Annotated in this window: 53 protein-coding genes (2 of these 53 running past the window's edge); 27 read left to right on the top strand and 26 right to left on the bottom strand. The window is 72.4% G+C overall.

Annotated elements, in window-relative coordinates; genetic code table 11:
• Positions 1 to 445: the 3' portion of an SDR family oxidoreductase gene (locus tag MTP10_RS22285; RefSeq protein WP_310711487.1), read on the top strand. It extends 317 nt beyond the left edge of the window; only the last 445 of its 762 coding nucleotides appear in the window; its start codon lies beyond the left edge, outside the window; the stop codon is at positions 443 to 445.
• Positions 446 to 615: 170 nt separating this feature from the next.
• Here the strand turns inward: MTP10_RS22285 and MTP10_RS22280 are convergent, their stop codons facing one another.
• The 4 genes from MTP10_RS22280 to MTP10_RS22265 all read right to left on the bottom strand — a co-directional run bounded on the left by MTP10_RS22280 (position 616) and on the right by MTP10_RS22265 (position 6,667).
• On the bottom strand, positions 616 to 1,566 hold the full coding sequence (locus tag MTP10_RS22280; RefSeq protein ID WP_310711485.1) for an alpha/beta fold hydrolase: 951 nt from the start codon (positions 1,564 to 1,566) through the stop codon (positions 616 to 618).
• Positions 1,563 to 2,732, bottom strand: a complete 1,170-nt coding sequence (locus MTP10_RS22275) for an FAD-dependent monooxygenase (protein WP_310711484.1) — start codon at positions 2,730 to 2,732, stop codon at positions 1,563 to 1,565. Before MTP10_RS22275 ends, MTP10_RS22280 begins: the two co-directional genes overlap by 4 nt.
• On the bottom strand, positions 2,722 to 3,162 hold the full coding sequence (locus tag MTP10_RS22270; protein WP_310711483.1) for a transcriptional regulator: 441 nt from the start codon (positions 3,160 to 3,162) through the stop codon (positions 2,722 to 2,724). The genes MTP10_RS22275 and MTP10_RS22270 overlap by 11 nt, the downstream gene beginning before the upstream one ends.
• A 265-nt stretch (positions 3,163 to 3,427) precedes the next feature.
• Positions 3,428 to 6,667: a BTAD domain-containing putative transcriptional regulator gene (locus MTP10_RS22265; protein WP_310711482.1), complete on the bottom strand. Its 3,240-nt coding sequence runs from the start codon at positions 6,665 to 6,667 to the stop codon at positions 3,428 to 3,430.
• Between the two features lie 121 nt (positions 6,668 to 6,788).
• Between MTP10_RS22265 and MTP10_RS22260 the strand changes: the two genes are divergently transcribed.
• The 3 genes from MTP10_RS22260 (at position 6,789) to MTP10_RS22250 (ending at position 9,355) form a co-directional block, all read left to right on the top strand.
• A complete protein-coding gene (locus MTP10_RS22260; RefSeq protein ID WP_310711481.1) occupies positions 6,789 to 7,430 on the top strand; it encodes a hemerythrin domain-containing protein in 642 nt (213 codons plus the stop codon).
• Between the two features lie 63 nt (positions 7,431 to 7,493).
• On the top strand, positions 7,494 to 7,919 hold the full coding sequence (locus tag MTP10_RS22255; RefSeq protein ID WP_310711479.1) for a DUF4267 domain-containing protein: 426 nt from the start codon (positions 7,494 to 7,496) through the stop codon (positions 7,917 to 7,919).
• A 125-nt stretch (positions 7,920 to 8,044) separates the two neighbouring features.
• Entirely contained in the window at positions 8,045 to 9,355 is a 1,311-nt protein-coding gene (locus MTP10_RS22250) for an FAD-binding oxidoreductase (protein ID WP_310711477.1), read from the top strand.
• A 155-nt stretch (positions 9,356 to 9,510) separates the two neighbouring features.
• Here MTP10_RS22250 and MTP10_RS22245 read toward each other — a convergent pair whose 3' ends face one another.
• A complete protein-coding gene (locus MTP10_RS22245; protein WP_310711476.1) occupies positions 9,511 to 10,131 on the bottom strand; it encodes a TetR family transcriptional regulator in 621 nt (206 codons plus the stop codon).
• 114 nt (positions 10,132 to 10,245) lie between these two features.
• Between MTP10_RS22245 and MTP10_RS22240 the strand changes: the two genes are divergently transcribed.
• Complete coding sequence (locus tag MTP10_RS22240) at positions 10,246 to 11,748, top strand: MFS transporter (RefSeq protein WP_310711474.1); 1,503 nt, start codon at positions 10,246 to 10,248, stop codon at positions 11,746 to 11,748.
• 67 nt (positions 11,749 to 11,815) lie between these two features.
• Here MTP10_RS22240 and MTP10_RS22235 read toward each other — a convergent pair whose 3' ends face one another.
• Positions 11,816 to 12,658, bottom strand: a complete 843-nt coding sequence (locus MTP10_RS22235; protein ID WP_310711472.1) for a LysR family transcriptional regulator — start codon at positions 12,656 to 12,658, stop codon at positions 11,816 to 11,818.
• Between the two features lie 73 nt (positions 12,659 to 12,731).
• Between MTP10_RS22235 and MTP10_RS22230 the strand changes: the two genes are divergently transcribed.
• Positions 12,732 to 13,976, top strand: coding sequence for an MFS transporter (locus tag MTP10_RS22230; protein ID WP_310711470.1), 1,245 nt, complete (start codon positions 12,732 to 12,734; stop codon positions 13,974 to 13,976).
• A 13-nt stretch (positions 13,977 to 13,989) separates the two neighbouring features.
• Here the strand turns inward: MTP10_RS22230 and MTP10_RS22225 are convergent, their stop codons facing one another.
• The gene (locus MTP10_RS22225) at positions 13,990 to 14,928 is read right to left on the bottom strand and encodes a helix-turn-helix transcriptional regulator (protein ID WP_310711469.1); all 939 of its coding nucleotides are present in this window, start codon (positions 14,926 to 14,928) and stop codon (positions 13,990 to 13,992) included.
• Between the two features lie 237 nt (positions 14,929 to 15,165).
• On the opposite strand from MTP10_RS22225, the gene MTP10_RS22220 reads away from it, so the two are divergent.
• Complete coding sequence (locus MTP10_RS22220) at positions 15,166 to 16,626, top strand: MFS transporter (RefSeq protein WP_310711468.1); 1,461 nt, start codon at positions 15,166 to 15,168, stop codon at positions 16,624 to 16,626.
• A gap of 130 nt (positions 16,627 to 16,756) precedes the next feature.
• Here MTP10_RS22220 and MTP10_RS22215 read toward each other — a convergent pair whose 3' ends face one another.
• The 3 genes from MTP10_RS22215 to MTP10_RS22205 form a co-directional block, all read right to left on the bottom strand.
• Complete coding sequence (locus tag MTP10_RS22215) at positions 16,757 to 18,247, bottom strand: alpha/beta fold hydrolase (RefSeq protein WP_310711466.1); 1,491 nt, start codon at positions 18,245 to 18,247, stop codon at positions 16,757 to 16,759.
• A gap of 309 nt (positions 18,248 to 18,556) precedes the next feature.
• Positions 18,557 to 18,736 (bottom strand): hypothetical protein, encoded by a 180-nt coding sequence (locus tag MTP10_RS22210; RefSeq protein ID WP_310711464.1) that lies wholly within the window; start codon positions 18,734 to 18,736, stop codon positions 18,557 to 18,559.
• A gap of 181 nt (positions 18,737 to 18,917) precedes the next feature.
• A complete protein-coding gene (locus MTP10_RS22205) occupies positions 18,918 to 19,517 on the bottom strand; it encodes an ABATE domain-containing protein (protein ID WP_310711463.1) in 600 nt (199 codons plus the stop codon).
• Between the two features lie 88 nt (positions 19,518 to 19,605).
• Here MTP10_RS22205 and MTP10_RS22200 point away from each other — a divergent pair, with 88 nt between their 5' ends.
• On the top strand, positions 19,606 to 20,388 hold the full coding sequence (locus MTP10_RS22200) for an MBL fold metallo-hydrolase (RefSeq protein ID WP_310711462.1): 783 nt from the start codon (positions 19,606 to 19,608) through the stop codon (positions 20,386 to 20,388).
• Between the two features lie 8 nt (positions 20,389 to 20,396).
• Positions 20,397 to 21,617: an MFS transporter gene (locus MTP10_RS22195; RefSeq protein ID WP_310711461.1), complete on the top strand. Its 1,221-nt coding sequence runs from the start codon at positions 20,397 to 20,399 to the stop codon at positions 21,615 to 21,617.
• Between the two features lie 83 nt (positions 21,618 to 21,700).
• Here MTP10_RS22195 and MTP10_RS22190 read toward each other — a convergent pair whose 3' ends face one another.
• Positions 21,701 to 22,798, bottom strand: coding sequence for a helix-turn-helix domain-containing protein (locus MTP10_RS22190; RefSeq protein ID WP_310711459.1), 1,098 nt, complete (start codon positions 22,796 to 22,798; stop codon positions 21,701 to 21,703).
• A 91-nt stretch (positions 22,799 to 22,889) separates the two neighbouring features.
• On the opposite strand from MTP10_RS22190, the gene clpX reads away from it, so the two are divergent.
• On the top strand, positions 22,890 to 24,176 hold the full coding sequence (gene clpX / locus MTP10_RS22185; RefSeq protein WP_310711518.1) for an ATP-dependent Clp protease ATP-binding subunit ClpX: 1,287 nt from the start codon (positions 22,890 to 22,892) through the stop codon (positions 24,174 to 24,176).
• 260 nt (positions 24,177 to 24,436) lie between these two features.
• Positions 24,437 to 25,315, top strand: coding sequence for an aldo/keto reductase family oxidoreductase (locus tag MTP10_RS22180; RefSeq protein WP_310711517.1), 879 nt, complete (start codon positions 24,437 to 24,439; stop codon positions 25,313 to 25,315).
• A 4-nt stretch (positions 25,316 to 25,319) separates the two neighbouring features.
• Here the strand turns inward: MTP10_RS22180 and MTP10_RS22175 are convergent, their stop codons facing one another.
• The gene (locus MTP10_RS22175) at positions 25,320 to 26,231 is read right to left on the bottom strand and encodes an SDR family oxidoreductase (RefSeq protein ID WP_310711457.1); all 912 of its coding nucleotides are present in this window, start codon (positions 26,229 to 26,231) and stop codon (positions 25,320 to 25,322) included.
• 122 nt (positions 26,232 to 26,353) lie between these two features.
• On the opposite strand from MTP10_RS22175, the gene MTP10_RS22170 reads away from it, so the two are divergent.
• Positions 26,354 to 26,938, top strand: a complete 585-nt coding sequence (locus MTP10_RS22170; protein ID WP_310711455.1) for a TetR family transcriptional regulator — start codon at positions 26,354 to 26,356, stop codon at positions 26,936 to 26,938.
• Between the two features lie 63 nt (positions 26,939 to 27,001).
• A complete protein-coding gene (locus MTP10_RS22165) occupies positions 27,002 to 27,445 on the top strand; it encodes a helix-turn-helix domain-containing protein (protein ID WP_310711454.1) in 444 nt (147 codons plus the stop codon).
• A gap of 93 nt (positions 27,446 to 27,538) precedes the next feature.
• Here the strand turns inward: MTP10_RS22165 and MTP10_RS22160 are convergent, their stop codons facing one another.
• Positions 27,539 to 28,615, bottom strand: a complete 1,077-nt coding sequence (locus tag MTP10_RS22160) for a winged helix DNA-binding domain-containing protein (RefSeq protein ID WP_310711453.1) — start codon at positions 28,613 to 28,615, stop codon at positions 27,539 to 27,541.
• Positions 28,616 to 28,810: 195 nt separating this feature from the next.
• Between MTP10_RS22160 and surE the strand changes: the two genes are divergently transcribed.
• The gene (gene surE, locus MTP10_RS22155) at positions 28,811 to 29,680 is read left to right on the top strand and encodes a 5'/3'-nucleotidase SurE (protein ID WP_310711452.1); all 870 of its coding nucleotides are present in this window, start codon (positions 28,811 to 28,813) and stop codon (positions 29,678 to 29,680) included.
• Positions 29,681 to 29,741: 61 nt separating this feature from the next.
• On the opposite strand, the gene MTP10_RS22150 is transcribed toward surE, so the two are convergent.
• From MTP10_RS22150 to MTP10_RS22130, 5 genes are all read right to left on the bottom strand, one after another.
• Positions 29,742 to 30,152 carry a hypothetical protein gene (locus MTP10_RS22150; protein WP_310711451.1) on the bottom strand — a complete coding sequence of 137 codons (411 nt, stop codon included), beginning with the start codon at positions 30,150 to 30,152 and terminating at the stop codon, positions 29,742 to 29,744.
• Between the two features lie 2 nt (positions 30,153 to 30,154).
• Positions 30,155 to 30,697 (bottom strand): dihydrofolate reductase family protein, encoded by a 543-nt coding sequence (locus MTP10_RS22145; protein WP_310711450.1) that lies wholly within the window; start codon positions 30,695 to 30,697, stop codon positions 30,155 to 30,157.
• Between the two features lie 113 nt (positions 30,698 to 30,810).
• A complete protein-coding gene (locus MTP10_RS22140; protein WP_310711449.1) occupies positions 30,811 to 31,455 on the bottom strand; it encodes a response regulator transcription factor in 645 nt (214 codons plus the stop codon).
• Entirely contained in the window at positions 31,446 to 32,573 is a 1,128-nt protein-coding gene (locus MTP10_RS22135; RefSeq protein WP_310711447.1) for a histidine kinase, read from the bottom strand. Before MTP10_RS22135 ends, MTP10_RS22140 begins: the two co-directional genes overlap by 10 nt.
• Entirely contained in the window at positions 32,557 to 33,174 is a 618-nt protein-coding gene (locus MTP10_RS22130; protein ID WP_310711446.1) for a DedA family protein, read from the bottom strand. Before MTP10_RS22130 ends, MTP10_RS22135 begins: the two co-directional genes overlap by 17 nt.
• A 100-nt stretch (positions 33,175 to 33,274) precedes the next feature.
• Here MTP10_RS22130 and MTP10_RS22125 point away from each other — a divergent pair, with 100 nt between their 5' ends.
• From MTP10_RS22125 to MTP10_RS22115, 3 genes are all read left to right on the top strand, one after another.
• Positions 33,275 to 35,917, top strand: coding sequence for a DEAD/DEAH box helicase (locus MTP10_RS22125; protein WP_310711443.1), 2,643 nt, complete (start codon positions 33,275 to 33,277; stop codon positions 35,915 to 35,917).
• A complete protein-coding gene (locus tag MTP10_RS22120; RefSeq protein WP_310711442.1) occupies positions 35,914 to 37,197 on the top strand; it encodes an SWIM zinc finger family protein in 1,284 nt (427 codons plus the stop codon). Before MTP10_RS22125 ends, MTP10_RS22120 begins: the two co-directional genes overlap by 4 nt.
• 265 nt (positions 37,198 to 37,462) lie before the next feature.
• The gene (locus MTP10_RS22115) at positions 37,463 to 38,353 is read left to right on the top strand and encodes a putative protein N(5)-glutamine methyltransferase (RefSeq protein WP_310711440.1); all 891 of its coding nucleotides are present in this window, start codon (positions 37,463 to 37,465) and stop codon (positions 38,351 to 38,353) included.
• 118 nt (positions 38,354 to 38,471) lie between these two features.
• On the opposite strand, the gene MTP10_RS22110 is transcribed toward MTP10_RS22115, so the two are convergent.
• From MTP10_RS22110 to MTP10_RS22100, 3 genes are all read right to left on the bottom strand, one after another.
• Positions 38,472 to 38,822, bottom strand: coding sequence for a DUF488 family protein (locus MTP10_RS22110; protein WP_310711439.1), 351 nt, complete (start codon positions 38,820 to 38,822; stop codon positions 38,472 to 38,474).
• Between the two features lie 376 nt (positions 38,823 to 39,198).
• Positions 39,199 to 40,476 carry a sigma-70 family RNA polymerase sigma factor gene (locus MTP10_RS22105; protein ID WP_310711438.1) on the bottom strand — a complete coding sequence of 426 codons (1,278 nt, stop codon included), beginning with the start codon at positions 40,474 to 40,476 and terminating at the stop codon, positions 39,199 to 39,201.
• Positions 40,473 to 40,844 carry a YciI family protein gene (locus MTP10_RS22100; protein ID WP_310711436.1) on the bottom strand — a complete coding sequence of 124 codons (372 nt, stop codon included), beginning with the start codon at positions 40,842 to 40,844 and terminating at the stop codon, positions 40,473 to 40,475. The genes MTP10_RS22105 and MTP10_RS22100 overlap by 4 nt, the downstream gene beginning before the upstream one ends.
• 201 nt (positions 40,845 to 41,045) lie before the next feature.
• On the opposite strand from MTP10_RS22100, the gene MTP10_RS22095 reads away from it, so the two are divergent.
• On the top strand, positions 41,046 to 41,471 hold the full coding sequence (locus MTP10_RS22095) for a hypothetical protein (RefSeq protein ID WP_310711435.1): 426 nt from the start codon (positions 41,046 to 41,048) through the stop codon (positions 41,469 to 41,471).
• Positions 41,472 to 41,505: 34 nt separating this feature from the next.
• Here MTP10_RS22095 and MTP10_RS22090 read toward each other — a convergent pair whose 3' ends face one another.
• On the bottom strand, positions 41,506 to 42,375 hold the full coding sequence (locus MTP10_RS22090; RefSeq protein ID WP_310711434.1) for a LysR family transcriptional regulator: 870 nt from the start codon (positions 42,373 to 42,375) through the stop codon (positions 41,506 to 41,508).
• 81 nt (positions 42,376 to 42,456) lie between these two features.
• Here MTP10_RS22090 and MTP10_RS22085 point away from each other — a divergent pair, with 81 nt between their 5' ends.
• Positions 42,457 to 43,650, top strand: coding sequence for an MFS transporter (locus tag MTP10_RS22085; RefSeq protein ID WP_310711433.1), 1,194 nt, complete (start codon positions 42,457 to 42,459; stop codon positions 43,648 to 43,650).
• 11 nt (positions 43,651 to 43,661) lie between these two features.
• Positions 43,662 to 44,480: an alpha/beta fold hydrolase gene (locus MTP10_RS22080; protein WP_310711432.1), complete on the top strand. Its 819-nt coding sequence runs from the start codon at positions 43,662 to 43,664 to the stop codon at positions 44,478 to 44,480.
• Between the two features lie 22 nt (positions 44,481 to 44,502).
• Here the strand turns inward: MTP10_RS22080 and MTP10_RS22075 are convergent, their stop codons facing one another.
• On the bottom strand, positions 44,503 to 45,366 hold the full coding sequence (locus MTP10_RS22075; RefSeq protein ID WP_310711431.1) for an isocitrate lyase/phosphoenolpyruvate mutase family protein: 864 nt from the start codon (positions 45,364 to 45,366) through the stop codon (positions 44,503 to 44,505).
• 253 nt (positions 45,367 to 45,619) lie between these two features.
• Between MTP10_RS22075 and MTP10_RS22070 the strand changes: the two genes are divergently transcribed.
• On the top strand, positions 45,620 to 46,210 hold the full coding sequence (locus MTP10_RS22070; RefSeq protein WP_310711430.1) for a hypothetical protein: 591 nt from the start codon (positions 45,620 to 45,622) through the stop codon (positions 46,208 to 46,210).
• A 78-nt stretch (positions 46,211 to 46,288) separates the two neighbouring features.
• Here MTP10_RS22070 and MTP10_RS22065 read toward each other — a convergent pair whose 3' ends face one another.
• A complete protein-coding gene (locus MTP10_RS22065; RefSeq protein ID WP_310711429.1) occupies positions 46,289 to 46,972 on the bottom strand; it encodes a helix-turn-helix domain-containing protein in 684 nt (227 codons plus the stop codon).
• 146 nt (positions 46,973 to 47,118) lie between these two features.
• Between MTP10_RS22065 and MTP10_RS22060 the strand changes: the two genes are divergently transcribed.
• From MTP10_RS22060 to MTP10_RS22050, 3 genes are read left to right on the top strand one after another with little or no spacing between them, the layout of a single operon-like run.
• The gene (locus MTP10_RS22060; RefSeq protein ID WP_310711428.1) at positions 47,119 to 48,117 is read left to right on the top strand and encodes a cytochrome P450; all 999 of its coding nucleotides are present in this window, start codon (positions 47,119 to 47,121) and stop codon (positions 48,115 to 48,117) included.
• 5 nt (positions 48,118 to 48,122) lie between these two features.
• Positions 48,123 to 49,067, top strand: coding sequence for an ATP-binding cassette domain-containing protein (locus MTP10_RS22055; protein ID WP_310711427.1), 945 nt, complete (start codon positions 48,123 to 48,125; stop codon positions 49,065 to 49,067).
• On the top strand, positions 49,064 to 49,822 hold the full coding sequence (locus MTP10_RS22050; protein WP_310711426.1) for an ABC transporter permease: 759 nt from the start codon (positions 49,064 to 49,066) through the stop codon (positions 49,820 to 49,822). The genes MTP10_RS22055 and MTP10_RS22050 overlap by 4 nt, the downstream gene beginning before the upstream one ends.
• Positions 49,823 to 49,866: 44 nt before the next feature.
• Here the strand turns inward: MTP10_RS22050 and MTP10_RS22045 are convergent, their stop codons facing one another.
• Complete coding sequence (locus MTP10_RS22045; protein WP_310711425.1) at positions 49,867 to 50,751, bottom strand: LLM class flavin-dependent oxidoreductase; 885 nt, start codon at positions 50,749 to 50,751, stop codon at positions 49,867 to 49,869.
• 77 nt (positions 50,752 to 50,828) lie between these two features.
• Positions 50,829 to 51,848, bottom strand: a complete 1,020-nt coding sequence (locus MTP10_RS22040) for an aldo/keto reductase (RefSeq protein ID WP_310711424.1) — start codon at positions 51,846 to 51,848, stop codon at positions 50,829 to 50,831.
• Between the two features lie 270 nt (positions 51,849 to 52,118).
• Between MTP10_RS22040 and MTP10_RS22035 the strand changes: the two genes are divergently transcribed.
• The 3 genes from MTP10_RS22035 to MTP10_RS22025 all read left to right on the top strand — a co-directional run.
• The gene (locus MTP10_RS22035) at positions 52,119 to 52,634 is read left to right on the top strand and encodes a TetR/AcrR family transcriptional regulator (protein ID WP_310711516.1); all 516 of its coding nucleotides are present in this window, start codon (positions 52,119 to 52,121) and stop codon (positions 52,632 to 52,634) included.
• A 107-nt stretch (positions 52,635 to 52,741) separates the two neighbouring features.
• Entirely contained in the window at positions 52,742 to 53,518 is a 777-nt protein-coding gene (locus MTP10_RS22030; RefSeq protein WP_310711423.1) for a hypothetical protein, read from the top strand.
• Between the two features lie 238 nt (positions 53,519 to 53,756).
• On the top strand, positions 53,757 to 55,545 hold the 5' portion of the coding sequence (locus tag MTP10_RS22025) for a M4 family metallopeptidase (protein WP_310711422.1). Its footprint extends 770 nt past the window's final position; the window shows 1,789 of its 2,559 coding nt (coding positions 1–1,789); it begins with the start codon at positions 53,757 to 53,759; the stop codon falls past the right edge of the window.

Raw genomic sequence — 55,545 nt, 5'->3', positions numbered from 1 at the left:
CGACGAGTGGACCCGCATGATCGACACCAACCTGAGCGGGGCGCTGCGGGTCATCCGCGCCTTCGTCCCCGACCTGCTCGCCGCCGCCGCGCAGGGCCGGCCCGCCGACCTGGTCAACGTCTCCTCCATCGGCGCCCACGTCACCTTCCCCAACTACGCGGTGTACGGCGCCACTAAGGCGGCGCTCACCTTCCTGTCGGCGTCGCTGCGCACCGAGCTGGGCGGGCAGGACGTGCGCGTCACCAACATCGAGCCGGGCCTGACCGACACCGAGCTGGGCACGCACATCGACAACAGCGAGCTGAGCGGCCAGCTGGACGGCATGTACTCCGCGATGGACGCCCTGACGGCCGACGACGTCGCCGACCTGATCGCCTACACCACCAGCCGCCCGCGCCGCGTCAACCTGCGCCAGCTGGTGATCCTGCCCACCCGCCAGGCCTGAGCGGGCCGCCGGCCGGCGGTCCGGGGGAAGGTGACGGACCGCCGCCTGCCGTGCGGTGATTCAGCCCTCGGGCCCTACTTGCGCGCCCTGGTGATAAAGACCTGCCGCCGTGTGATGTCGCCCCTTGAGGGTGAGCTGGCGTGCCGCACGGCAAGGCCGAAATCGAACGTTTACTGAGTAGTGAATTCGGGGCGCAAGCCCTTGGCGCGTACTTCGCTGGCCGGTGGGGAGGGTACGAACGGCTCTGCCTCGATCAGGTGTCGGCGGAACCACTCGGCCGCGAGGCTCATCGCCTGACCGAGTCCGGGTTCTACGGACAGGCCGCGCTCGTCATAGGGCAGGATCTCCAGGCGTTTCGGTTCGCGGGCTTGGTCGTAGGCGGCCAGGACCTCGTCGATGTCGTGGGTGAGATCTTCGCGTCCGGTGACCATGAGGAGCGGCCGGGGGGCGACGCGCTCGATGAACGCCTCCGGCACCCATTGCAGCACCTGAGCCAGCGACTCGGCCTCCACCTCGTCGTCGAACGTAGGGTAGACCTCCTTGGCCAGCTGCAGGTAGTCCACGATGTGCGGGTCGCCGGTGCCGAGCAGCGGCATGCGCATCCCCTTCCCTGTCTCCTGGCGTTGCCGCAGGTCCTGATCGACGACATCGAGCATCGCCTGGACGCCGGCCCGGCCGCGGGCCTTCTCCATCGCGCGCCAGCCGTTGAACATGCTGGGGTTCTGGCAGGCGACGCATGTGACCCGGCGGTCGATCGCCGTCGCCTGGATCGCGACGGTGGCGCCCAGGCTGTGCCCCCACAACCCGATCCTGGCCGGGTCGACCTCGGGGCGGCCCTGCAGGTAGGTGATGGCGTTGCGGACGTCGTCGACGTAGCGGTGCGGGAAGACCTGGCCGCGCGGGTGGCCCTCGCTGGCGCCGATGGTGCGGTAATCGATCGCGAGGACGGCGAAGCCGGCCTGGACCAGGTAGGCGGCGCCGGGCGCCAGCGCCTCCTTGACCATGTGAACGCTGTGCCCCATCACCACGCCGGGCACCGGCCCGCCGGCTTCCTGCGGCAGATAGAGGTCGGCCGCGCAGCGTACGTCGCCGCTGCGGAACATGATGTGCTCGATCGTCATCGTGTGCCTTCCGTGGACAGAGCGGGAGGAGTCCAGTCCCAGAGCCGGGCGCTCTTGCGGCGGGCCACGCCGGAGGAGGCCAGGCGGGTCATCGCGGTCATGAGCCGGTAGGTCGCGCCGCTGGTGGACAGGCTGAGCTTGGGATCGGTCCGGGCCATGCGCTGCACCTGCTGGGTGCGGGGGCGGCGGACCTCGTCGTAGCGGTCCAGGGCCTGCGGGACGGAACTCGTCCGGGCTGCCTCGGCTGCCAGTACGACGGCGTCCTCCAGCGCCTGGCAGGCGCCTTGGGCCAGGAAGGGGGTCATCGCATGGGCGGCATCGCCGAGCAGCGCGATGCGGCCCTTGGCGTAGGAGGGCAGCGGGTCCAGGTCGTGGATGTCGTGGCAGAGCACCGCTTCGGGCGGCGTGGCGGCCAGCAGGGCCGGGATGGGCTCGTGCCAGCCGCGCGTCCGGGCCATCACCTCGCCGAGATCGTCGTCGAAGCGCAGGCCCGGCTGCTCCTGGCGGACGGTGAGAAACCAGAACACCCGCTCGCCGATCAACGGGTGCGCGCCGAACCGGGCGCCGCGGCCCCAGGTCTGAAACCCGCTCACCGGCCAGACCGTGCCCGGCGCTGTCACCCCGCGCCAGCACAGGATGCGCTGGAAGACGGGCTCGGGCGCGTCCGGCCAGACGCTGCGGCGTACCGTGCTGTGGATGCCGTCTGCCCCGACCAGCAGGTCGGCCCGCACCTCGCCGCCGTCACGACAGGTGACCGTGACGCCGTCGCCGTCCTGGCGGACGCCGGTCACCTCAGCGCTGGTACGGATCCGCTCCGCCGGCACGTGCCGGGCCAGCACGCGCTGCAGGTCGGCGCGGTGGTTGGCGAGCAGCGCCGGGTCGGCGTCCGGCTGGAACCGCATCAGGTAGGTCCCGTCCGGCAGCCGCATCGTGGCGCCCGCCTCGGTGGGCACCGAGCACGCCCGGAACTCCTCGCCCACGCCCAGGGCGTCGGCCGCGCGCAACGCATTCGGCGCGAACGACCAGCCGGCGCCCACCTCCCCCAGCTCTCGGGCCCGCTCCAGCACGGTTACCTCCCATCCGCTGCGCAGCAGGCCGCCGGCCACGGCCAGCCCGCCGATCCCGGCCCCGGCCACGATCGCGCTGCGACCCTGCTCACGCCTCATCGGCATCTCCCTCGTGCTGCGGCCCGGGCATACTCGCGAAGGCCTTGTCCATCCAGTCGAAGACTTCGTGCGCCGCGCGCAGCCGCCCGGTGCGCGCCGGATCGGACCCGGCCACCTCCATGCCCGCCGCGGTGATCTCACGGAACGCGGCCAGGCCCGCGACCCTGCGCCGGACGACTCGCTCCCAAGCGTCATCGTCCACCCGGTAGTAGTGGGTCTTCTGCCCCGGCCGGGTGCGACGGCGCACGAATCCGGCGTCGATGAGCAGGCGCATGCTGGTGGCCAGCGACGCCCTGCTCGCGCCGATCGCCTCGGCGATCTGCCCCGCCGACTGTTCCGGCGGATCACAGATCATCAACCAGGCCAGCACACGGCCGGCGATCGGCGGCACGGCGTACTCATCGATGCAGAACACCGCCGCCCGCTCCACCCACTCCAGGATTCGCTCCCGGTCACCTGTCATGCCATCCACCGATCTCAATCGTCTATAAAATCCAGTATGTACTGAATATAGTGTGAATGCAAGATGGTTCGCAGGATGTAGGAGAAGACCGTTGCGCGGTGGATCTCGCGTGACGTCAGATACGCGTCCAGGAGAGCACGTCCGGCCTTGGTGAGCTCGACCGGTCGAACTGGGTGACGGTGAAGACGCTGCCGTCCCACACGGTGCGAATCTTCCGTCCGGGCTGGGCTGGTCAGAGGTGCGCGCGGGCTGCGGCGGACCAGTGGGGGGCGTTCCAGCGGTCGGCGATGGCGGCGGCCCGCGCGAAGTGGGCGGCGGCCTCGTCGTCGCGGCCGAGCAGCAGCGCCAGCTCACCGAGCGTGTGGGCGACCGGACGCAGCGCCAGCGAAAGGCTCTCCGCGCCGGCCGGGGGGCCTTCACGGTGAGGGAGCAGGCCCGCATAGATCTCCGCGGCGGCGTCGCGGTCGTTCAGCGCGACGATCGCCATCGCGCGCAGGCTCGTCAGGAAGGTGAAGAAGAAGTCGGGCCGGATCGGGCTCGGTGACGTGCGGGCCCGGCGCGCCTCGTCGCTGCGGCCGGCGGCGTGGAGGGCGAGCGCGAGCAGGTCGGCGACCATCGGGCCGAGCGCCTCGTGCAGAGCGCGCACGTCGTCCAGGTGGTCGCCGAGCGTGCCGTCGTTCAGCCAGATCGCCGCCCGCGCGAGGGGCAGGAAGCCGGCGTGCACCGATCCGGCGCGTTCCATGCGTTCGGTGGCCTCGGCGTAGAGGCGCTCGGCGTCGGCGAACCGGCCCTCGATGAGCACCAGGCTCGCCAGCGCGATCTCGACGGCGCCGATCGCCTCCGGCATCCGGTAGGCGCGGGCGAGGTCGAGCGCCTCCCCGGTCACGCGGCGCATCGTCGCCGGGTCGTTGGCCGCAACGGCGTTGGCGGCCTGGCTGAGCAGCCCGGTCACGCGGTAGACGGGCAGGTCGTGCTCGACGCCGATCTCCACCAGCTCGCGGGAGTACTCCTCCTGCCCGGGGTCGCTGGCGAGGACCAGGAGCGCCGCGGCCCGGAGGCGGGGATCGGTGGCGAGGTCGAGGGCTTCCCGCGCCGCCGCCATGACCGTCGGATCGTCCTCGCCCACCAGCTCGTTGGCGTAGGCGATGAGGAGGCGGGACCGCACGTCGGGGGCGAGACCGGTCCGCTTGAGCAGGCGGCTGAGACGGTCGACGACGGGACGGTCGACCGTGCCGTACGTGCGGGCCTGCCAGGGGGTGGGCTCGGTCCAGGCGGTGAACGCGGCGATCATCAGGTCGTCGCGGCCGATCGACTCGGCGTACTCCACGGCCTGCTCGCGCGTGTCTCTGGCCGCGGCGCCGGCCCCGGCCCTGATCTGTGCCCGGAGCAGCCTGCCGAGCAGGTCGACGCGCTCGTCCGGTTCGCTGCAGTTGGCGACCGCGTCGGTGAGGAGGGCAGCCGCCACGTCGTGGGCGTAGCGCGCCTCGGCCAGCTCGGCGGCCCGCACGCAATAGCCGACGGCCTTCGGCGATCCCGCTCGCGCATAGTGATGGGCGAGCGCCGCGACGTCGCCGGTGCCTTCCAGGGCGGCGGCGATCCGGGCGTGCATCCTTGCGGCCCGCAACCGGCTGACGTCGGCGACCAGCGTGTCCCTGACCAGCGCGTGAACGAACCGGACGCGCCCGGGCCCGGGCTCGTCGAGCAACCCGGCGATGACGCCCGCGTCCAGCGCGTCCAGCACGCCGTCCCCGTCGGCGTCGGCGGCCTGCACGAGCACGTCCACCGAACTCTCCCGGCCGGCCACCGCCGCCAGCCGCAGGACGGACACGCCGCTCTCGGGCAGCCTTGCCAGCCGGCGCCGCAGCACGTCCCGTACGCCCTCGGGGACCTCGGAGAGCGCGACCAGCGCGCCCTCGCCGTTCAGCAGTCGCGCGCTCTCCCGCACGTAGAACGGGTTGCCGCCGGTGCGCTCGGCGATCTTCGCCACCGTCGCGTCGTCGGCCTCGCTTTCGGCCCGTACGAGCTCGGCCACCGCCGCGCCGTCGAGCCCGGGCAGCGCGATCCGGAGCGGCACGGTGCGGGCGAGCGCACCCAGCGTCTCGGTGAGGTGCTCGCTCTCCTCCTGGCGATACGCCGCGACGACCAGGATCGGGGCCCGCACGCCGACGCCGCCGCCGAGCAGCTCCAGCGTGGTCGTGTCCGCCCAGTGCAGGTCGTCCAGCACGACGGCGACCGGCCGTTCCGTGGCGGCCGCCGCGAGCCAGGCCCACACGGCCCGGCGCAGCCGGAACCGCCCGGCGGCGGCGTCGGTGTCCACCGGCATGGAGTCGGAGAGCAGCGGCGCCAGGTCTTCCGCGAACTCCCCCGGAGGGACGGCCGCGGCGACGGCCCGCAGCGCCTCGACCCACGCCCACGCGGGCGGCGCTCCGTCGACCTCCGGGCAACGCCCGGCGGCGACGAGCCAGCCGTCGCGCTCCAACTGCGCGCCGAGGTGCTCCAAGAGCGTCGACTTGCCCAGCCCCGCTTCCCCGGTGACGAGAGCGACGCGCGCCCCATCGGCGGCAGCCTGCCCGGCGGCCGAAACCAGCGCGGCAAGCTCGCCCTCCCGCCCCACGAAAGAGGCAGCGCGATGCAGGGTCGCGTCGTGCAGGCGCGCATCGTGCGAGGGCGTGGCGTATGAGGGTGGGGTGGCCGGGGGTGGGGGGACGGCCGTACGGAGGATGTCGATGCGCTGGGCGAGGATCGCCTCTTCCAGGGCGACCAGGTCGGGACCGGGGTCGAGACCGAGTTCGTCGGCGAAGGTGGCGCGGGCGCGGCGGAGCGTCGCCAGGGCGTCGGCCTGGCGGCCGCTGCTCCACAGCGCCAGGGCGTGCAGGCGCCAGCCCTCTTCGCGCAGGGGTTCGTCGCGGGTGAGGCTCTCGGCCTCGGGAACCACCGAGGCGGGGTCGCCCGTCCGCAGGCTCGCCGCGACGTGGAGCTCGCGGGCGACCATGCGCAGCTCGTTCAGGCGGGCGGTCTCGGCGGCGGCCCACGGCTCGTCGGCGACCTCGGCGAACGCGGGTCCGTGCCATAGGCCCAGTGCCTCGGCCAGCCGGGCGCGGGCGGCCTGAGGCTCGGTGAGCGTGCGGGCGTCGTCGAGCAGGTCCTCGAAACGCCACGCGTCCACCGATTCCGGCGGCAGCCGCAGCGCGTAGCCGGGGGCGGCGCTCACCAGGAGACGGGCCGGGGTTCGGGGCGGGCGGCCGGGCTCCAGCAGCCGGCGCAGGTTGGAGACGTACGCCTGCAGGGAGGCCAGCGCACGCGATGGCGGCTCGCCGCGCCAGAGGTCCTCGATCATCCGGTCGACCGGCACGACCTGTCCGCGCGCCGCGACGAGGAGGGCCAGGACGCCGCGCTGCCGCGGCCCGCCCAGGGGAACGGGCTCGCCGTTGACCTCGGCGCCGAGCGAGCCCAATACCCGGATCAAGACCATGACGTGCGACATCTTACGCGGATCCTGGCGTTCCAAGTCGGGTTCCAAGTCGGGTTCCAAGTGCCTTCCAAACGCCCGGGAGCAGCCTTGGCACATCGAGCCGATGAAGGGCAGGAACGAAATGAGCGTCAACACCCAGGACATGGAGATCGTCCACCGCGCCTTCCGTCGCGAGTCGCGGCTGCTGATGGAGCTCGTCGCGGCGGTCGCCCCGGGTGACACCGCTCGCGCCAAGGTGATCGCCGACCACTTCCGCGACTACCGGCTGGGACTGAAGAACCACCACGAGGGCGAGGACGAGCTGCTGTGGCCGCCGCTGCTGTCCCGGGTGGACCTGCAGGCCGACATCGTGCTGCGCATGGAGGTCCAGCACGAGCGCGTCGCGGCCACGCTGACCAGGCTGGACGCGGCGGTCCCGGCGTGGGAGGCCGCCGCCGGGGCGGACGAGCGCGACACGCTCGTGGCCGCCCTGGCCGACCACCGGGCCGTGCTTCTCGAGCACCTCGACGACGAGGAGGCCACTCTCCTCCCGCTCGCGGCCGAGCACATCACCGAAAGGGAATGGGCCTCCCTGGGCGACCATCTGGTGGCCAACACGCCCAAGCTCACCCTGCTCACCCTCTTCGGCCTCGTCCTGGAGGATGCGAACCCGGCCGAGCGCGCCACGCTCCTGTCCGCCCTTCCCGCTCCGGTGCGCGGCATCTGGCACATCATCGGCCGCCCCCGCTACGCCCGCCACATCAGCCGCGTCCGCGCGGCCTGACCAGACCCCCGATCCCCACGCACGACTCACCAAGCTCACCGAAGACTCGAAGGACGAAGAACAATGTCGCTGAAGAAGATCAACACTGTCCTGGCCGCCGCCTTCATCCTCTTCATCCTCTGGTTCGGGTCGGAGTTCATCCTGAGCCCGGAGGCGACGGCGCCGACCTTCGGCCTGCCGACCTGGCCGTCCGGCGACGGCGGCGGCTTCCTGATCGTCAAGGGAATCCGCGACGTCGTCATGGCCCTGGTCCTGGGCATCCTGCTGGTGACGGGCCACCGCCGGGCGCTGGGCTGGGCGCTGCTGGTGGAGGCCCTGGCCGCGTACGGCGACATGACCAACGTGCTGGCCCACCACGGCTCCGTGGCCACCGCGCTCGGCGTCCACTGCCTGACCGCGACACTGATGGTGGGCAACGGCCTGCTGCTGCTGCGCGAGACCCGCAAGGTCGCGGCCGCTCCGGCGACGCCCGCCCCGCACGCCGCCTGACCATCACCGGAACTCTTCAAGCGTCCCGCCATCCACCGGCCGGTCGAGCCGGACCAGAACAGCACGGTCAGGGCGCAGCACGGTGCTCCCCCGCATGTATGAGAACTCGAAAAAGGAAGACGACGATGACGATCAACGATGTGCGCGGTGTCCTCAAGGGGCGCGTGCTCCTGCCCGGTGATGACGGCTTCGAACAGGCGGCCACCGCGTGGAATCTGACCGTCAGGCAGCCGGTGGCGGCCGTGGTGGAGGCCGCGGATGCCGATGACGTGGCGGCGCTCGTGCGTTACGCGCGGCGGGCGGGTTTGACGGTGACCGCGCAGCCGAGCGGGCATGGCGCCTCCGGTGATGTGGAAGGCCTGATCCTGCTGCGTACCGGCCTGCTGGACGAGGTGGAGGTGCGCGCGCAGGAGCGCGTGGTCCGGGTGGGCGCGGGCGTGAAGTGGGGGCAGGTGCTGGCGGCGGCCGGTCCGCTGGGTCTGACCGGCCTGTCCGGCAGCGCGCCGGGCGTCAGCGTGACCGGCTACACCCTGGGCGGCGGGGTCGGCTGGTTCAGCCGCAAGTACGGCTTCGCCTCCGACAGCGTGCGGGCCATCGACATCGTGGACGCCGACGGCGAGCCGGGCCGGGTGACCGCCGAGTCCGATCCCGAGCTGTTCTGGGCGCTGCGCGGCGGTGGCGGGGACTTCGCGGTGGTGACCGCCCTCGAACTCGAGCTGTATCCCGCGCCGGTCCTGTACGGCGGGCGCGTGATCTGGCCGGAGCACCGGACCAGGGAGGTGTACGACGCGTTCCTGGAGATCACCGCCGAGGCGCCGCGTGAGCTCAGTGTCTGGATCAACCGGCTCCGACCCCCCGGCGCGCCGCCGATGGTGACGCTGGATCTGGCCTACCTGGGTGAGGCGGCTCAAGGGCAGGACCTGCTGGCACGCCTCGACAAGATCGAGGACGCGATCTCCGACAGCCGCGGCGTCGTCCCGGTCGCCGACCTGGGTGACATCACCGCCGAGCCCACCGACCCGGCCCCATCCATCGCTCGTGCTGAGCTGCTCACCGGCCTGGACGCGGCCGCGGTGGAGCTCCTGCTGGCCAAGCCGGTCGAACCACTCATCAACGTGCAGATCCGGCACCTGGGCGGGGCGCTCGCCGAGCCGGGCGGCGGGGCCGGTGCGAGCGGCGCGGTGGCTGAGCCGTACCTGCTCGGCCTGCTGGGTCTCGGGCTGCCGCACGCGGCCGATGCGACGCACGCCAAGCAGGCCGAGGTCGTGGCCGGCCTGGAGGCCTACATCAGCGGCCGCAAGCCGTACACCCTGCTGTCCCCCGGCGACACGGCGGCGAAGTCCTTCTCCGGCAGCGCGCTCGCGCGGCTGCGGGAGATCAAGCGGGACCGGGACCCGAACAACGTGTTCCGCGCGAACTACCCGGTGCTCGGATAGATCGGTTCCCAGCAGGTCCCGGCCCCTCCGCCCACCGGGGCGGCGGGGCCGCACCGGCCTTCCACTCCCCTCAGTCGCTCGACAACCCAGATGACCATCGAGCGCCACAGGGGCGTTGACGAGCCGGCGCGAACCGTCGTGATGGCGAAGGATCGCTAGGCGGTGGAGGTGAGCGCGGCGGGGATCTCGGCGAAGGTCTCCTCGACCATTTTCGTCAACGTGTCGCGGCCGCCGTGGCCGCCGTGCGCCGTCCAACGCAGGCAAGCCGTGCGCCAGGCGGCGACGAAGATCTCCACGGCCAGACGGACTTCCCACTCGTCGACGCCGGTCTCGGAACGGCCGCTCACCACCTCGACCAGGGCCCGGGTGGTGTCCTGGCAGTAGCCCAGACTGTGCGCCTGCAGCGCGGGGACGGCTTCCGACAACTGCCGGGCGGTCAGGAAGCGGCGATCCCAGTCGGCGTCCATGGCGCTCAAGGTGACGTCCAGCGCTGCGCGGAGAGCCTCGATCAGCGGGCCGTCCATCTCCCGGGCGGCCACGTAGTCCAGATAGGCCGACCACAGGTCGCTGTCGGCGGCGAGCGCGACGTCCTCCTTCGAGCGGTAGTTGCGGAAGAAGGTGCGTCTGGACACCTCCACGGCATCGCACAGATCGTCCAGGGTGGTGGCGTCGTAGCCACGCTCGGTGAACAGGCGGAGTGCGGTCTCGGCCAGAGCTCGGCGGGTGCGCAGCTTCTTGCGTTCGCGTAGCGGCAGGTCGCGCAGGTCATCCCTCACCCCAAGAGGCTAGCACGCAAGGGCGGTTGCGCTTTGACAGCTAACGCCACTGAGTGGCATTCTCCCGCCAGTGGCTGATTGTGTCTGTCGAATATCCGTGAGGAGCGCGAACCCATGACCACCGATCCCCCTGCACGCTCCCGTCCGGCGATCACGCTGGCGGTGGTGCTGCTGGCCTTCGTCACCGTGCCGATGTCCATCTCCGGAGCAGCCGTGGCGTTGCCCGGCATCGGCGCGGACCTGCACACAGCAGGCGCGCCACTGCAATGGGTCATGAATGCCTACAACCTGACCTTCGCCTCGTTCATGCTGGTCAGCGGATCCACGGCCGACCTGGCAGGACGCCGCCGGACCTTCGCGGCCGGCGCGGGACTGTTCGCCATCGGCTCGCTGGCCGCGGCAGCCGCCCCCGGCATCACCCTGCTGGATCTGGCCCGCGGCCTGTCGGGCATCGGCGCGGCCGGGGTGTTCGCCAGCGGCGGCGCGATCCTGGCCACCACCTTCGACGGCGCAGCGCGCACCCGCGCGTTCGCGGCGCTCGGCAGCGCCGCCGGGCTCGGCCTGGCGGCCGGGCCGACCCTGTCGGGCTGGCTGGTCGGCGCGCTGGGCTGGCGCGCCACCTTCGGGCTGCACGCCGCCCTGGTGGCCGTGGCGCTGATCGGCGTCGGTCACATCGCCGAATCGCGTGCGGCGCAGCGTCCCCGGCTGGACGTGACCGGTGCGGCGGTGTTCGTCGCCGGCCTGGGTGCGCTGGTCCTGGGCGCGGTCCAGGGCCCGGAATGGGGCTGGGCGAGCCCCGGTGTGCTGGCACTGCTGATCGTCGGCGTGGTGCTGCTGGTGGTCTTCGTCGTCCTGCAGGCGCGTTCCGCCGCCCCGCTCCTCGACCTGTCGCTGGTGAAGAACCGCCGATTCCTGGCGCTGTGCATGGTGCCGGTGGTCTCGACGTTCGGCTTCGTGACGCTGCTGACCTATCTGCCCACCTATCTGGTGGGTGCGAGCGGGTTCTCCCCGCAGCGCGCCGGAACGGTGCTGCTGCTGATGACCGCACCGGTGCTCCTGGCTCCGCCGCTGGCCGGCGGGCTGGTGAACCGGGGGGTGCCGGCCCGCGTGCTGATCACCATCTCCCTGGCGTCGTTCGCCGGCGGAAACGCCTGGCTCACCGTGATCGGCCCCTCCACTTCCGTCGCCGTCATCGCCGGGCCGCTGTTGATGGTCGGGCTGGGCGCCGGGCTGTCGTTCGGGGTGGGTGACGGGGCGGCGATGAGCCTCGTCGAGCCCGAGCAGGCCGGGATGGCCACCGGGTTTCTCAACACCATGCGCATCGGCAGCGAAGCCATCGTCATCGCCGTGTACGGCGCCGTCCTGGTCAGCCTGATCGGCACGCGCGTCGGCTCCCAGGAAGTGGCCGCGAAGGTCGCCGCGGGAGACCTGACCGGCGGCGCCTTCGACACGCTGGCCGCGGGGTTCACCGGCGCCTTGCACACCACGCTGTACGGAACAGCCGCCGTATGCGTCGTCGGCACGGTGGCCATCGCCGCCGCACTGGGCCGGCCACGCCGCGACATCGCCGCAAGCCCGGCCTCCGGCGACTCCCCACAGCCCACCAAGGTCGCCTGAGCGGGCACACCTGGCCGGACCCTGGTGCGGGTGGGATCGAACCCCCGTCCCCGACCCGCGGCGGAGCTCAGATCATGCGTCGTAGCGCGGTCTCCACGGCATCGATCAGCGGATCGCCTTCGGTCCGTGGGTGCCGCGCGAGACCGAGCTCGACGTCCGGCAGGGCGGGCAGGGCGTCGGCGTCGTGGCAGGCCATGGCCGGTTCGACGTTCGGGGGCATGAGCGCCGCGACGCCGAGCCCGGCCCGCACCGCGGCGAGCACGCTGACCAGGCTGTTGCTTTCGAACGCCACCCGCCAGCGCCGATCGGTGCGTTCCAGCGTCTCCAGCACGGACGTACGCCAGGAGCAGGTGTTCGAGAACAGCACCACCGGCAGCGGATCGGCGGTCACGTCCACGCCCTGGCCGACCGCCCAGACCAGCGGGCGGCGTACCGTCCAGCGCGGCGGCCCGGGAAGGTCCGGCACCTCGTCGAGCACGAGTTGGATGCGGCCCGCGTCATAGGCCTCCCGTGTCGACGCCTTGGGAAGGCTGAGCACCTCCAGCGTCGTGCCGGGGTGCACATGGGCGAGGTCGGCCAGGGCCTGCGGAAGCTGGGAGGCGGCGAGGTCCTCGAGCAACCCGACGCCGCAGTGGCCGCTGAGCGCGCGCCCGGTTTCGGTGAGCGCCTGTGCGGCGAGCGTGAGAATGCGGTCGGCGTACGGCAGCAGCTCCTCCCCCGCCCGGGTCGGCGAGACGCCGGATGTCGAGCGGTGCAGCAACGGACGGCCGACCACGCTCTCGAGCTTGCGCAACTGCTGGCTGAGCGCGGGCTGGGTATGTCCGAGCGCGGTCGCGGCGCGGCTGATGCTGCCCGCCCGCACGGCGGTGACGAACGACCGTAGCAATCCGATCTCGAGATCTCTGGCCATAAGAATTCATTATGTCAGCTGCAAAGAATTGGCCACTTCCTATGGCTCGGCCGGAGGTTCTAGCGTGTCGCGGGTGACCGGATACCGACAGGTGCTCGCCGTGCCAGGGATGGCATCGCTGCTGGGCGTCTCGCTGCTCGCCCGTGCCGCGATCACGGCCGACGCGATGGCACTGACGATGTATGTCGTGCTGGGTCTGGGCATGAGCTACGCCGCGGCGGGTGGTGTCGCGGCGGCGCTGACCGTCGGGGTGGCGCTGGGCGGTCCGCTGCTCGGCCGCCTGATCGACGTGCGGGGCCTGCGGAGCGTGCTGCTGGTAACCGTCGTCCTGCAGGTCGTGTTCTGGCTCAGCGTGCCGATCATGCCGTACGTGATTCTGCTGGGCGCCGCCTTCGTGGCCGGTCTGCTGATGGTGCCGGTCCAGCAGGTGACCAGGCAGGCGATCGCCGCGATGACGACGACGGGACAGCGCCGGGCAGCGTTCGCGCTGGAATCGGTGCAGGGCGAGCTGTCGTACATCGTGGGCCCGGCGGTGGTGATCCTGGGTGCGGCGAAGACATCCCCCGGCGTGGTGGCGTGGGGTGTCGGCGCCGCGATCGCGGCCGGCGGTGCCGGCATCGCCCTGCTCAACCCGCCACTGCGGGCCGAGGGCGAGGCCGATGCCGCCGCGGCCGGACGACCCCCGCGCCGGGAGTGGCTGGGCGCCGGCCTGATCGCCGTACTGACGATGGCGTTCGGCACCACGACGCTGCTCAGCGGCGTCGACCTCGCCATCGTCGCCACGCTCGAAGAAGCAGGTCAGGTGTCCTGGGCCGCCGTCGTCGTCCCCGTGTTCGGCGTGGCCTCCGTCGCCGGCGGGCTCGTCTACGGCGTGCTGCCCCGGCCGATGCCCACGTGGCTGCTGCTCGGCCTGCTCGGGCTCGTGACGATTCCCGCCGGTCTCGCCCACGACTGGCCCTGGCTGTGCGTGGCCATCGTCGGCGCCGGGATTCTCACCGCGCCGACCCTTTCCACGGTGGCCGACGCGGTGAGCCGGCTGGCTCCGGCCGGCGTGCGCGGTGAGGCGACAGGACTGCAATCCTCGGCGCAGAGCGCGGGTTTCGCGCTCGGATCCCCGATCGTCGGGCTGGCGATCGACGCCTCCGTGCCGGCGGCCGGCTTCGCGGCTGCCGGGCTGGCCGGCCTCGCGGCCGCGCTGACCGGATGCCTGCTGGCCCGCCGCTCGACCGCCCGGACGCGGTCTCGGCTCGACGATCTCGGCCGCGCCGGAGCACCGGACCTCGAGCCGTGCGAGGCCGGCACCCGGCCTGGCACGTGATACGGGCCGGCGCCTACGGCCGCGCCGCTCCGCCGGCTGTGGATGCCGGTGCCGCCTGGGCGGTGATGGAGTGCCGTACCGCTGTCGTGTCCTGCGCCCCCGAAGCCGTCACGCTGCCCAGGAGCCGCAGTGCCGCCTCCGACGGCGAGCCGGGCTCGGCCGTGTAGGCGATCAGGTGCTGGCCCGAGGTGCCGGGGATGAGGAGATTCTCGAAGCTGAGTTCCATCGCACCGACCAGTGGGTGACGCAGGTGCTTCACTCCGGAGGTGCAGGTGCGCACGGGGTGCCGGGCCCAGAGAGAGGCGAACTCGTCACAGTTCATGGTGAGTTGACCGACAAGCTCGGCCAGGGAGCGGTCGTCGGGGTGGCGACCGGCGACCAGGCGCAGGGCGGCCACGGCGAGTTCTGCCTGGTCGCGCCAGTTCGCGTACAACTTCCGGTACTGCTGGTCCAGGAACAGCATCCGGGTCACGTTGGGGCGGGTGGCGGGTGTGTCAGGGCTCTCGGGCGCCAGGTGTCCGGCGAGCAGCGCGTGGCCCAGTTGGTTCCATGCGAGGACGTCGTTGCGCCGGTCCAGGACCAGGGCCGGCACGTCGGTCATGGCCGCCAGCAGCTGCCGGGCCGAGGCGCTGGCGTGCGTCGCCCGGGTCGGGGCGGGGCGGGACGACGCGGCGGCGGGGCGGGCGAGGTCTTTCAGGTGGACCGTCTCGTCGTCGGTGAGGCGCAGGGTGCGCGCGATCGCCTCCAGCAAGCCGTCTGAGACACCGGCGGCCCGGCCCTGTTCCAGGCGGGTGTAGTGGGTGATGCTGACGTTGGCGAGCATCGCCAGCTCCTCGCGGCGCAGCCCGGTGACCCGGCGACGGGTCCGGTGCGGGGTGATGCCGACTTCCTCGGGACTCAGCGCGGCGCGGCGCGACTTGAGGAAGTCTCCCAGCTCGGACGAGGCGTCCATTCATGCCTCCAGGTCGGCGGACTGCGACAGGTCGTGGTCACTGACTCTCCCATGATGCCCGCCGGTCCCGACGGCCGGGAGCCGTCAGGGTGGTGCTGCGATGACTACCCTCGCACTGGCTGCGCAAGGCAGGGTTCTGGCTGCGAATCCGGGTGCCGAGGAGCCTTTTCCGTGACCGCACGTGACGCGACCGAGCGCGCCGCGTGTCAGGAACCATGAGGAAAGGGACTCGACGTCATGTCTGTCACTGATACGGAGGCGGCCGGTACCGCGCCCGGCCCTGCCGTCGGCACGGCACCGGCCGTGCTCACCCCCCGGCTCCGGCTGGTGCTGGTCCTGCTGCTCGCAACGCAGTTCATGCTGGCCGTGGACTTCGCCATCCTGAACGTGGCGCTGCCGGTGATCGGTAAGGGCCTGGGCTTCTCGATGGCGAACCTGCAGTGGATCGCCACCTCGTTCGCGCTGTGCGCGGCGGGCTTCACCCTGCTCTTCGGCCGGGTCGCGGACCTGTTCGGCCGCCGCCGGCTGTTCCTGTGCGGCCTCGTGGTCCTCGGCGCGGCCTCGCTCGTGGGCGGGCTGGCGCGCAACCCGGAGATGCTGATCACGGCCCGCGTCTTCCAGGGGCTGGCCACCGCCGCGGTGACCCCCGCCGGGCTGTCGCTGATGACGACCTCGTTCCCGGAGGGCCCGCTGCGCGAGAAGGCGCTCGGCCTCAACGGGGCGCTGATGTCCACCGGGTTCACCACCGGCGCCATCCTCGGCGGCCTGCTGACCGACCTGCTGTCGTGGCGGTGGGCGTTCTTCATCAACGTGCCCGTCGCCCTCGCCGTGCTGCTCGTCGCCCCGAGAATCATCAAGGAGTCCCGGCCCGACGAGCGCCCCAAGCTGGACGTGCCCGGCGCCGTCAGCGTCACCCTCGCCCTGCTGGCCATCGTCTTCGGGCTCACCCAGGCGGGCGAGAAGGGCTGGGGCTCGGCGGGCGCCCTGTTGTCGCTGGCGGCGGGCGTGGTGCTGCTGCTGGTGTTCTACGCCGTCGAGCGCAAGGTGTCCGCGCCGCTGGTGCCGCTCGGCGTGCTCGGCAAGCGGTCGGTGGCCTGGGGCAACGTCGCCGGTCTGATCGCCTTCCTCACCGAGACCTCCCTGGTCTTCCCGCTGACCCTCTACCTCCAGAACGTGCTCGGCTTCTCCCCGCTCGCCGCCGGCCTGTCCTTCGGGGTTCTCGGCCTGGGAACGGTCACAGGCGGCACCACGGCCCCGAAGATCATCGGGATGATCGGCAGCAAGCGGACGCTGATCCTGGGCGGCATCCTGCAGACCGTGTTCACCGCGGCCCTGCTCGGTCTCGGCGACGACCGCTCGTGGATGTGGCTCATGCTGATCGCCAGCTTCGCCGGCGGTGTCGGCAACATGCTCGTCATCGTGGGCTTCATGGTCACCGCCACCTCAGGGCTGGCCGACCAGGAACAGGGCCTGGCCACCGGCCTCGCCACCATGACCCAGCAGGTCGGCATCACGATGGGCACGCCGATCATGAGCGCCGTCGCCACCGGCGCCATGGCCGGCATCGGCGCCTCGGCCATCCTCGGCGGGCTGAAGGTGGCGATCGCGGTGAATGCCGCCATCGTGCTCATCGGCGTCCTCACCAGCGCCCTGTTCCTGCGCGGCGCCCGGTCTACGGCCCGCTCGACGACGCGGTGACGGCGGGCGGCACGAGCCGCCGGGGGCGCCCCCCAGCTCGACGACCGGCGCCCAGCACAGATAGACGATGCCGGGCTGATCCGCGTCAGCCCGGCATCGGCGTTCACCTCTCGCTCCGCCGCTGTTCGGTCTAGCCCTGGGGCTCTTCCGCCGGGCAGCGGGTGCCCTTCGCGGGCACGGTCAGCGAGATCAGGTAGCGGTCCATGGCGGCCGTGGTGCACCGGGTCATGCCGTAGACGCCGTGGCCCCAGCCCTCGTACGTGAGCAGCGTGGCCTTGGAGCCGAGCTGGCGGGCCACGTTGGCCGACCACGCGTACGGTGTGTCGGGGTCGTGCATGGAGGTGCCCACCAGCAGCGGAGCGCTACCGGTGTACCGCAGCCGGTGCTGCGGGTTGTTGACCGGGTGGCCCTGGCAGATCGGCATGTCGCCCATCGGCATGGGGTTGTACCGCATGTCCGGGGCCACCGCGTTGGAGCTGCGCATCACGTCGGCGTACTGGTTGTAGTCCCGCAGCGACAGGTTCCAGTCCTCGCAGAGGATCGCGGTGGGCAGTTCGGCGAACTCACCGTTCACGGGTCCGTTGCCGGGAGGGCCGGGCATGTCATCCGGCACCGGCCCGCCGTCCAGGGCGAGGAGCACCTCGGCCTCCTGCCGCCAGACGGGCGCCTCGTTGAGCACCACGCCCAGCCAGAGGAGGTTGTGGGCGCTCACCGGGCGGTCGGTGACGCCCGGCCAGTACAGCTCGCCGCGGTCGGCCTTCTCCAGCAGCCCCTTCCACAGCGCGCGGACGTCGCGTCCGTGCAGGACGCACTCGGTGTCCCGGGCGCACCAGGCGACGAATTCGTCGAAGCTGTCCTGGACGGTGGCTGCCTCGGTCACCTGGAACGCCTTGACGTTCAGGCTGTGGTCCATGTTGCTGTCCAGCACCATGGCCCTGATCCGGTTCGGGAACAGCTCGGCGTACATCTGCTGGGCGAGCGTCCCGTAGGAGACGCCGTACGAGGTCAGCTTGTCCTCACCGAGCGCGGCGCGAATGGCGTCCATGTCACGCGCCACGTTGACCGAGTCGACGTGGTCGTACAGGGGGCCGGTGAGCGTGCGGCAGTCCGCGCGCAGCTTCTTGTCGAAGGCGACCCACGTGTCGTAGTCGGCCTGGCTGGTCATGACCGCGTACGGCATCTGGTTGTACACCGAGGCCGAGCAGGTCACCGAGCCGCTGCGGGCCACGCCACGAGGGTCGTAGCTCACGATGTCGAACCGCCGCTGGACGTCCTCGCTGAAGCCGGACGGCCGAAGGATGTCGTTCACGCCGGAGTTGCCAGGTCCGCCCGTGTTGGTCAGCAGGGATCCGATCCGTGCGGAGGGGTCGGTGGCCTTGCGCCGGGCGAGGGTCAGCTCGACGGTGGGCCCGTTCGGCTTGGACCAGTCGATCGGCACGGCCAGGGTGCCGCACTCGACGGTGGGCTCCTCCTCGCACGGCCCCCAGGCGATGCCGCGCTTGCCGACGGCATCCGTGACGTCCTGTCCGGTGACCGTCGCGTTGGCCACCCCGGCTAACGGGGTCGTTAACAGCGTCGCCATGGCCACGAGGGCAGTGGCGAGCCGGGAAGTTCTTGACACCTTGCTCCTGTAGTCCATCGCTCCCATGGTTGATCGGCTGGCCGGGCTGCTCCTACGCCTCAGCGGCCCACGCCCATGTCGTTGACGCGCGCCTCGCCTTGATCATGACAGCCGAATCTAACAGGCGGCGGCTCCGCTGTTGAGACCGAGGCAGGGTCAACGTGAAGGACACTCACGCGCCACCATGGCCACCGGGCAGCGGGCGGGCACGTCGGCCAAGGTGGCGGCTTCTACGTGGAGCACAGGTCACCCTGATGGATGCGAACGGGGTGCCCGGCCGCACACGGCCGCCGGGCACCCCGTTCGGTTTCAGCACGAGCGCTGGGAGCTCGAGTTCGTGATGCAGCCATCGCAGTGGGACGTGCCGTTCGGGTAGTAGCAGCAGTACCTCCAGAAGTTCGCGTAGCAGCACTGGTAGCCGCAGTCGGTTGCTCGGGCCACGGTGTGCGGGGCGACCATCTCCAGGAGCCGATCGGCCAATCTGGTCATGGCATGCATGGAGCCTTCCTTTCGGTCGGTTGCCTGGTGGCCGCAGCATGCGCTACCGGCCTGAACGGTTTCTCGACGATTTCTCAATGCCCTGGCCCGCTCCCCGCACCTCCGCGAGTGCTGTCCCCGGCGAATGCGCTCGCCCTGGGCGTGGCCGGGCGCCTCGCCGGACCGGATCCGGTCAGCCGGCGTTCGGCTGGGCGCGGCGGGCGTAGGCGCGAGCGGCGCGGGCGCGGTCGCCGCAGCGGACGGAGCACCAATGGCGGCGGCCGTGGCGCAGCAGGTATCGGTTGCAGGGGGTGGAGCCGCACGGGGTCAGGCGCTCGGCGTCGGGGCCGGTGAGCAGGTCGGCCGCGTTGGCCGCGAGCGTCGCGAGCGCGCGGTCGAGGATCTCGTTCGTGGGGCACGGCGCCGCGCGGTAGGGGCCGCGTTTCTCGTCCCAGTACAGCAGGGCGGCCGAAGGGGCCCTGCTCAGCGCGTCGTTGACGGCGGACAGGGCCGCGGGCAGGACGGGCAGGCCGCCGGCCCGGGCGGCGAACAGGACCCTGAGGTGTTCGCGCAGCGAGCGCAACTGCGCCGCGCACATCTCCTGCACCCCGGCATCCTCGGGGGCGAGGCCGTGCTCCGTGAGCCACCGGTTGGCCCCACCAGGCGTGCCGAGGAGATCGACGAAATGCCCTCCGGGCAACGCGATCGCGCTGTTGACGAAGTCGAGGGCGAGGTAGTCGTCGGCGCCGGGCGCGGGCGGCAGCACAGACGCGGCGGTCAGGGGCTCGCTCATAGGTCTCATGGTACGGCTTGCATTCATCCGTGAGACACCACTACCGTCATTCACGGATAAACCCCTTCTCATCCGTGAGGTCATCTCTATGTCCAGCACCACCGCTGACCACATGCCCGTCCGCGTTCTCGGCGGCCCGACCGCCCTGTTCGAGTACGGCGGCCTGCGCTTCCTGACCGACCCGACCTTCGACGCCCCCGGCGACTACCAGGTGCCCGGCGGCGGGCTGACGAAGACGGCGCCGCCCGCCGCCGTACCGGCCGACCTCGGCCGCGTCGACGTGGTCCTGCTCTCGCACGACGAGCACCCCGACAACCTCGACCACTCCGGCCGGGCCCTGCTCGCCGACGTCCCGCTCACCCTCACCACGCCCGGCGGCGGACGACGGCTGGGCAACGGGGCCAGGGGCCTGGCCGACTGGGAGCCGATCATCCTGGACCGGCCCGGGGGCGGCACGGTCACCGTCACGGGCGTACCCGCCATCCACGGGCCCGGCGCCCGCGAGGAGGTCGAGCAGATCACCGGCCAGGTCGTCGGATTCGTCCTGACCGGTGAGGGCCTGCCCACGGTCTACGTCAGCGGCGACAACGCCTCACTCGACGCGGTCAGGCAGATCGCCGAACGCTTCGGCCCGGTCGACACCGCGATCCTGTTCGCCGGGGCTCCCCGCTTCTCCGTCCTGTTCGACGGCGCGTTGATCGTCCTCGACAGCGCGCAGGCCGCCGAAGCCTGCACGATCCTCGGCGCCCGCCGCGTGATCCCCGTCCACTACGACGGCTGGGCGCACTTCACCGAGGGCCGGGACGAGCTCGTGGCCGCCTTCACCGCCGCCGGCCTGGCCGGCCACCTGGACCTGGGCGACCGCACGTGAGGAGCATCGTGCCCGCCCGGACCGCGGACCTCCCGCGCCTGCAGCCGCAGCGCCGCGTCCTGATCGTCCTGGTCGCCGCCCAAGTCCTCAGCGGGGCCGGGCTGGCGGCAGGCGTGACCGTCGGAGCCCTGCTCGCGCAGGACATGCTCGGCTCCACCAGCCTCGCCGGCCTGCTCAGCGCGCTGTCCACGGTCGGCTCCGCGCTGGCGGCCGTCGCGGTCGGGCGCATCTCCGACGCGCGCGGCCGGCGCCCCGGCCTCGCCGCCGGCTACCTGGCAGGCGCCGTCGGCAGCGCGGGCGTCATCGCCGCCGCCGTCACAGGCGAGCCCGTCCTGCTGTTCGCCGCGATGTTCGTCTACGGCGCGGGCACCGCCACCAACCTGCAGGCCCGCTACGCCGGAGCCGACCTGGCGGCCCCCGCCCACCGCGCCCGCGCCGTGTCCACCGTGCTGGTCGCCACCACCCTGGGCGGGGTGGCCGGCCCCAACCTCGCCGCCCCCACCGGCGACCTCGCTCACACCCTCGGCATCCCCTACCTGGCCGGGCCGTTCCTGCTCGCCGGCGCCGCCTACGCGCTGGCGGCACTGATCCTGATCGTCTGGCTGCGCCCCGACCCGCTGCTCCTGTCCCGCACCGCCCCGCCCCACCCGGAACCGGACCGGCCGCACCCGGAGGCACACCGTTCCGGTGTGCTGGCCGGCACGCTGGTCATGGTGTTCACCCAGATCGTCATGGTCGCGATCATGACGATGACACCCGTGCACATGCACGGTCACGGCCACGGCGCCGCCGCCTCCGGGCTCGTCATCGCCATCCACATCGGCGCGATGTACCTGCCCTCGCCGGTGACGGGCTGGCTCGTCGACCGTTACGGCCGCCTCGTCGTGGCCGCCGCCTCGGCGCTGGCCCTGCTCGCCGCCGGCATCGTCGCCGCCATCGCCCCGGGCGAATCCGTCACCCTGTACGCGGTCGCCCTGGCGCTGCTGGGCCTGGGCTGGAACCTCGGCCTCGTCACCGGCACCGCGATCATCACCGACACCGTGCCGCCGGCCACCCGCGCCAGGACGCAGGGCCTGGTCGACGTCGCCATCGCCATCGCGGGCGCGACCGGAGGCATGGCCTCGGGCCTGGTCACGGCCACCGCCGGCTACCCTGCCCTGGCCCTGGGCGGCGGCATCCTGGCCCTGGCCATCGTCCCCACGGTGGTCGCGGCAGCACGCGCCCGATGACAAGGCAACCGGCGCGTTGCGCCGATGCGGGTGGTCTCACGCTGCGGTGACCCCTGACAAGCGCCGGGTTGGGCGGAGGTGGATCACACCACGAAGGGGGCGGGCCGAAGGGAGGAGGCGATCGCGTGGCAGGCGCCGGGGCCGTGCGCGCGGGCGACGATCCGGCCGTCCCGGACGCGGACCGCCGTCGCCGTCCGGTCCGGGACCGCCGGGACCCCGGCCGCCGCCGCCGGCGCGCCCGTCCCGTCGCAGATGATCCGCAGCCCGGGCCACGCCCGCTCCGGGAACGCCTGGCGCAGGCAGCCGCTCACTCCGGCCAGCGCCAGCCGTGCCAGCGGCGCCAACTCGGCCGGGTCGTCGGTGACCAGGACCGCGGTCACCGGAACGCCCGGCGGCGCGGCCCGTACGGCCTCCTCGACGGCGCCCGCCTCCAGCAGCCCCAGCACCGCCACCACGCCGTCGCCCTCGGAGAACGAGCCGGGCGGCCAGGGGGCGTCGGCGGGCAGGACGCGCGGGAACACCGGCGGCGGAGCCCACCGGTCGCCCAGGTCCAGCCCCGCCAGCTCCTCGCACACCGCGACCAGGTCGAACGGCTCCACGAACCCCGGCGCGGCCGCGGCCAGCTCGCTCGCCCCCTGCAAGGTCACCAGCGCCGCCTCGGCCACCCGCACCCGCCGCCCCGCAGCGCGTTCCCGCTCGGGTGAGCCGCCGCGTTCCAGCAGGTCCATGCGCTCCAGGGCCAGCCCCAGCAGCAGCGCGTCCAGACGCCGCAGCGCCGCGGTCACCGCTCGCAGCCGCTCGTCGGCGAGGATCTCCGGCATCAGGTCCACCGCCAGGCGCGCCGCCCCGCCGGAATCGTCCGGGTCGTGCGGGCCGCCGGTGACCAGCGGCAGCCGTGTCACCCACGCCCGCGCGAACGCCCCCAGCGCCTCCCGCGCCGTCCCCGCCCGGCCGGCCGGCTCCCCGGAGGGGTCGCCAGCGGGCTCGGCCAGGACCGTGAAGTACAGGGCCCGCTTGCCGGGGAAGTTGGAGTAGACCGCTCCGCGCGTGAGCCCGGCCCGCTCGGCGATGCCGTCGATCGTGGCGCCCGCGAAGCCGCGCTCCGCGAACTCGCGCCGGGCGGCCTCGACCACCTTCGAGCGGTTGAGCCGTTGCAGCTCCGCCCTGCTGAGCCGGGCCATCGTCCTCCCCGTCCGCGCTGTTTGCGCCCCGTATCGAACCAAGATACCGTCGCCATTCAGATGACCGCATCATCTGATCTCGGTGGAGGGGGTGGCGCGCATGGCGCCGGGACTGACGTGCAGGTTCTGCGGCAAGGGCCAGGCGGAGGTCCGCAAGCTCATCGCGGGCCCCGCGCAGATCTGCATCTGCGACGAGTGCGTCGCCCAGTGCACCGAGCTGCTGCGCGAGGAAGGCGGCGAGAGCGCCGCCCCCGAGATCCCGCTGCCGCCGCCGCGCGAGATCCACACCTTCCTCGACCAGTACGTCATCGGCCAGACACCCGCCAAGACGGCCCTGGCGGTGGCCGTCTACAACCACTACAAGCGCATCCGGCTCGCCCCGCGCGACGGCCAGGGCGAGCAGGTGGAGCTGGGCAAGTCCAACATCCTCATGGTCGGGCCCACCGGCTCCGGCAAGACGTACCTGGCCCAGACCCTCGCGCGGGTGCTCGGCGTCCCGTTCGCCATCGCCGACGCCACCACGCTCACCGAGGCCGGCTACGTCGGTGAGGACGTCGAGAACATCCTGCTCAAGCTCATCGCGGCGGCCGGCCACGACGTCGCCAAGGCCGAGACCGGCATCGTCTACATCGACGAGATCGACAAGATAGCCCGCAAGGGCGACAACCCGTCGATCAGCCGCGACGTGTCCGGCGAGGGCGTACAGCAGGCCCTGCTGAAGATCATCGAGGGGACGACGGTGAGCGTCCCGCCCCAGGGCGGCCGCAAGCACCCCCAGCAGGACCACATCCAGATCGACACCACCGGCGTGCTGTTCATCTGCGGCGGCGCCTTCGACGGGCTGGAGCGGATCGTCGAGGCCCGCTCGGGACGCGGCGGCTCGGGCTTCGGCGCCACCCTGCGCCCCCGCGCCGACCCCGGCTCCCCTGCCGGTCTCCAGGGCGACTCCCTGTCCGGGGTCATGCCGTCCGACCTGGTCGCCTACGGGCTCATCCCCGAGCTCGTCGGCCGCCTCCCGGTGATCGCGACGCTGGGGCGGCTGGATCGCGAGGCGCTGGTCCGCGTGCTGACCGAGCCTCGCAACGCCCTGCTCAAGCAGTACCGCAGGCTGCTGGAGATGGACGGGGTGGAGCTGGAGTTCACCGGCGACGCGGTCGATGCCATCGCCGAGCAGGCGCTGCTGCGCCGCACCGGCGCCCGCGGCGTGCGCGCGATCGTCGAGGAGGTGCTGCTCAACGTCATGTACGAGGTGCCGGGCCGCGACGACGTGGCCCGGGTCGTGGTCACCCGCGACACCGTCCTCGGCAACGTCAACCCGACGCTGGTGCCCCATGAGCTGCCCGGCCGCGACCAGGGGCCGCGGGAGAGGTCCGCCTGACGACCCCCGTGACCGGCGCCATGATCATGTGGCCGTCGGCATGACACCGGGGCTGTCCGTGTCGTGTGGCGGATCGGGTGGCCGGCGCACTCGGTGCCCGGCTGATGCGCGCTCGCTCGTCTCGCCCATGAAGTGCCCTACGCACTCCGAGGTGCCTTACCCACTCCCCGGTACCGGCTTCCTGTCGGGGAGCTACATACCGATGATGGCGTTGGGCACCGTCAGGCACCACCGCCTGATGCGACATGAAAGGCACCATGATGAGCACGCTCTCCGCCTCGCTTCCCGGCGGCATCTGGACCCTGGGCGACCTGACCGTCACCCGGTTCGGCTACGGCGCCATGCAGCTCGCCGGCCCCGGTGTCATGGGCCCACCCGCTGATCGCGACGGCGCACTCGCCGTCCTGCGCGAGGCCGTCAACCTCGGCATCACCCACATCGACACCGCCGACGCCTACGGGCCACACATCACCAACCAGCTGATCCGCGAAGCGCTGCACCCGTACTCCGACTCGCTGCACATCGTGACCAAGGTCGGCGCGGTACGGGACGAGCAGGGAGGCTGGCCCCCGGCCCGCAAGCCCGAAGACCTGCGCCGGGCCGTGCACCACAACCTGGACAATCTCGGCCTCGAGACGCTGGACGTGGTCAACCTCCGGCTCGGCGACGCCCAGGGCCCCCAGCCGGGTTCGCTCGCCGAGCCGTTCGAGACGCTCGTCGAGCTCCAGCGGCAGGGCCTGATCCGGCACCTCGGCGTGAGCAACGCGACAGCGGAGCAGGTCGCCGAGGCGCGCTCGATCGCTCCAATTGTGAGCGTGCAGAACATGTACAACCTCGCCCACCGCCAGGACGATGAGCTGATCGACGAGCTCGCCGAGCAGGGCATCGCCTACGTGCCCTTCTTCCCGCTCGGCGGCTTCAGCCCGCTGCAGTCCTCGGCGCTCACGGCCGTGGCCTCCCGGCTGGACGCGACGCCGATGTCGGTCGCGCTGGCCTGGCTGCTGCAGCGGTCGGCGAACATTCTGCTGATCCCCGGCACCTCGTCGGTGGCGCACCTGCGCGAGAACGTCGCAGGCGCGGGACTCCAGCTCTCCGGCGAGGACCTCGCCGAACTGGACAAGATCGGCCGCTCGGTGTGAAGGGTCAGGTGGCCGGTGTGGCCAGGTAATCGCCGTGCTCCAGGTCTTCGAGCAGTGTCGGGTGTGCGGGCGACCAGCCGAGCAACTCCTGGGTGTAGGAGCTGGAGACAGGCCCGTCGAAGCCGTAGGCGGTGGCCATGAACGGGCTGACGAAGTGCGTGGCGGCCTCGTCGGGTGCCAGCGATACCGTGGGCAGATCCAGGCCCCGGGCGATCACCTCTGCGATGCTTCTCAAGGTGACGCCGCTTTCGGCCGCTCCGTGCAGCACGCTGCCCGCAGGCGCCTTCTCCACTGCCAGACGGAACAGGACCGCCGCGTCGAGCCGGTGCACCGCGGGCCACCGGTTGGCGCCGTCTCCCACGTAGGCCGAGACGCCCGTCTTTCGCGCGGTGGCGATGAGCATGGGGATGAAACCGTGATCCTCGGGGCCGTGGACGGTGGGAGCCAGGCGCACCACGCTCGCGCGCACTCCCCGGGCGGCGAAGGCCAGGCATGCTCGCTCACCCGCGATGCGGAAGGCGGCGATCCCGGTCCCGTCGGGCTCGTCCTTCTCGGTGGTCTCCCGGCCCGCGGGCATGACCAGGGTGCCCGAGGTGACCACGAGCGGCTTGTCCGAGTGTTCCAGCGGTCGGCCGAGTGCCTCGATCGCGGTCCGGTCGCGCCTCATCATGTCGTCGAGATCAGAGAAATCGCCGCCGTAGGCCATGTGCAGGACCCCGTCGGCGGCTGCGGCGCCGCTGCGCAGACTGTCGAGATCGTCCAGAGAGCCTCGGTGTGGCGTGGCCCCCAGTGACTCCAGCCGGGCGGCGGCGGCATCCGAGCGCGCCAGACCGGTGACGGTGTGGCCGGCCGCCACGAGCTCGGCGACGACCGCGGGGCCGGTCTGGCCGGAACCACCGGTGACAAAGACATGCATGAAACACTCTCCCACTTAACGCCAGTAACTGGCACTACGCAGTGCCAGTCGCTGACTGTAGATAGCGCCAGTCACTGGCGTCAAGTAGCGCCACCCACTGACACATGCGGTATCTTCGGAGCGTGCCACGGAGTGGAGCGGAAGCGCGCCGCCGCCTTCAGCAGGCGGCCCTGGAGCTGTACCGGGAACGCGGGTTCGACCAGACCACCACGGCCGAGATCGCTGCTCGAGCCGGCGTCAACGAACGCACGTTCTTCCGGCATTTCCCGGACAAGCGCGAGGTGCTCTTCGGCGGCGAATCCGACCTGCGCGCGGCCCTGATGCGGGCGGTGGCCGAAGCGCCCGACGGTCTCCAGCCGCTCGACCTGCTGCTCCGCGCCTTCCGCAAGGTCGAACACATCCTTGAGGACAACCGCTCCTTCGCCGAACCACGACTACACGTCATCGCGGCGACACCGGCGCTCCGCGAACGGGACCTGGCCAAGGCCTCGTCGCTCACCGACGCCGTAGCGGAGGCGCTGCGGCAGCGCGGTGTCGCCGACCGGCTGGCCGGCCTGGCCGCTCGAACCGGGTGGGCCGCCTTTCACCAAGCGGTCCAAGCCTGGATCGACGACTCCTCGCAGAGCCTGGACGCACACCTCCTCCAAGCCTTCGACGACCTGCGCGCCCTCTGCCAGACAGCACCTTGCACCTCCATGGGCATGTAGCTTTCTCATGGGAAGAAGGCACTTCCGGGTGCGTAGCGCACTCATGGGTGAGAGGAGCGCCGGATGGCGACGATGACGGCGGCCCAGCAGAGGGCACAGGCCAAAGTGGAGTACGACGCCTTCGTGGCGGCCTGCCCCAGTCGCAAGCTGCTCGATCGGATCTCCGACAAATGGGTGACGCTGATCCTGGCCGCGCTCGGCAGCGACAGCGCGCATCAGCCGGGCACCGAGTGCGCCGGCGAGCCCCGGGCGATGCGCTACTCGGAGCTGGCCCGCCTGCTGGCCGGCGTCAGCCAGAAGATGCTCACCCAGACGCTGCGCTCCCTGGAGCGCGACGGCCTGGTGTCCCGCACCGTGGTGCCGACCGTGCCCGTCACCGTCTCCTACGAGCTGACCGATCTCGGCCTGTCGCTGCACGAGACGATGCGCGGCCTCAAGGCCTGGGCCGAGGTGCACATGGACGATGTGCTCGCCAATCGCGAGACCTACGACACCCGCGTCGCCTGAGAAGCGACCACACCACGCCCTTTCGAGGTCATGACACCATGTGCGCCCGGCCGGGCCCGCTCTGCCGGGCCGAGGCCAGGAGCATCCACACCGTCAGATCCCCCTGACCTCGTGCCGGTCCACCTTGCCCGGCTCGGCGAAGGCGAGCAACGCCAGTGCCTCGGCCCTGGCCTCCTCCGCCTGCCCCGGCGTCAGCGGCTCGAACGGCTCGATCGTGACCACGGGCCCCTCGCGGCGCCACACCCCCCGCACGAACCCGTCGGCCAGCACGGTTCCCAGCACCTGCCCGTTGACGGTGATGACCGTCTTGCGGTGCTCGTCGGAGATGATCCGGGTGCGGTCGGCGTGGCTGAGCAGCAGGTTGTCGAACGGCGCGACCAGCCGCACCGGCGCGGGCACGTCCGGTCCGGGGCGCGGCGCGTCGGGCAGGTCGAACAGCTCCCGGCCCCGCTCGTCCTCGAAGACGACCAGCCCGGGACGCAGCCTTTCGACGATCTCCCGCAGCCCGGTCAGGCCGGACCAGGCCTGCGCGTCGGCGACCGTGGCCGGCCCGAACGCGGCCAGGTAACGCAGCACCAGCCGCTCCAGTGACGGCTCGGGATGCGGCGGGCGGCCCAGCCACTCCTCCATCGGCGCGTACGCGGTGCGCCCGGCCTTGCCCCACACGGCGCGCGGCGGCACCTGCACCAGCGGCAGCAGGCACCGCGCGGCCAGCGCGAGGTCGCCCGGTGCGGCCCCGGGGAAGCGCTCGGCCAGGTGCGCGCCCAGCTCGGCGGCCGTCAGCGCGCGCTCCCGCAGGGCCTCGCGCCCGGCCTTGGCGAGCTGGTCGCGGTCGACGTCCCCCAGGGTGCGGCTGTAGGCGGTGGCCAGGTAGCGGTCGAGCAGCGGCTGCGTGAGCGGGCGCAAGGTCAGGGCGTCGTCGGCGGTGACGAGGTGGACAGTGCCGCGCATGAGCACCATGCGCACCGCCGCACGCTCCACCAGCGGCCGGGCCAGGGCGTCGGGCGTGAAGCCGTCCAGGCGCGACCACAGGCCGAAGTACGGCGGGAACGGGGCCTGGGCCTGCATGCCGACGAGGTGCTCCACGGCCTGGAGCGCGGGCATGGCATGGCGCCGCAGCAGGAGCTGGCGGGCCAGGGTCGCCCGGTTGAGCGCGCGCGTGCTGATCACGGCCTTCACCCTAGGACCACACGGCCGCAGCCGTGCCTCCCGGGACGCGTTCACTTGTGGTTCACGTCTCATTCATCTGGGGTTCGTTTAGGGGTCATGCCGGTGGTCCGGCGAGGCCGCGCCCGCATACCGTCCAGACCGTCACGTAGGTGAGCTTTCTACGTGTTGGCAACGGTGCTCGGCAAGGAGACCCACGTGTTCAAACGTCTGGCCCTCGTTCCCCTTCTCTTACTCGCGCTCCTGGCCATGGGCACCGCCCCCGCGCAGGCACTGCACCGCCAGCCCCTGCGCATCCTGCTGACCAACGACGACGGCTACTCCTCGACCTACCTCCACCAGCTCCGCCAGGCCCTGGTCGCCGCCGGCCACGAGGTCACCGTCGTCGCCCCGGCCGCCGACGCCAGCGCCTCCGGCACCCAGATCAACGCCAAGTTCGGCAGCACGATCGAGGCCGCCAAGCAGGACGACGGCTGGGCCGTCGGCGGCAGCCCCAGCGACGCGGTCTCCTTCGGCACCCGCGTCCCCTTCGCCGGCGACCCGCCCGACCTGGTCGTCTCCGGCCCGAACCCCGGCGAGAACGTCGCCGCGGCCGCCACCTACTCCGGCACGGTCGGTGCCGCCATCACCGCCATCACCGCCGGCGTGCCCGCCGTCGCCGTCAGCATCGCCCGCGACGGCAGCGCCGTGCCCAGCGCCGCCCAGGCCATCCAGTTCACCGTGCGGTTGGTCGATCGGCTGGCGGCCACCGCCGGCAACGGCCCCGTTCTGCCCGCCCGCACCGCGCTGAACGTCAACTACCCCGTCACCCCCAACGGCACGGTCAGCGTCGCCCACCTGGGCAGCTCCCTGCCGTACTCCGCCGGCTACACGCCCGCTCCGGAGGCATGCGCCCTGTGCTACCGCATCGTCCCGATCGCCGACCCCGGGCCCGACCCGGTGCAGGACGCCGACCGCACGCTGCTGGCGGCCGGCAACGTCACCATCACCCCGCTGGACGGCAGCTGGGAGGCCGCCTCGGCCACCTCCTCGGCCATCCGCCTGCGCCTGCGCTCCCTGACCCCCTGAACGCCCGGCCCATCCGCCCGGTCCGCGCCGGCGGCGCAGCGGCGCCGCACGGGCCGGGCGGTCAGCGGCCACCCGTGAACGGCGCCTCGCCCTCCTTCAGCGGGCGAAAGCGCAGCGCCGACCAGAGCTCGTCCACGGCCACCTGCCCGTTGGGGCGCAGCCCGTACTCGCCGACGATCGGCCACAGGGTGTCGCGGTTGATGTCGGAGCGGTTGCCCTTGGGGTAGGCCACCCACAGCACGGACGGTATGGCCAGCGCGTCGCGGTGCTCCTCCAGCAGGCCCCGGGCCGAGGCGGCGTCGGCGGCGAAGAGCACCGCGACGTCCGCCTCGCCGAGCGCCCCGGCGTGGCGTGCGCCCTCCGGCAGCGGCTCGATCAGGGCTCGGTGGGCGGGGGCGGAGACCCAGACGGAGGTCCGCGGCTTGACCAGGAGCTTGACGGCGACGGTCTTGGTGGCGGTGGTCGTCGGCATGGTCAGGCCCTGCCGTAGGTCGCGTAGATGACGCCCGTCTCCAGCGTGCGGGAGTCCAGCAGCCGCAGCGGGACCTGCTCGCCGTCGGCGAACAGCTTGATGCCGCCGCCCACCACGATCGGGTGGATGAGCAGGCGCAGCTCGTCCAGCAGCCCGTCGCGCAGCAGTGAGCGCACCAGCGTGGCGCTGCCGGTGATCCCGATGTCCTTGCCCGGCTGGTTCTTCAGCTCCTTCAGCTGGGCCGCGACGTCGCCGCTGATGATCGTGGAGTTCTCCCAGGAGGCCGTCTCCAGGGTGGAGGTGACCACGTACTTGGGGGTGCCGTTCATGTGCTCGGCCATGTCGGCGGCCTCCGGCTCGGGGTTCGGCCAGTAGGCGGCGAACCCCTCGTAGGTGCGGCGGCCGAGCAGCATGGCGTCGGCCGCCTGCATCTGCTCGCCGACGATCTGCCCCATCTCATCGTTGAAGTACGGGAAGTGCCACTTCTCCGGCGACTCCACCACACCGTCCAGCGAGATGAACAGGCCCACGACGATCTTTCGCATCTTCGTCTCCGCTCTTGAAGGTCTCTTTCGAGGTGCCCCAACCGTCTCACCGACAAATAAATTTGTCAAGCGCATCATGGTCGTCGGAGGACCCGGCACGCGACGGCCGTGCCTCAGGACTCCAGGAAGCGCAGCACGGCCAGCACCCGCCGGCTGTAGCCGGCGGCGTGCGAGAGCCGCAGCTTGTCGAACAGCGCGTTGACGTGCTTCTCCACCGCGCTCTGCGAGACGTGCAACTGCTGGGCGATCGAGGCGTTGGTCAGTCCTTGCGCCATGCGCTCCAGCACCTCGCGCTCGCGCGGGGTCAGCCTCGCCAGGGGATCCACCTGCGAGGTGCGGGCCAGGAGCTGGCGCACCACCTCGGGGTCGAACGCCGCTCCCCCGGCCGCCACCCGCTCCAGCGCGTCCAGGAAGTCGGCCACCTGCGCCACCCGGTCCTTCAGCAGGTAGCCGACGCCCTCCACGTCGCCGCTCATCAGCTCGGCGGCGTACTTCTTCTCGACGTACTGCGACAGCACCAGCAGCCGCACGCGCGGCCGGCTCCGCCGGATCTCCAGCGCCGCGCGCAGTCCCTCGTCGGTGTGGGTGGGCGGCATCCGCACATCCACCACCACGACGTCCGGGTCGTGCTCGGCCACAGCCTCCACCAGCGCCGCGCCGTCGCCCACGGCGGCCAGAACCTCGTGGCCCTCCTCCACCAGCAGCCGGACGAGACCCTCGCGCAGCAGGGTCGAGTCCTCGGCCAGGATCACCCGCACGGCAGCTCCACCACGATCGTCGTCGGACCGCCCGGCGGGCTGGTCACCTCGAAGGTCCCGTCCAGCGCCGCCACCCGGCGCGCCAGCCCCGACAGGCCGCTGCCCGCCGGGTCCGCGCCGCCCGTGCCGTCGTCCCCCACCCGCACGAGCAGACTCGTGCCGCGCCGGTGGACGTCCACGGTGATGAGCGCGGCGCCGGAGTGCTTGGCGGCGTTGGTGACGGCCTCGCACACCACGAAGTACGCGGCCGTCTCGACCGCCATCGGCGGCCGTTCGGCGAGGTCGCAGGCCACCTTGACGGGCACGCCCGAGCGCTCGGCCACCCCGGCCAGCGCCTCGCCCAGCCCCAGGGAGTCCAGCCCGCTCGGGTACACCCGCCAGGCCACCTCCCGCAGCTCGGCCAGGGCCCGCTGCGCCTCCTCGTGCGCCTGGTCTAGCAGCTCCGGGCGGCTGCGCCGGGAGCGGCCGATCAGCATCGACAGGGCCACCAGGCGCTGCTGGAGCCCGTCGTGCAGGTCACGCTCGATGCGGCGCCGCTCGGAGTCGACCGCCGCCACGACCCCGGCCCGGCTCTCCGACAGCTCGGCGATCCTGCGCTCCAGCGCCTCGGTCCGGCCGGGCGTCAGCACCGCACGGGCCAGCCGCCGCTCCACCGCGTACACGCCGATCAGGCCGGAGACGTCGATGAACAGCAGCACGATCCCGGCCAGCACGCCATAGAGCAGGAGCAGCGGGGTGGGCTCCATGCCGTCGAAGCGCTCACCGGCCAGCCACGCCCACGCCGCCATGAACCCCGTGCGGGCCCCGTACACGAACAGCGTCACCACCAGCCCGCCCAGCACGCCGACCGGCACGCGCAGCGTCAGGAACCGCAGCGCCCGCCCGCCGGCCTGCCCGTTTCCAGATCGTCCGCCCGTCGGCGTGGTCAGGCCGAGCGCGGCCGGGTCCAGACCGGCCCGGCGCACCTCCAGCGCGGCCAGGCGCACGGCCGCGCCCGAGACGTTCGGATTGCCGAGGAACGGCAGCGCCAGCAGCAGGAACACCGCCTCCAGCGGCGCGGTCACCGCGCCCAGCACCACCGCCCCCACGACCCGAGCCCCCTCAGCGACGGGACGCATGCCGGCCCTTGCGCCGCTCGGCGAGCCGGACGCCGACGAAGACCAGCACCGCGAGCACGACCAGGGCGATCACCACGTTCGAGCCGATGCCGACGTAGGTCTCCACCAGCTCCCACTGCTCGCCCAGCAGGTAGCCGGCCATCACGAAGATGGTGTTCCAGATGAGGCTGCCGCTGGTCGTCAGGGCCAGGAAGGTCATGACCGGCATCCGCTCGACGCCCGCCGGGATCGAGATGAGGCTGCGGAACAGCGGCACCATCCGGCCGAAGAACACCGTCTTGCGGCCGTGCCTGAGGAACCACGCCTCGGTCTTCTCGATGTCGGCGGGCTTGACCAGCGGGATCCGGGCGGCGATCGCCAGCACCCGCTCCCTGCCCAGCAGCGCCCCCACCCAGTACAGCGCCAGCGCGCCCACCACCGAGCCCAGCGTCGTCCACACCAAGGCGTCGAGCAGATCCATCTCGCCCCGGCTCGCCGTGAAGCCCGCCAGCGGAAGGATCACCTCGCTCGGCAGCGGCGGGAACAGGTTCTCCAGCGCGATCGCGATGCCCGCCCCGGGAGCGCCGAGGGTTTCCATGAGTCCAACCAGCCAGTCCGTCATGCGTTCCAGGCTAGGGGTGATCGCACATGCTGGTAATGCGGTGAACGCCCGATCTGGGGTGTGGTAAACCACAACCCCACGTACCGTACACTGTACGGCCGTGAGCTCATCAACGGATCTGGTACGGCGGGCGGTCCTCTTCGAGCCGGGCGATCCGCCCAGGTCCGGCCGGATGGTCTTCCTCGACCCCGGCACGCCGGACAGCGGGGACACCACCAGCCTGCCGGTGAGCGAGGCCGTCGCGGCGCTGGCCCGCGCCCGCCATGACGAGGACGCCCACCCCGCCGCCCGCTTCTGGGGCGCCGCCGCCCTCGTCGCCCTCCAGCTCGTCACCCGCGGCCGCATCCTGCCGGACGTGACGGACGGCGACCACGACGCCTGGCGGGCCGGCCCGTTCGACGCCGCCGACCTGCGCCGGGTACGCGAGCTGGCCGCCGCCATGCCTCCAGGGACATCGCCGCCCGACGCCGAGCGGCACGTGCGGGCCTTCCTCGACGCGGTCGCCGACGCGATGCCGCGCTCCCCCGGCGCCGTGCGCGCCACCGGCACGTCCGCTTACGCCGCCGTCAAGCCGGTCAAGGTGCCGCAGCTGCGCGCGTGGGCCGGCGAGGTGTCGGCCACCCTGGACTCCGGCGTACGCGTGTCGCTGCGCCTGGAGGCCGGCGACCTGGTCGTGGAGGAGTTCCGCGCCGTCGTCCAGGTCCACGCGCAGGCCGACCCGTCACTCGTGGTCGACGCCGGCGACCTGTGGCGCGGCCACGACCCAGGGCTCGGCGCGCGGGCCCGCATCGACGTCACCGTGGCCCTGCGCCGCGCCTCCCGCGCCTGGCCGGCGCTGGCCCGGCTGCTCGACAGCGCCGTACCCGACGAGCTGGTCCTGTCCGACGGCGAGGTGGAGGAGTTGCTGGCCGGCGCCGCCGAGCGGCTGGCCGCCGCGGGCGTGGAGGTGCACTGGCCCCGCCATCTGGTGCGCGGCCTGACCGCCCGCGCCGTCGTCGGCGATCACGACAAGCCCTCCGACCTGCCCTCCTTCTTCAGTGGGCAGCACCTGACCGGGTTCGACTGGCGGCTCGCCCTGGGCGGCGAGCGGCTGAGCGCCGCCGAGATGGACGCCCTCGCCGAGGCCCACCGCCCTGTCGTACGGCTGCGCGACCAGTGGGTGCTCGTCGACCCCGACGTGGCGCGCAAGGCACGCCAGCGCGATCTCAAGCCCCTGACCGGGCTGGAGGCGCTCGGCGCCGCGCTGACCGGCGCCGTCGAGATCGACGGCGAGCAGGTGGAGATCGAGGCGAGCGCCTGGCTCGCCGAGCTGCGCGCCCGGCTGGCCGAGCCGCTCGACGTCGCCGCCCCCGACGGGCTGGCCGCCACGCTGCGCGACTACCAGCTCCACGGGCTTCGCTGGCTGGCCCGCATGACCTCCCTCGGGCTCGGTGGCTGCCTGGCCGACGACATGGGCCTCGGCAAGACCATCACCCTCATCGCCCTGCACCTGCACCGCGCGGCCCAGGGAGACGGCCCCACCTTGGTGGTCTGCCCCGCCTCGCTGCTCGGCAACTGGGAGCGCGAGATCACCCGCTTCGCCCCCGGTGTCCCCGTGCGCCGCTACCACGGCGCCGCTCGCGACCTGCCCGAGAAGGGTTTCGCGCTCACCACGTACGGCACCATGCGCGTGGACGTCGACCGCCTGGCCACCCACCCGTGGGGACTGCTGGTGGCCGACGAGGCCCAGCACGTCAAGAACCCCGCCTCCAGCACCGCCAAGGCCCTGCGCGAGATCCCCGCCGCCGCCCGCGTCGCGCTCACCGGCACCCCCGTCGAGAACAACCTGTCGGAGCTGTGGGCCATCCTCGACTGGACCACGCCGGGCCTGCTGGGCCCGCTGGCCCGGTTCCGGGCGCGCTGGGCCAGGCCCGTCGAGTCCGGCGACGCCGAGGCCGCAGGGCGGCTGTCGCGGCTGGTCGGCCCGTTCCTGCTGCGCCGCCGCAAGAGCGACCCCGGCATCGCGCCCGAGCTGCCCGCCAAGACCGAGACCGACCGCCCGGTCGCGCTCACCACCGAGCAGGCCGCCCTGTACGAGGCGGCCGTGCGCGAGATCATGGCCCAGATCGGCCAGGCCCACGGCATGGCCCGGCGCGGCCTCATCGTCAAGCTGCTCACCGGGCTCAAGCAGATCTGCAACCACCCCGCCCAGTACCTCCACGAGGCCGCGCCCCGCCTGCCCGGCCGCTCCGGCAAGCTGGAGCTGCTGGACGAGCTGGTCGACACCATCCTCGCCGAGGACGGCGCCGTCCTCGTGTTCACCCAGTACGTCGCCATGGCCCGGCTGTTGGAGCGGCACCTGACCGGCCGGGGCGTCACCACCCAGCTCCTGCACGGCGGCACCCCCGTCGCCCGGCGCGAGGAGATGGTCCAGCGCTTCCAGGACGGCCACGCACCCGTCTTCCTGCTGTCGCTCAAGGCCGCCGGCACCGGCCTGAACCTCACCCGTGCCGACCACGTCATCCACTACGACCGCTGGTGGAACCCCGCCGTGGAGGACCAGGCCACCGACCGCGCGCACCGCATCGGCCAGACCCGGCCCGTCCAGGTCCACCGGCTCATCGCCGAGGGCACCATCGAGGACCGCATCGCCCAGATGCTCGCCGCCAAACGATCCCTGGCCGAGGCCGTGCTGGCCTCCGGCGAGGCCGCCTTCACCGAACTGACCGACGCCGAACTCGCCGCGCTGGTGGAGCTGAGATGAACGCCGTCAGAGGATTTCCCGCCTTCCCCCTCCAGCGGGCCGGCGCCCGCTTCGCCACCACCTGGTGGGGCCGCTCCTGGATCAAGGCCCTGGAGGACACCTCCCTGGACCAGACGCTGCTGCGCAAGGGCCGCGCCTACGCCAAGACCGGCCAGGTAGGGCCCATCACGGTCAGCCCAGGCCGGCTGGCGGCGCTCACCGAGGGCGAGTACGACACCGTCGTGCGCGTCGAACGGCTCACCGCCGCGCAGTGGGACCGCTTCCTCGACCAGGTCACCGCCAAGGCCGGCCACATCGCCGCCCTGCTCGACGGCGACATGCCGCACGAGCTGGTGGAGGCGGCCGAGGACGCGGCCGTGCCGCTGCTGCCGGCCGTGGGCGACCTCGAACCCGAGTGCTCGTGCCCCGACTGGGGCCACCCGTGCCCGCACGCGGCGGCGCTGTGCTACCAGGCGTCCTGGCTGCTGGACGGCGACCCGTTCGTGCTGCTGCTCCTGCGGGGACGCGGCCGCGAGGACCTGATGCGTGCGCTCCAGCACCACACCCGGCCGGCGGGAAGGCCGCCGGCCGCCCCGCCGGACGACGGCCACACCCTCCACGCCCCCCGGACCCCCGAGACAGCGGAGACCGCCGAGCCTTCCGAGGTCGCCGGCAGGGACGGCCGGGGGTGGGGAGGCGCGCACGGTGACGGGGCGGCCGGACATGGGCCGGAGGGCGGTGTGTGCACGGCGCAGGGGTTCGCGGAGGGGTTCGCGGCCGGAGCGGCGCCGCTGCCCGAGCCGCCGTCCCTCGACGTGACCTTCACGCCGCTCGGGCTGGAGCCCGCCCCGGGCGTGGACGTGGCCGCGCTGGAGGTGCTGGCCGCCTCGGCCGCCTCCCGGGCACGGGACGTGCTCACCGCCGCGGCGCTCGGCGCGGAGCCGCCCGTGCTGAGCGAGTACCAGGACCGGGTACGGCTCGCCGCCGAGCACGACCTCGACCTCGGGCTGGACGCCCCGGTGGCGGCCTGGCGGCACGCCGGGGCCGACGGGCTCGACGCGCTGGAGTCGGCCTGGACGCCGCCCCGCCACGAGCTGGCCAGAGCGTGGGCCCTCCTGGAGGCCGCCTGGGAGGGCGAGGAGCCGCCCCGCGCGGAGCTGTCCCGCAACCGGTGGACCATCGGCGGCGACCGGCAGCTCCGTTACGGCCGCGACGGCCGCTGGTACCCGTTCACCCGCCGGGACGGACAGTGGTGGCCGTCAGGCCCGCCCGAGCGCGACCCCGCGGCCCTGCTGACCTGACCCCTCACCGACGCGAGACGCCGACGGACCACGGGCCGGCGGCGTCGCGCGCCCGTCGCCGATCACGGCGCGGATGCCCGGATCTTTGCGGGCCTGTGACGGACTCCTGTAGGGTTGCCGTCTCCAGCTGCGGACCCCAGCAGCTGACGACCGAGGAGGTGAGACCCATTTCGCCATATCAGGCCGGGTGCTCTCGCCTCACGGTCGTGCCGGTGGCCCGGCACGGCTGACCGGAGAGCGCCCACGGCATTCCGGAAGGCGCTTCATGTCGGTTTCACCCTCACTTCTCACCCACTCCGCCATCACGGCCCAGCTCAGAGCCGCCGGCTGCGTCTTCGCCGAGGACGAGGCGGACCTGCTCATCTCCACCGCCCGCAGCTCGGCCGCCCTCGCCGCCATGGTGGACCGCCGGGTGGCGGGCCTGCCGCTCGAGCACGTGCTGGGCTGGGCGGAGTTCTGCGGGCTGCGCGTGGCCGTGGACCCCGGGGTCTTCGTGCCACGCCGCCGCAGCGAGTTCCTGGCCGCCCAGGCGATCACCCTGACCCGCCGGGCGCTCGCCCGCACCAGCCGGCCGGTGGTCGTGGACCTGTGCTGCGGCTCGGGCGCGCTCGCCGCCGCCCTGTCCTCCACCCTCTCCGCGACAGAACAGACAGAGCAGACAGGCTCGATCGGGCCGACAGGATCCGCCGCGACACCGCCCGTCCAGGTGCATGCCGTCGACATCGACCCGGCCGCGGTCCGCTGCGCGCGGCGCAACCTCGCGCCCTCCGGCGGTCACGTCCACCAGGGCGACCTGTACGAGCCGCTGCCCGACCGGCTGCGTGGCCGGATCGACGTGCTGGTGGCCAGCCCGCCGTACGTGCCCACCGGCGAGATCGGGCTGCTGCCCAGCGAGGCGCGCGACCACGAGCCTCCGGTGGCGTTGGACGGCGGCGCGGACGGCCTCGACATCGTCCGCCGCGTCATCGCTGCGGCGCCCGGCTGGCTGGCGCCCGGCGGCCACCTGCTGGTGGAGACGAGCGCGCGGCAGGCCGCCGACACCGCCAAGGCCATGGCCCGCGCCGGCCTGGCCGCCCGCGTCACGGGCTCCGACGAGCTGTACGCGACGGCCGTCATTGGCACCAGGCCAGCACCGGGGCCCGGCCCGGTCCGCTGACCCGCTGGCGGAGCCGGGCCGGGACAACCGCGGCCGCTCGGCCGCGACGCCGGCCCGGTGGCCAAGGCGGCAAGCTGGGTGGCCAAGGCGGCCAGCTGGGTGGACACCGGGCGGGCGTTCACCGCAGGAGCTCGGCCAGCACCGCCGCGTGGCTGATGTCGGCGCGCACGGTCGCGGTGAGCAGCGTCAGCGGGCCGCTCCGCGTGAGCCGGCGCAGGTGCTCCAGCGCCTCCGCCCGCCCCGGCTCCTCCAGCTCGGCGCGGTAGCGCCGGACGAACTCGGTGTACCGCTCGGGGTCGTGGCCGTACCATCGGCGCAGCTCCGTGGACGGCGCGACCTCCTTGCACCATGCGTCCAGCCCCGCCGACGCCTTGGACAGCCCTCGCGGCCAGACGCGGTCCACCAGCACCCTCGCCCCGTCGTCGCCCGACGCCTCCTCGTACACCCGCCGCACCCGCACCCCGGCCATCGCTCCCCCTCGCTCGCCGTCCCCCTGCGGTAGGGAGTGCCCAGCCGCGGGCCACCGCTCCCACGTATGCGCACGGCGGACCGGGGCGGCCGGTCCGAGGTCTACGATTCCGTCGCCGGGAAAGGGCGCGCGAGGAGCCCGACAACGGGCTCTTCGGCGGGTGCTGGTGCGTCGGGTTCCGTCCGGAGCGCGACCAGAGGGGGACGTCGACAGGTCCACGGCAAAGGCCCCGGCGGCGAATGCCGGCCGGGGCCTCTGTCGTGACGTGTGCGAACCGGTGTGCGTGTCGCCTCTCGGCGAAAGGCACAACGCGGCTCCAGCCGAACGGTAGTCCGCGAAGGCAATAGGTGAGGCCCGGGGACACTGGGCACACCGGTCACGACTCATGTAACCACAACCGTCCGCCGGATGTTCCCCGGGCGGCCTCAGCTCGGGCCAGCAGGTACCGGCGCTCGACCTGGTTGCCGGTCATGGCGGCCGCCTCGCGGTACAGCGCCGCCGCGCCGGCCGTGTCGCCGGTCATCTGGAGCAGGTGGGCGCGCACCGTGCGTTCTCGCCGCCGTGTCAGGGGCTCCTGATCGAGCCCGTGCTGCCGGTTGAGGTCGTCGAGCAGGGCCAGCCCCCGGACCGGCCCGTACGCCCGGGCCACCGCCACCACCCGGCTCAGCCGCACCGGCGCGGTCGGGGTGAGCCGTTCGAGCCACAGGTACAGTGCGGCGATCTGCTGCCAATCGGTCCGCTCCGGCGCGGCGGCCGCGGCGTGCACGGCCGCGATCGCCGCCTGCAACTGGTACGGGCCCACCTCGCGCCGGCTCCAGACACTGTCGATCAGCGTGGTGCCCTCGCGGATCAGGGCGGGATCCCAGCGGGTCCGGTCCTGCTCGTCCAGCGGCACCAGCTCCTTGTCACCGCGGGTACGGGCGGCGCACCGGGATTCGGTGAGCAGCATCAGCGCGAGCAGACCGGTCACCTCGGCGTCGCCGGGAAGGGAATCGCGGAGCATGCGGGCCAGCCGGATCGCCTCGCGGGTCAGGTCGACACGAGCGAGCTCGTCGCCGGAGGAAGCCGTGTAGCCCTCGTTGAAGATCAGGTAGAGCACCTGCGTCACGGCGGCCATCCGGCTGTCCCGGTCGGCGTCGGCCGGTGGGGTGAAGCGGGTGCCGGCGCGGGCGAGGTGCTGTTTGGCGCGGCTGATGCGCGTGCCCATGGTGCTTTCCGTCGTCCCGTAGGCGTGCGCGATCTCGGCGGTCGTCAGACCGCCCACCGCGCGCAGCGTGAGCGCCACCTGGGAGGCGGTGCTCAGTGCGGGGTGACAGCACAGCAGCAGCAGGGCGAGGCTGTCGTCGGTCTCCTGCGGGCGGTACGCCTGGCGCGCCGGTTCCCGCATGGCCAGCTCGGCCATTCCGGCCTCCTGCTCGCGCCGGCGCCGGGCCTGGTCGGAGCGGAGCAGGTCGACCATCCGCCGGTAGCCGATCCGGATCAGCCAGCCGCGCGGGTCCTGCGGCACGCCGCCGGCCGGCCACGCGCGGCTCGCGGCGAGCAGCGCCTCCTGCACCGCGTCCTCGGCGACGTCGAACCGGCCGAAGCGCCGGACCAGCGCGCCGAGCACCTGCGGCGCCTCGGTGCGCAGCAGGTGCTCGACATCCGGGCTCATGCCGTGAAGTCCTCGCCCATGATCGGCCGGATCTCGATCGGCTCACCCAGCACCTCGACGATCCGCGAGACGATCTCGACGGCTCGCTCCTGGCTCACCACGTCGATCACCGCGAAGCTGGCCAGGACCTCCTTGAGCTCGGCGAACGGCCCGTCGGTCGCCAGCACGCCGCCGGGGGTCCTGCGGACCGTGGTGCTGAGCGCGGGGTGGCCGAGGCCCTCGCTGGTGACGAACTCGCCGGTCTCGACCAGTTCGCGCTCGAACTTCTGGTAGGCGGCGAACGCGGCCAGCGCCTCCTCGGAGGGAGTGCCGGCGGTCGCGGCGTCCCAGGCGGCGGCCGGGGTGTGGCTGAGCAGCAGGTACTTCATGGTGCGTCCTCTGGTCGTTCGTGCTCGGACAACCGTATGCCCGGTCACGCGGAGCGGCGCGGCGACGGTGCCATGCCGCTACCTCGTGGCCGGAGCCGGGATCTCGACATGACTCACGTGTGATCCATGCCACACCTGTCGCACGTCGGGACCGTGGCGCCCGCTCCGAGGTACCGGCAAGCACTCACCAAGGAGGACGAGATGATGGAGACCTACGAGCCGAGCGCCGAGCTGAAGGCCCTGGACCGCCTGGTCGGCAGCTGGGCGGTGACCGGCGGCGCCGAGGGCACCGTGCGTTACGAGTGGATGCCCGGCCGGTTCTTCCTGCTCCAGCACGTCGAGCTCACCCAGTTCGGCCAGCCGGTCACCGGCCTGGAGGTGATCGGCAACCTGCGCCCCTTCGGCGAGCCGGCGGGCGCCGACGTGGTGTCGCGCTTCTACGACTCCACCGGCAACACCCTCGACTACGTCTACGAGCTGAGCGGCGACAAACTGACCATCTGGGGCGGCGCGAAGGGCAGCCCGGCCTACTATGAGGGCGTCTTCAGCGCCGACGGCGCCACGGTCGACGGCGCATGGGTCTACCCCGGCGGCGGCGGATACCCGTCCACCATGACCCGGATCTGACACCGCCTCGCCACCCTTGCCCTGAAGGGCCCCGTCACGTCGCCCGCGTCAGGTGCTCCACGAAGCGGGCGACGGCGGCCGTCGGGTGTGGCGGCGGGTTCCACACCAGGCCGATGGGGCGGTGCTGCGCCGGCACCAGTGGCCGGTAGACCGGGTCGTCCACCTCGGGCGTGGCCGGCAGCGGCAGGATGCCCACCCCCAGCCCGGCGGCGATCAGGCCGCGTACCGTGGCGATCTCCTCGCTCTCGAACGCGATGACCGGCTCGAACCCCGCCTCCCGGCACAGCCCGTCGATGACCCGGCGTAGGTCCGTGGTCGGGGCGAAGGCGATGAACGGCTCGGCCCGTACGTCGCCCAGGGTGATGGCCGGGACGGCGGCCAACGGGTGGTCGGCGGGCAGCGCGATGCACAGGCGCTGCTCGCGCAGCCGGTGCCAGCGCGCCCCGCTCCCGGGCGGCGGCGGGGTGACCAGCGCGGCGTCGATGTCGCCGGCGTGCAGCCAGGCCAGCAGCTCGCGGGCGAAGCCCTGGCGCAACTCGAAGCGGATGCCCGGCGTGACGGCGCGGTAGTCGCGCAGCACCTCCGGCACCAGCCATCGCCCCACCGAGTGCAGGAACCCCAGGCGGATCAGCCCCGTGTCGGGGTTGGCCAGGGCGTCCACCCGGCGGCGGGCGTCGTCCAGCTCGGCCACCGCGCGGGCGGCGTGCTCGCGCAGCAGCGCGCCGAAGCGGTTGACGGCCAGCCGCCGCCCGCGCCGGTGGAACAGCTCCACCCCCAGGTCGGCCTCCAGCCGGGCCAGGGCCCGCGACAGCGTCGACTGGTTGACGCGCTCCAGGGCCGCGGTGTCGCGCATGTTCTCTGTGTCACACAACGACAGGAACCAGCGCAGCGTCTGCACGTCCATCCTGCGATGATGCGCGTTCAGCATCAGCTACGTCAAACGCTGCATTTTGCGCATCACGGCTGCCGGGGCACGCTCGAAGTCGTGTCCTCCTCACTCGGGGCGGAGGAGCGCGTCCACCGGCGGATCAGGTACGGGCTGATGTGCGGCGGTCTGGCGAACTTCCTGGCCCTCTACTACGTCCAGCCGTTGCTGCCCGGCGTCGCGCGCCACTTCGGCGTGAGCGCCTCCCAGTCCACTGCGGTGCTGTCCCTGGCCACGATCACGATGGCGGTCGCGCTGCTGTTCGTCGGCCCGATCTCCGACATGGTCGGCCGGGTGGGGATCATGCGGCTGTCGCTGGCGGGCTCCGGCGTGCTGGGCGTGGCCACGGCGTTCGCGCCCACCTGGCACAGCCTGCTCGTGCTGCGCGGCCTGCAGGGCGTCGCCCTGGCCGGGCTGCCCGCCGTGGCGCTGGCCTACCTGCGCGAGGAGACACCGCCCGGCTCCCACGTGCGTGCCAACGCCACCTACATCATGGGCACCGCCCTCGGCGGGGCGGCCGGCCGCCTGCTGCCCGGGCCGCTGTTCGAGCTGGGAGGCTGGCGGGGAGCCGGCGCCGCCGTCGGCGTCATCACGCTCGTGTGCGGTGCCGGCCTGTGGGCGCTGGTGCCGCCCTCGCGCCACTTCCACCGCTCCAGCCCCCGGCTGAGCGGCCTGCTGGCCAACACCGGCCGCACTCTCAAGGACCCGACCCTGGTCGTGCTGTGTCTGGTGGGCGCGGCGACCATGGGCGCGTTCGTCGGCCTGTGCAACGCGCTGGCCTTCCGCCTGGAGGCGGCGCCGTACCTGCTGGGAGGCGCCGCCGCGCTGGCCTTCCTCGCCTACCCTGTGGGGATACCGGCTCCGCTGGCGGCCGGCCGGTTCGCGTTGCGGCGCGGACGCGGCCCGGCCGCCCTGCACGGCGTCGCCCTGCTGGGGGCCGGTGTGCTGCTGACCCGCATGAGCGCGCTGCCTGCCATCGTCGCCGGGCTGGGCGTCCTGACGTTCGCCTTCCTGGGCACGCACTCGCTGGTCAGCGGCTGGGTCTCCGACCGGGCGCAGCGGGTCGGCGTCGGCGTCGGGCAGGCCGCCGGGCTGTACCTGCTCGCCTACTACGCCGGCAGCTCGGTGTTCGGCGCGCTGGCCGCCTACCAGTGGCAGACCGCCGGCTGGTCCGGCGTGATCACCGGCGCCATCGTCCTGACCGCCGCGGCCGGGCTGCTCGTCGTCCTGGCCCGCCGCTTCGACACCCCGTGAGGTCCCCGCTCATGAGCACGACGTCCCCACTCGCCCGCACCACCGGCATCGCCACCGGTCCCGACGGCGTCGGCCTGGCCTACCAGGTCGGCGGCCGGGGCGAGCCCCTGGTCCTGCTGTCCGGTCAGGCCAACAGCCACCACTGGTGGGACGGCGTCCGCGCCGGCTTCGAGCAGTCCCATCGCACGATCACGCTCGACTACCGGGGCACCGGCGCCAGCGGCAAGCCCGACGAGCCCTACAGCACCCGCGCACTCGCCGCCGACGTGGTCGCCGTGCTCGACGACCTCGGCGTCGAGCGGGCCCACGTCTACGGGACGTCCATGGGCGGGCGGGTCGCCCAGTGGCTGGCCGCCGACCACCCCGGGCGGGTCGCCTCGCTCGTGCTCGGCTGCACCTCGCCGGGCGGCGAGCACGGAGTCGAACGCGACAACACGGTACGCCGGGCGCTCGCCCAGCCGGACCGGGCAGCGGCCGGCCGGGCCCTGGCCGAGCTCATGTACACGCCACGCTGGCTGGAGACCCATCCCGGCCCGTACCACACCACCGGCGACCCCGGCATGCCCGCGCATGCCCGCCGGCGGCACCTGGCCGCCAGCAACGGCCACGACGCGTGGGACGTCCTGCCCGGCATCACCGCTCCCACGCTGGTGCTGCACGGCACCGACGACCTGCTCACCCCGGCCGACAACGCGCCGCTGCTGGCCGGACGCATCCCGGGCGCGCGGATGATCCTCATCGCCGGCGCCCGGCACGCCTACTTCGAGGAGTTCCAGGACTACGCCACACCGGTCGTGCTGGACTTCCTGGCGGGCCGCATGCACGCCTGACGCCCCGCCCAGCGGGCTCCGGTCAGCGGCGGGCCAGCAGCTCGTTCAGGCCGTCGGCCTCGCCGCCCGAGGCGGTGCCGTCGTACGTGCCGGCCGTCAGCAGCTCCCCGGCGGCGCGGGCGGCCAGCGCGTAGGCGGCCTGGGCGATGGCGGCGCCCAGGCTGACCCGCACGGCTCCGGCCGCGGCCAGCTCGGCCACCGGCGGAGCTCCGGCCCACACCATGACCGCCACCGGCAGCGGCCCGGCGGCCAGCTCGGCGATCGCCTCCGGGTTCGTCAGCCCGGGCACGAACAGGCTGTCCGCGCCGGCCTCGGCGTAGACGGCCGCCCGTCGCAGGGCCTCCCGTACCCCCTCGCGGACCGGCGCGCCGGTCAGGAAGACGTCGGTGCGGGCGTTGATCCACACGGGTACGCCCAGCCGGTCGGCGGCGGCGCGGGCCGCGGCCAGCCGCCCGGCCTGCTCCTCCGGCTCGAACAGGGGCGTGTCCGCACGGCCGGAGCGGTCCTCCAGGTTCACGCCCACCGCCCCGGCCCGCACGACCGCGGCCACGGTCGCGGCGACGTCGTCGGGCGCGGGCCCGTACCCGGCCTCCACGTCGGCCGAGACGGGGACGGAGACGGCGCCGGCGATGCCCCGCACGACCGCCGCCACGCGGCCGGCGCCCAGGTCGGCGGCGTCCGGAACACCCAGCGACCAGGCCACCCCCGCGCTGGTCGTGGCGATGGCCCTGGCCCCGGCCCGGGCGATCACGGCCGCCGAGGCGACGTCCCAGGCGTTGGGCAGCAGCAGCGGGTCACCGCGCCGGTGAAGGGCGGCGAACTCCGCCGCCAGCCGCGCCTGCCGGTCGCGGTCGAAGGGCTCTTCGGCGGTGTCACGTTCAGTCATGGGACCGACCGTACGGACCTTCCGCCCCCGCACGCTGGCCATTTTCGGACATGTGCGGATCGCCGGGGGCGACGCCTCAGTCACCCTCGATCCGCCCCAGCGGCTCAGGCGTTCGCGCCAGGGCGGAGCGCGCCGCGGGGAGCACTGCGAAGGTAGGGACGCCCTGAAGATCCAGCCGATGAGATAACGTCCTCGCGTGAGTCTCCATCTGGTCGACCCTCCCGAGGGACTTACGCGTCGAGCTCGACACTTCGTGAGCGCGCACGCCTTGCGGGCTGCCCCTCTCGACGTTGACCAGTACCGGAAGCGTTGGCTCGGACTGGGCATTCCGGCTACGGAGATCGACCGAGCGGCCGCCTACTCAAGGCGCTGGGGCGGGCTCGTGCTTCCCCCCGCTCCGCACTATGACGGCGGTCCGAAAATCTTGAACCCTGACACTCCTGAAGGGTCGCCGGACGAAGGATGGTGGTTCGAAGCAGGAGCGGAGCGTACCGCCGTTCCCTACACCTTCATGATCGGACCTCATAGCGAGTTCGGCGTCTACGGCGACCGATGGACGCCTCTGCACTCGACTATCGAAGGGTGGGTGGAGTCTGTGGCGTTGGCGCATCATGCGTCCTCCTGGGCGAAGACGATCACCAAGCTCACGGGCCAGGACGTCGATACCCTCCAACTGGATGCCTTGGAGGGTGTCCCCGAGGTCGCTGGGCTGGCGGACACCTGGTGGCGCGGCGCCGACTCACTCGTGGCCATCTACACAGGAGAGGCAGAGTGCATGACCGCACCGCAATGCCGAACGGCCTTCATCTACTCAGGCTTGGACACCTGGGGCCTGCACGGCTGACGAGGCCCCTGATGCCGCCAGTCTTCCAGCCCTGGTCATCTCAAGCTTGACTCTGGACACAGATTCACCTAAATCCGATCACGGCGGGAGGTCGCGCCAGCGTTCGGCCGAGGTCAGAACGTCCAGGCTGATCCGCTCCAGGAACGCACCGCCCCTGGCCAGGCGGCGTCCCATGGGCGTGTCGAGTCCGAGCGTCTGCCCCGCCTCCTTCGCGATCTGCGCCGCCGCGAGCGTCTGCCGCGAGCTGATCACCGTCGAGTGGTACCAGGCGTCGTCGTCGACCACGTAGATGTCGCGCCGCCGCCGCGGATCACGCTCGCGCCTGATCAGCCCCTGCTGCGTCAGGTAGCCCACGGCCGTGGAGATCGAGGCGGGACTGACTCTCAGCCCGCGCGACAGCTCGGCCGCGGTGAGCCTGCCGTCCTCGCTCAGCCACAGGCCGATGAGCACGCGCGCCATCATCTTCGGCAGGCCCATCCCGATCGCCATCTCGACGGCTCCCTCTTCCACCTCGAAGACCTTGCGGTCCTGGGGTTCGGCCTCGGGTGAACGTGCCGGGGCGCCGCGCCGCGCCCGCCGCACTGTCGCCTGGTGCGCCCGCTCGGGGCGGTAGTCGCCGGGGCCGCCGTTGCGGCCGACCTCACGGCTGATCGTCGAGGTCGGCCGGTCCAGCCGCCTGGCGATCTCGGCGTAGGAGCGGCCTTCGGCGAGGCCGGTCGCGATGCGCCGGCGGTCCTGCTGGGTCAACCTTCCTTCTGGCATGACACCACTATTGCGTTCAACGCCACACAATGCAATGTTTCATTGCATTCAGCTTCACGGTCAACGTATCAATATACCGCCTTTGAACTGCGCTTATATGCAGCGATTGATTGACATATTTTCTGAACGCAACGTAGCTTTCCATCATGTCGAACACGTATTATCGCGACCGGCCGGTCACTCCGTCCCTCGACCGCTCACCCGCCTGTCCCTTCGATCCCGCCCCTTCGCTCACCGCCCTGCGCGCGGAGCAGCCGATCGCCCGCCTGGCCGCGCCCGGGGGCGCCCCCGGCGTCTGGATGATCACCGGATACGACCTGGTCCGCCAGATCCTCGCCGACCCCCGGTTCAGCTCCCGCTACGAAACCCACTACCACCCCCTGGCGGGCGGGCACCTGCCGCCCGCCCCTGTCGGCGACCTGACCGGCATGGACGCACCCCGGCACACCCGCTTCCGCAAGCTGCTGGCGGGCAAGTTCACCGTCCGCAGGATGAACCTGCTCACCGAGCGGGTCACCGAGATCACCCGTGAGCGGCTCGATGCGATGGAGCGGCAGGGGCCGCCCGCCGACCTCGTCGAGGTCTTCGCGCAGCCGGTTCCAGCGCTGATGATCTGTGAGCTGCTCGGCGTGCCGTACGGGGACCGCGACCGGTTCCGGAGCTCCACCCGGGCCCTGTCGGACGCCGGGACCGCTGAGGCGCAATACGCCGCCTTCGCCGAGCTCGGCACCTACCTGCGGGAGCTCGCGCTCGCCAAGCGTGCTGAGCCGACCGACGACCTGCTCAGCGACCTGGCCACCGGCGGCGACCTGAGCGACGAGGAGCTCGGCGGCAGGCAGCTCACGGCGGGCGACACGGTCATCATCGCGATCAACGCCGCCAACAGGGACCCGGCCAGGTTCTCCGACCCCGACGTGCTCGATCTGCGCCGCTCGGCCGCCGGGCATCTGGCCTTCGGCCACGGCGTCCATCAGTGCCTCGGTCAGCAGCTTGCCCGCATCGAGATGCGTGTCGCGTTTCCCGCGCTGCTCACCCGCTTCCCGACGCTGCGGCTCGCCGTACCGGCTGAAGACGTGTCGCTGCGCACCGACCCCTCGCAGGTGTACGGCGTGCACAGCCTTCCCGTCACCTGGGATCGGGGGTGAACGCGATGCGAACCTTCGTCTCGGTGACGGGGCTGCGAAAGTCCTACGGCGCCCACCGCGTCCTGGACGGCATCGACCTCACCATCCCGCAGGGCACCGTCTTCTCGCTGCTCGGCCCCAACGGCGCGGGCAAGACCACCACGGTGCAGATCCTGTCCACCCTGATCAAGGCCGACGCGGGCGAGATCCGGGTGGCCGGGCACGACCTGGCCGAGGAACCCGACGAGGTGCGTGCCGCGATCGGCGTCACCGGCCAGTTCTCCGCGGTCGACAGCTTCCTCACCGGCGAGGAGAACCTGCGGCTCATGGCCGACCTGCTCCACCTCGGCCGAGCCAAGGGTCGCACGCGCGCCCGCGAGCTGCTGGAGCGCTTCGACCTCACCGACGCCGCGCGCAAGCCCGCGGCCACCTACTCGGGCGGCATGCGCCGCCGGCTCGACCTCGCCATGACCATGGTCGGCACGCCCAGGCTCATCTTCCTCGACGAACCGACCACGGGCCTGGACCCGCGCAGCCGCCGCACCATGTGGCAGATCGTCAGGGACCTCGTCCAGCAGGACGGCGTGACCATCTTCCTGACCACCCAGTACCTGGAGGAGGCCGACGAACTCGCCGACCGCATCGCCCTGCTCAGCCAGGGCCGGCTGGTGGCCGAGGGCACCCCTGAAGAACTCAAGCGAATGGTCCCCGGCGGCCACATCCTCGTACGCTTCGCCGACCCCGACGGGTACCGCAGGGCGGCCGGCCACGTCGGCGCCACCGCCGGCGACGACGCGGCGCTCACCGTCCAGATCCCCGACTCCGGCGGAGTCAGCACGCTGAGGAAGCTCCTGGAATGGCTGGACACGCATGCCATCGAGGTCGCCCAGATGTCGGTGCACACCCCCGACCTGGACGACGTCTTCCTCACCCTGACCCAGGAGTCCTCTGCCAAGGAGTCGTCCCGATGAGAGCGATCACCGACTCGGCGACGATGCTGCGCCGCCAGGTCAAACACATCTGGCGCCACCCCACGCTGATCCTCACGTTCGCGGCCGTGCCCGTGGTGTTCCTGCTGCTGTTCGTCTACGTCCTCGGCGGCACCATGGGCGCGGGCATCGGCGGCGACCGCACCGCCTACGTCGGCTACCTCATCCCCGGAATCATGATCACGACGATCGTCGGGGCCGCGCAGGGGACCGCGATCTCGGTGGCGACCGACATGACCGGGGGCATCCTCGCCAGGTTCAGGACCATGGCCATCGCCCGCGTCTCGGTGCTCACCGGGCACGTGCTCGGGGCGATGGTGCAGACGTTCCTCGCGATCGCCATGGTGACCGTGGTGGCGTCGCTGATCGGGTTCCGCCCGTCCGCCTCGGTGCTGGACTGGCTCGGCGTGGTCGGTGTGCTGGCCATGTTCACCTTCGCGATCACCTGGCTGTCGGTCGCGCTCGCCATGGTCACCAAGAACGTGGCCACGGCCAGCAACCTGCCGATGCCGCTGATGCTGCTGCCGTTCCTCGGCAGCGGCTTCGTCCCGACCGAGTCGATGCCGGCCGGTCTGCGCTGGTTCGCCGAGCACCAGCCGGCCACCCCCGCCATCGAGACGCTGCGGGCGCTGCTGGCCGGGCGTCCGGCCGGATCCAGTTTCCTGGAGGCGGCTGCATGGAGCGCGGGTATCGCCCTGGTCAGTTATCTAGGGGCACGCAGGCTCTACAACAGGTGAGGGCAGAATCGCCCTTACCGACACCCCGTTCATGGAGAAGATCCTCATCCCAGGTGGTTCGGGGTGGTGATGAGCTCGTCGGCGACCCACCGCGCGACGTCGGCGGGGTACGGCGCCGGCAGTCCGAGCACGATGTGCCGGAAGCCGGCGTCGATCGCTTCGCCGATCGCGTCCCGGGTGATGCCGGGCTGCTCGTAGGAGACGGGCAGGTGGATCGAGCGGGTGATCGAGGCGGGGTCGCGTCCGATCTCGGCGCAGTAGCGGTCCAGCAGCGCGCTGCGGCTCACGACGTCGTCGATGTCGCCGCCGGGGATGTTCCACACGTCGGCGTGCTCGGCGACCACCCGCAGCGTCGGGGCCGAACGTCCGCCGATGACGATCGGCGGATGGGGCCGCTGGACCGGTTTGGGGTTGCCGAACGCTCCGGTGAGGTGGTGGTAGGTGCCGTGGAAGTCGAACGGTTCGGCCTCGGTCCACAGCCGCCGGATCACCGTGCACGCTTCGGCGAGGCTTCCCACGGCGTGGGCGGCGTCGTGGAAGGGCAGGCCGTGCGCGTCGTACTCACGTCTGGCCAGGGGGTGGCCGGGGCGTGAGCCGACGCCGATGCCGAAGTCGAGCCGCCCGCCGGAGACGATGTCGACGGTCGTGGCGATCTTGGCCAGCATCGCGGGGGGACGGAACCGGTTGCTGGTCACGAGCAGGCCGAGCCGCAGTCGCCGGGTCTGCGCGGCCAGGGCCGAGAGCAGCGTCCAGCCCTCGTACGCCGGTCCGCTCGGATCGCCGCCGATCGGCATGAGGTGGTCGAACAGCCACGCGTGCTCGATCTCCGGGATCGCGTCCGCCTGGCGCCAGACCCGCAGGACGTCGTGGTAGTCGACCTGCTGCGGGGCGGTCATGATCCCGAAGCGGGGCGGGGAAGGGTGCGGCATGGGCCGTGGTCCTTTCGGGACGGGCAGCGCCGGCCGGGGCGCCACCGAGGTTCTTCCGGTTGCCGGGGACGAGACGGTCAGCGGCGCCGCAGACGCGGGTCGAGCAAGGCGGGAGGGGTGTCGAACTTCTCGTGCGGGGCGAGGTCGGTGCCGGGTGCGACGATCGCGTCGATGGCGTCGAGCACGTCGGCGGAGAGCACCGTGTCCGCAGCGGCGAGCTGCGAGTGCAGGTGGTCCAGTGTGCGAGGACCGATGATCGCGCTGGTCACGGCGGGGTGCGCGGTCACGAAGCCGAGCGCGAGCTGGATCATCGTCAGACCGGCCTCGTCGGCGACTACGGCCAGTCGCTCGACCGCGTCGAGCCGGGCGCGGTTGGCGGGAAGGGAGATGTCGAAGCGCTCCGGCAACGCCGCCGACCGGTTGGTGGTGATGTCCCGGCCCTCGCGGACCGCCCCCGACAGCCAGCCCGAGGCCAGCGGGCTCCACGCCAGCACGCCGAGCCCGTACTCCTCGGTCACGGGCAGCACGTGGGTCTCGATCCCGCGCTGCAGGATCGAGTAGCTGGGCTGTTCGGTGACGTAACGGCTCAGGTGATGCTCGCGGGCGGCCCACTGGGCCTGCACGAGGCGGTAGGCCGGGAAGGTCGAGGAGCCGAAGTAGCGGATCTTGCCCGCGCGCTGCAGGTCGGTCAGAGCCGACAACGTCTCCTCGTCGCTGGTGCTCGGGTCCCAGCGGTGGATCTGGTAGAGATCGACGTGGTCGACGCCGAGGCGGCGCAGGCTGTTGTCCAGCTCGGTGACCAGCCAGCGGCGCGAACTGCCCCGATGGTTGCGCTCCTCCCCCATCGGCATGTTCGCCTTCGTGGCCAGCACGATGTCGTCGCGGCGGCCGGCGATGGCCTTGCCGACCATCTCCTCCGACTCGCCGCCGCTGTACCAGTCGGCGGTGTCGATGAGGTTGATCCCGGCGTCGAGGGCGGCGTCGACGATGGCGGTGGCCTCGTCCTGGGTGGTGCGCCCGATCGCGCCGAAGTTCATCGCGCCGAGTACGAGCGAGCTGACCTGCACACCGGTGCGGCCCAAGGTGCGGTATTGCATGACCGTGTTTCCTCCGTGGGAAGGCATGGCTTGGTCGTCGGTCCCCTGCTCTGGCATGATGGAGCAAACGGAACCTTGTCCCGCTTGACAATACGGGACGCTGTCCCGTTTAGCAATTGCGGCAGCGGAGGGAACGGCGCGGTGAGCGACAGCCAAGCGGCCAGAGACAACCAAGCGGCCAGAGACAGCCAAGCGGCGAGAGACGGCCAGGAAGAAGGAGCGCATGCGGCCCCCCGCAAGCGGGCCGACGCCCGGCGCAACGAGAAGACCCTGCTCGACGCGGCCGCGGCGATCTTCGTGACCTCGGGCGTCGAAGCTCCGCTGCGCGACATCGCGGCCAAGGCCGGAGTCGGGACGGCCACGATCTACCGCCATTTCCCGACGCGAGCGGATCTCATCATCGCCGTCTACCGGCACCAGATCGAGGCCCTCGCCGAGGCCGGCCCGGCGCTGCTGGCGAGCAGCGCGACCCCGCACGCCGCACTGGGGCGATGGATCGACCTGTTCGTCGACTTCCTGGTCACCAAGCACGGTCTCGCCGCCGTGCTGCAGTCCGACGAGGCCGGCTTCGACGCGCTGCACGCCTACTTCCTCGACCGGCTCGTGCCCGTGTGCGGCCGGCTGCTCGAAGCCGCGGCAGCCGCCGGGGAGATCCGCTCCGACCTGTCCGCCCTCGAACTCATGCGCGGCGTCGGCAACCTCTGCATCGGCAGCGAGAACAATCCCCACTACGACGCGCGCCGGCTGGTCGAGCTGCTCATCGCGGGGCTGCGCCTGCCGCGCTAGCCGTCGCACGCGTCGGAACGCGGAACAGCTCCATCGGGACAACCCCACGCGCGATTCACCAGGAGGCACCATCGCGCCCCCGCCCCCGTGCGGAGGACGGTAGGGGCATGAGGGAGCATGCACAGATCGAGACGGACATCCGGCAGGTGAAGGCGCAGCTGCACCGCATGCGGGTCCTCCTGGTGAGCGCGGTGACCGCGGCGGTGGCCGTCGGCGCGCTGCTGGCCGGGGGGAAGGACGCGGTCGCCGCGGACGCGGGGAGCGGACCGGGCGGCAAGGCCAGGTTCGAGGAGATCGAGGTGCAGCGGATCAACGTGGTCGAGCCCGACGGCAAGCCACGCCTGGTCCTCAGCAACAAGGTCAGGTCGCCCGGCGCGGTCGTCAACGGGGTGGATCTCGGCAACGCCGGGCGGCGGCCCGGCCTGACCCTCTACAACGCCGAAGGGGACGAGTCCGGCGGCATGGGCACCGACAGCGGGGTGGACGAGGGCAGGCCGTGGGCGTCCGGGCAGCTCGCGTTCGACCAGTACAAGCAGGACCAGACGCTCGTGCTGCGCTACACGGAGCAGGACGGCGCGCGCGGCGTGGGGCTGGCGGTGCACGACCGGGTGGACACGCCGCTCGACCAGCTCCTGGCCGAGATGCGCAGGATCGAGGCGATGCCGCCCGGCCCCGAGCGGGACCGGGCCCAGGCGGAGTTCCGGGAGAGGTACGCCGGGCCGCAGCGGATGTTCGCCGGCAAGAGCCCCGACCGGGCGTCGGTCGTGACGCTCGCCGACGCCAAGGGCACGCCCCGCCTGGTGCTGCGGGTCGGGCACGACGGCTCTCCGCGCATCCAGTTCCTCGACGCCACCGGCAAGGTCACCCGGACGATCAGGGGGTGAGCTCGCGGGCGGCGAGCCGGTCGGGCATCGAGCGGGGCGAATTATCGGTATGCATACCGATATGCGTACGGATTTGCAGGTCTGAGGGCAGCGCCTACCGTCTGGCGGCAGTGACCCTTCGCACCCCTTGATCCACCCCCCGATTCCCGGCCAGCCCGTACTCCGAGGCGACCCTTCGGCACGGGCCGGCGCGCGCCCACCCGGGCGGCGGGCCGGGAACAGCCGAAAGGAGCGCAGCGTGAAACGCAAGGGCCTGGCTGCCGCGACCGTGGGACTCGCCACGGCCGCGGCCATGGTGTTGTCCGCCTTACCCGCGTACGCCGCCCCGCCCGGGGCGACCCCCGCCCGGCAGAGTTCCGGGACGCAGGCACGCACCGCCGCGGCGGACCCCGAGTCGCGCGCCGCGGCGGTCGCCGACCAGGCGGTCTCCAGCGGCATGGACAACCTCGTCAAGGGACCCGACGAGGCGTACCGTCGCCTGAAGGTCGTCCGCGGCGCGGGAGACATGTTCTTCGTCTCCTACGAGCGCACGTACAAGGGCCTGCCGATGGTCGGCGGCGACGCCGTCGTCGTGACCGACTCCGCCGGACGCGTCCGCGACACCGTGGCCGAGTCCGGGCCGAGCCGCGGCGACGTGCCGACCACCCCCGAGATCGACGCCGCGCGCGCCACCGAGGTGGCCAAGACGCGCCTCTCACGCGTCGACGACAGCGCCGCCCCCCGCCTGGTCGTCCTCACCTGGGGTGACAAGCGGCGGCTGACCTGGGAGACGGTCGTCAGCGGCCTGAAGGACGGCCGGCCGAGCATCCAGCACGTCTTCGTGGACGCCCGCACGGGCGAGATCGCCGACTCCTACGACCAGGTCCGCGAAGGCAGCGGCAACGGCTACTACTACGGGCAGGTCACCATCGGCACGAGCGGCTCCGGCAGCTCGTACTCCATGACCGACACCACCAGGCCCGGCATCAAGTGCGGCGGGCAGAACGGCTCCGCCTACACTGGCACCGACGACGCCTGGGGCAACGGCCAGGGCACCAACCTGGAGACCGCCTGCGTCGACGCCCTGTACGCCGTCCAGCGCGAGTGGGACATGCTGCGCGACTGGCTGGGCCGCAACGGCATCGACGGCAACGGCAACGGCTTCCCCGCCCGCGTCGGCCTGGCCGACGTCAACGCCTACTGGAACGGCAGCTACACCAACTTCGGCCACAACCAGGCCAACACCCGCCAGGCCACGCCCATCGACGTGGTGGCGCACGAGTTCGGCCACGCCATCTTCCAGACCACGCCCGGCGGCGCCGGATCGGGCAACGAGAACGGCGGCATCAACGAGGGCACCGGCGACGTCTTCGGCGTGATCACCGAGCACTACGCCAACAACCCGAACGACCCGCCCGACTACCTGGTCGGCGAGGAGGTCGACCTCGTCGGCGACGGCCCGATCCGCAACATGTACAACCCCAGCGCGCTCGGCGACCCCAACTGCTGGTCCACCTCGATCCCCAGCACCGAGGTGCACTCCGCGGCCGGCCCGCTGAACCACTGGTTCTACCTGCTGGCCGAGGGCAGCAACCCCGGCGGCGGCAAGCCGTCCAGCCCGATCTGCTCCGGCGGACCCTCCTCGGTGACCGGCATCGGCATCGAGAAGGCCGGCAAGATCTTCATGGGCGCCCTGAACCGCAAGACCTCGAGCTGGCGGTACGCCACCGTCCGCTCCGCCGCCGTCGCGGCCGCGGTCGAGCTGTTCGGCGCCAACAGCGTCGAGTGCAACACCACCAAGGCGTCGTTCAGCGCGATCGCCGTGCCGGCGCAGTCGGGCGAGGCGGCCTGCGGCAGCACTCCGGGCAACGACTTCTCGCTGACCCTCAGCTCGTCGTCGGGCACCGCCCAGCCCGGCCAGCAGGTGACCACCACGGTCGCCACCCAGACCACCTCCGGCAGCGCGCAGACTGTCAACCTGACCGCCACCGGCGTGCCGAGCGGTGTCACGGCGAGCTTCAACCCGTCGTCGGTGACCTCCGGCAACT

Source organism: Nonomuraea sp. 3-1Str (genome assembly GCF_031570565.1).
Taxonomy (GTDB): Bacteria; Actinomycetota; Actinomycetes; order Streptosporangiales; family Streptosporangiaceae; genus Nonomuraea.
Note: the sequence above shows the minus strand (reverse complement) of the source record. Positions and strands in the feature narration are given on the sequence as shown.

What these genes read in the sequence shown, in the direction of transcription:
- MTP10_RS22235 (WP_310711472.1), bottom strand. Translation starts at nt 12,658, where the DNA reads ATGGCCAGAGATCTCGAGATCGGATTGCTACGGTCGTTCGTCACCGCC.
- MTP10_RS22135 (WP_310711447.1), bottom strand. Translation starts at nt 32,573, where the DNA reads ATGCGTCCCGTCGCTGAGGGGGCTCGGGTCGTGGGGGCGGTGGTGCTG.
- MTP10_RS22100 (WP_310711436.1), bottom strand. Translation starts at nt 40,844, where the DNA reads ATGAAGTACCTGCTGCTCAGCCACACCCCGGCCGCCGCCTGGGACGCC.
- MTP10_RS22090 (WP_310711434.1), bottom strand. Translation starts at nt 42,375, where the DNA reads ATGGACGTGCAGACGCTGCGCTGGTTCCTGTCGTTGTGTGACACAGAG.
- MTP10_RS22265 (WP_310711482.1), bottom strand. Translation starts at nt 6,667, where the DNA reads ATGGTCTTGATCCGGGTATTGGGCTCGCTCGGCGCCGAGGTCAACGGC.
- MTP10_RS22220 (WP_310711468.1), top strand. Translation starts at nt 15,166, where the DNA reads ATGTCTGTCACTGATACGGAGGCGGCCGGTACCGCGCCCGGCCCTGCC.
- MTP10_RS22225 (WP_310711469.1), bottom strand. Translation starts at nt 14,928, where the DNA reads ATGGACGCCTCGTCCGAGCTGGGAGACTTCCTCAAGTCGCGCCGCGCC.
- MTP10_RS22175 (WP_310711457.1), bottom strand. Translation starts at nt 26,231, where the DNA reads ATGCATGTCTTTGTCACCGGTGGTTCCGGCCAGACCGGCCCCGCGGTC.
- MTP10_RS22240 (WP_310711474.1), top strand. Translation starts at nt 10,246, where the DNA reads ATGACCACCGATCCCCCTGCACGCTCCCGTCCGGCGATCACGCTGGCG.
- MTP10_RS22055 (WP_310711427.1), top strand. Translation starts at nt 48,123, where the DNA reads ATGCGAACCTTCGTCTCGGTGACGGGGCTGCGAAAGTCCTACGGCGCC.
- MTP10_RS22040 (WP_310711424.1), bottom strand. Translation starts at nt 51,848, where the DNA reads ATGCAATACCGCACCTTGGGCCGCACCGGTGTGCAGGTCAGCTCGCTC.
- MTP10_RS22275 (WP_310711484.1), bottom strand. Translation starts at nt 2,732, where the DNA reads ATGAGGCGTGAGCAGGGTCGCAGCGCGATCGTGGCCGGGGCCGGGATC.
- MTP10_RS22050 (WP_310711426.1), top strand. Translation starts at nt 49,064, where the DNA reads ATGAGAGCGATCACCGACTCGGCGACGATGCTGCGCCGCCAGGTCAAA.
- MTP10_RS22080 (WP_310711432.1), top strand. Translation starts at nt 43,662, where the DNA reads ATGAGCACGACGTCCCCACTCGCCCGCACCACCGGCATCGCCACCGGT.
- MTP10_RS22200 (WP_310711462.1), top strand. Translation starts at nt 19,606, where the DNA reads ATGTCCAGCACCACCGCTGACCACATGCCCGTCCGCGTTCTCGGCGGC.
- MTP10_RS22250 (WP_310711477.1), top strand. Translation starts at nt 8,045, where the DNA reads ATGACGATCAACGATGTGCGCGGTGTCCTCAAGGGGCGCGTGCTCCTG.
- MTP10_RS22165 (WP_310711454.1), top strand. Translation starts at nt 27,002, where the DNA reads ATGGCGACGATGACGGCGGCCCAGCAGAGGGCACAGGCCAAAGTGGAG.
- MTP10_RS22180 (WP_310711517.1), top strand. Translation starts at nt 24,437, where the DNA reads ATGAGCACGCTCTCCGCCTCGCTTCCCGGCGGCATCTGGACCCTGGGC.
- MTP10_RS22130 (WP_310711446.1), bottom strand. Translation starts at nt 33,174, where the DNA reads ATGACGGACTGGCTGGTTGGACTCATGGAAACCCTCGGCGCTCCCGGG.
- MTP10_RS22105 (WP_310711438.1), bottom strand. Translation starts at nt 40,476, where the DNA reads ATGAGCCCGGATGTCGAGCACCTGCTGCGCACCGAGGCGCCGCAGGTG.
- MTP10_RS22150 (WP_310711451.1), bottom strand. Translation starts at nt 30,152, where the DNA reads ATGCCGACGACCACCGCCACCAAGACCGTCGCCGTCAAGCTCCTGGTC.
- MTP10_RS22205 (WP_310711463.1), bottom strand. Translation starts at nt 19,517, where the DNA reads ATGAGCGAGCCCCTGACCGCCGCGTCTGTGCTGCCGCCCGCGCCCGGC.
- MTP10_RS22065 (WP_310711429.1), bottom strand. Translation starts at nt 46,972, where the DNA reads ATGCCAGAAGGAAGGTTGACCCAGCAGGACCGCCGGCGCATCGCGACC.
- MTP10_RS22030 (WP_310711423.1), top strand. Translation starts at nt 52,742, where the DNA reads ATGAGGGAGCATGCACAGATCGAGACGGACATCCGGCAGGTGAAGGCG.
- MTP10_RS22095 (WP_310711435.1), top strand. Translation starts at nt 41,046, where the DNA reads ATGATGGAGACCTACGAGCCGAGCGCCGAGCTGAAGGCCCTGGACCGC.
- MTP10_RS22060 (WP_310711428.1), top strand. Translation starts at nt 47,119, where the DNA reads ATGTCGAACACGTATTATCGCGACCGGCCGGTCACTCCGTCCCTCGAC.
- MTP10_RS22255 (WP_310711479.1), top strand. Translation starts at nt 7,494, where the DNA reads ATGTCGCTGAAGAAGATCAACACTGTCCTGGCCGCCGCCTTCATCCTC.
- MTP10_RS22145 (WP_310711450.1), bottom strand. Translation starts at nt 30,697, where the DNA reads ATGCGAAAGATCGTCGTGGGCCTGTTCATCTCGCTGGACGGTGTGGTG.
- MTP10_RS22210 (WP_310711464.1), bottom strand. Translation starts at nt 18,736, where the DNA reads ATGACCAGATTGGCCGATCGGCTCCTGGAGATGGTCGCCCCGCACACC.
- MTP10_RS22110 (WP_310711439.1), bottom strand. Translation starts at nt 38,822, where the DNA reads ATGGCCGGGGTGCGGGTGCGGCGGGTGTACGAGGAGGCGTCGGGCGAC.
- MTP10_RS22075 (WP_310711431.1), bottom strand. Translation starts at nt 45,366, where the DNA reads ATGACTGAACGTGACACCGCCGAAGAGCCCTTCGACCGCGACCGGCAG.
- MTP10_RS22280 (WP_310711485.1), bottom strand. Translation starts at nt 1,566, where the DNA reads ATGACGATCGAGCACATCATGTTCCGCAGCGGCGACGTACGCTGCGCG.
- MTP10_RS22115 (WP_310711440.1), top strand. Translation starts at nt 37,463, where the DNA reads ATGTCGGTTTCACCCTCACTTCTCACCCACTCCGCCATCACGGCCCAG.
- MTP10_RS22190 (WP_310711459.1), bottom strand. Translation starts at nt 22,798, where the DNA reads ATGGCCCGGCTCAGCAGGGCGGAGCTGCAACGGCTCAACCGCTCGAAG.
- MTP10_RS22120 (WP_310711442.1), top strand. Translation starts at nt 35,914, where the DNA reads ATGAACGCCGTCAGAGGATTTCCCGCCTTCCCCCTCCAGCGGGCCGGC.
- MTP10_RS22045 (WP_310711425.1), bottom strand. Translation starts at nt 50,751, where the DNA reads ATGCCGCACCCTTCCCCGCCCCGCTTCGGGATCATGACCGCCCCGCAG.
- MTP10_RS22260 (WP_310711481.1), top strand. Translation starts at nt 6,789, where the DNA reads ATGAGCGTCAACACCCAGGACATGGAGATCGTCCACCGCGCCTTCCGT.